37 protein-coding genes, 1 tRNA gene and 2 pseudogenes (1 of these 40 running past the window's edge) are annotated in these 57,671 nt (G+C 38.2%); 18 read left to right on the top strand and 22 right to left on the bottom strand.

The genetic code is table 11. The features are described from left to right. Window positions 1-1,801, top strand: the 3' portion of a protein-coding gene (locus ACM03V_RS15370) for a DUF4114 domain-containing protein (protein WP_414621662.1). 857 nt of this gene lie to the left of the window's left edge; only the last 1,801 of its 2,658 coding nucleotides appear in the window; its start codon lies off the left edge, out of view; it ends in the stop codon at window positions 1,799-1,801. A gap of 309 nt (window positions 1,802-2,110) precedes the next feature. On the opposite strand, the gene lepA is transcribed toward ACM03V_RS15370, so the two are convergent. After that, the gene (gene lepA / locus ACM03V_RS15365) at window positions 2,111-3,925 is read right to left on the bottom strand and encodes a translation elongation factor 4 (protein ID WP_414621661.1); all 1,815 of its coding nucleotides are present in this window, start codon (window positions 3,923-3,925) and stop codon (window positions 2,111-2,113) included. A 413-nt stretch (window positions 3,926-4,338) separates the two neighbouring features. Between lepA and ACM03V_RS15360 the strand changes: the two genes are divergently transcribed. The 8 genes and pseudogenes from ACM03V_RS15360 to ACM03V_RS15325 all read left to right on the top strand — a co-directional run bounded on the left by ACM03V_RS15360 (window position 4,339) and on the right by ACM03V_RS15325 (window position 16,167). Next, on the top strand, window positions 4,339-4,575 hold the full coding sequence (locus ACM03V_RS15360; RefSeq protein ID WP_414621660.1) for a hypothetical protein: 237 nt from the start codon (window positions 4,339-4,341) through the stop codon (window positions 4,573-4,575). A gap of 144 nt (window positions 4,576-4,719) precedes the next feature. Further along, window positions 4,720-6,465 carry an ATP-binding protein gene (locus ACM03V_RS15355; RefSeq protein WP_414621659.1) on the top strand — a complete coding sequence of 582 codons (1,746 nt, stop codon included), beginning with the start codon at window positions 4,720-4,722 and terminating at the stop codon, window positions 6,463-6,465. A 196-nt stretch (window positions 6,466-6,661) separates the two neighbouring features. Next, the gene (locus ACM03V_RS15350; protein ID WP_414621658.1) at window positions 6,662-6,892 is read left to right on the top strand and encodes a NifU family protein; all 231 of its coding nucleotides are present in this window, start codon (window positions 6,662-6,664) and stop codon (window positions 6,890-6,892) included. A gap of 110 nt (window positions 6,893-7,002) precedes the next feature. Continuing rightward, the gene (locus tag ACM03V_RS15345; protein ID WP_414621657.1) at window positions 7,003-9,240 is read left to right on the top strand and encodes a glycoside hydrolase; all 2,238 of its coding nucleotides are present in this window, start codon (window positions 7,003-7,005) and stop codon (window positions 9,238-9,240) included. Window positions 9,241-10,356: 1,116 nt separating this feature from the next. After that, a pseudogene (locus tag ACM03V_RS15340) lies at window positions 10,357-11,244 on the top strand (protein kinase domain-containing protein); the annotation flags it as partial. A gap of 202 nt (window positions 11,245-11,446) precedes the next feature. Then, the gene (locus ACM03V_RS15335; protein ID WP_414621656.1) at window positions 11,447-12,553 is read left to right on the top strand and encodes a protein kinase domain-containing protein; all 1,107 of its coding nucleotides are present in this window, start codon (window positions 11,447-11,449) and stop codon (window positions 12,551-12,553) included. A gap of 277 nt (window positions 12,554-12,830) precedes the next feature. Continuing rightward, the gene (locus tag ACM03V_RS15330) at window positions 12,831-14,915 is read left to right on the top strand and encodes a protein kinase domain-containing protein (RefSeq protein WP_414621655.1); all 2,085 of its coding nucleotides are present in this window, start codon (window positions 12,831-12,833) and stop codon (window positions 14,913-14,915) included. Window positions 14,916-15,117: 202 nt separating this feature from the next. Further along, on the top strand, window positions 15,118-16,167 hold the full coding sequence (locus tag ACM03V_RS15325) for a WD40 repeat domain-containing protein (RefSeq protein ID WP_414621654.1): 1,050 nt from the start codon (window positions 15,118-15,120) through the stop codon (window positions 16,165-16,167). Between the two features lie 81 nt (window positions 16,168-16,248). On the opposite strand, the gene ACM03V_RS15320 is transcribed toward ACM03V_RS15325, so the two are convergent. From ACM03V_RS15320 to ACM03V_RS15300, 5 genes and pseudogenes are all read right to left on the bottom strand, one after another. Further along, window positions 16,249-19,746, bottom strand: coding sequence for a GAF domain-containing protein (locus ACM03V_RS15320; RefSeq protein ID WP_414621653.1), 3,498 nt, complete (start codon window positions 19,744-19,746; stop codon window positions 16,249-16,251). A 205-nt stretch (window positions 19,747-19,951) separates the two neighbouring features. After that, a pseudogene (locus ACM03V_RS15315) lies at window positions 19,952-20,341 on the bottom strand (DUF948 domain-containing protein); the annotation flags it as partial. Window positions 20,342-20,694: 353 nt separating this feature from the next. Beyond that, window positions 20,695-21,042 carry a YtxH domain-containing protein gene (locus ACM03V_RS15310; RefSeq protein WP_414621652.1) on the bottom strand — a complete coding sequence of 116 codons (348 nt, stop codon included), beginning with the start codon at window positions 21,040-21,042 and terminating at the stop codon, window positions 20,695-20,697. 221 nt (window positions 21,043-21,263) lie between these two features. Beyond that, a complete protein-coding gene (locus ACM03V_RS15305) occupies window positions 21,264-21,524 on the bottom strand; it encodes a hypothetical protein (RefSeq protein WP_414621651.1) in 261 nt (86 codons plus the stop codon). Window positions 21,525-21,712: 188 nt separating this feature from the next. Beyond that, window positions 21,713-22,123: a DUF1499 domain-containing protein gene (locus ACM03V_RS15300; RefSeq protein WP_414621650.1), complete on the bottom strand. Its 411-nt coding sequence runs from the start codon at window positions 22,121-22,123 to the stop codon at window positions 21,713-21,715. A 359-nt stretch (window positions 22,124-22,482) separates the two neighbouring features. Between ACM03V_RS15300 and ACM03V_RS15295 the strand changes: the two genes are divergently transcribed. From ACM03V_RS15295 to ACM03V_RS15285, 3 genes are all read left to right on the top strand, one after another. Then, window positions 22,483-23,868, top strand: a complete 1,386-nt coding sequence (locus tag ACM03V_RS15295) for a serine/threonine protein kinase (protein WP_414621649.1) — start codon at window positions 22,483-22,485, stop codon at window positions 23,866-23,868. 210 nt (window positions 23,869-24,078) lie between these two features. After that, window positions 24,079-25,533, top strand: a complete 1,455-nt coding sequence (locus ACM03V_RS15290) for a serine/threonine protein kinase (protein WP_414621648.1) — start codon at window positions 24,079-24,081, stop codon at window positions 25,531-25,533. Window positions 25,534-25,741: 208 nt separating this feature from the next. Further along, window positions 25,742-26,524 (top strand): glucosamine-6-phosphate deaminase, encoded by a 783-nt coding sequence (locus tag ACM03V_RS15285; RefSeq protein ID WP_414621647.1) that lies wholly within the window; start codon window positions 25,742-25,744, stop codon window positions 26,522-26,524. Window positions 26,525-26,656: 132 nt separating this feature from the next. Here ACM03V_RS15285 and ACM03V_RS15280 read toward each other — a convergent pair whose 3' ends face one another. From ACM03V_RS15280 to ACM03V_RS15270, 3 genes are all read right to left on the bottom strand, one after another. Further along, a complete protein-coding gene (locus ACM03V_RS15280; RefSeq protein WP_414621646.1) occupies window positions 26,657-27,430 on the bottom strand; it encodes an ABC transporter permease in 774 nt (257 codons plus the stop codon). A gap of 30 nt (window positions 27,431-27,460) precedes the next feature. After that, complete coding sequence (locus ACM03V_RS15275; RefSeq protein ID WP_414621645.1) at window positions 27,461-28,414, bottom strand: ABC transporter ATP-binding protein; 954 nt, start codon at window positions 28,412-28,414, stop codon at window positions 27,461-27,463. 89 nt (window positions 28,415-28,503) lie between these two features. Beyond that, the gene (locus tag ACM03V_RS15270) at window positions 28,504-28,698 is read right to left on the bottom strand and encodes an NADPH-dependent FMN reductase (RefSeq protein WP_414621644.1); all 195 of its coding nucleotides are present in this window, start codon (window positions 28,696-28,698) and stop codon (window positions 28,504-28,506) included. 417 nt (window positions 28,699-29,115) lie between these two features. Between ACM03V_RS15270 and ACM03V_RS15265 the strand changes: the two genes are divergently transcribed. Continuing rightward, window positions 29,116-29,928: a carbon-nitrogen hydrolase family protein gene (locus ACM03V_RS15265; protein ID WP_414621643.1), complete on the top strand. Its 813-nt coding sequence runs from the start codon at window positions 29,116-29,118 to the stop codon at window positions 29,926-29,928. A gap of 643 nt (window positions 29,929-30,571) precedes the next feature. Further along, window positions 30,572-30,751 carry a type II toxin-antitoxin system YoeB family toxin gene (locus tag ACM03V_RS15260; RefSeq protein WP_414621642.1) on the top strand — a complete coding sequence of 60 codons (180 nt, stop codon included), beginning with the start codon at window positions 30,572-30,574 and terminating at the stop codon, window positions 30,749-30,751. Between the two features lie 145 nt (window positions 30,752-30,896). On the opposite strand, the gene fba is transcribed toward ACM03V_RS15260, so the two are convergent. The 4 genes from fba to pdhA all read right to left on the bottom strand — a co-directional run bounded on the left by fba (window position 30,897) and on the right by pdhA (window position 34,456). After that, entirely contained in the window at window positions 30,897-31,976 is a 1,080-nt protein-coding gene (fba, locus tag ACM03V_RS15255; RefSeq protein ID WP_414621641.1) for a class II fructose-bisphosphate aldolase, read from the bottom strand. A gap of 243 nt (window positions 31,977-32,219) precedes the next feature. Beyond that, window positions 32,220-32,291: transfer RNA gene (locus tag ACM03V_RS15250), tRNA-Lys, on the bottom strand. Window positions 32,292-32,349: 58 nt separating this feature from the next. Further along, window positions 32,350-33,222, bottom strand: a complete 873-nt coding sequence (locus tag ACM03V_RS15245; RefSeq protein WP_414621640.1) for an aldose epimerase — start codon at window positions 33,220-33,222, stop codon at window positions 32,350-32,352. 199 nt (window positions 33,223-33,421) lie between these two features. Next, window positions 33,422-34,456: a pyruvate dehydrogenase (acetyl-transferring) E1 component subunit alpha gene (gene pdhA / locus ACM03V_RS15240; RefSeq protein WP_414621639.1), complete on the bottom strand. Its 1,035-nt coding sequence runs from the start codon at window positions 34,454-34,456 to the stop codon at window positions 33,422-33,424. 701 nt (window positions 34,457-35,157) lie between these two features. Between pdhA and ACM03V_RS15235 the strand changes: the two genes are divergently transcribed. Further along, entirely contained in the window at window positions 35,158-37,443 is a 2,286-nt protein-coding gene (locus ACM03V_RS15235) for an IMS domain-containing protein (protein WP_414621638.1), read from the top strand. A gap of 257 nt (window positions 37,444-37,700) precedes the next feature. On the opposite strand, the gene ACM03V_RS15230 is transcribed toward ACM03V_RS15235, so the two are convergent. The 6 genes from ACM03V_RS15230 to ACM03V_RS15205 form a co-directional block, all read right to left on the bottom strand. Further along, on the bottom strand, window positions 37,701-40,295 hold the full coding sequence (locus tag ACM03V_RS15230; RefSeq protein ID WP_414621637.1) for a protein kinase domain-containing protein: 2,595 nt from the start codon (window positions 40,293-40,295) through the stop codon (window positions 37,701-37,703). Window positions 40,296-40,726: 431 nt separating this feature from the next. Then, window positions 40,727-40,855, bottom strand: a complete 129-nt coding sequence (locus tag ACM03V_RS15225) for a hypothetical protein (protein ID WP_414621731.1) — start codon at window positions 40,853-40,855, stop codon at window positions 40,727-40,729. Between the two features lie 811 nt (window positions 40,856-41,666). Next, window positions 41,667-44,846: an efflux RND transporter permease subunit gene (locus tag ACM03V_RS15220; RefSeq protein ID WP_414621636.1), complete on the bottom strand. Its 3,180-nt coding sequence runs from the start codon at window positions 44,844-44,846 to the stop codon at window positions 41,667-41,669. A 71-nt stretch (window positions 44,847-44,917) separates the two neighbouring features. Continuing rightward, window positions 44,918-46,609: an efflux transporter periplasmic adaptor subunit gene (locus ACM03V_RS15215; RefSeq protein ID WP_414621635.1), complete on the bottom strand. Its 1,692-nt coding sequence runs from the start codon at window positions 46,607-46,609 to the stop codon at window positions 44,918-44,920. Window positions 46,610-46,909: 300 nt separating this feature from the next. Then, entirely contained in the window at window positions 46,910-47,584 is a 675-nt protein-coding gene (locus ACM03V_RS15210; RefSeq protein WP_414621634.1) for a TetR/AcrR family transcriptional regulator, read from the bottom strand. Window positions 47,585-47,782: 198 nt separating this feature from the next. Then, window positions 47,783-49,510 carry a hypothetical protein gene (locus ACM03V_RS15205; protein ID WP_414621633.1) on the bottom strand — a complete coding sequence of 576 codons (1,728 nt, stop codon included), beginning with the start codon at window positions 49,508-49,510 and terminating at the stop codon, window positions 47,783-47,785. 715 nt (window positions 49,511-50,225) lie between these two features. Between ACM03V_RS15205 and ACM03V_RS15200 the strand changes: the two genes are divergently transcribed. Both ACM03V_RS15200 and ACM03V_RS15195 read left to right on the top strand, forming a co-directional pair. After that, window positions 50,226-51,452, top strand: a complete 1,227-nt coding sequence (locus ACM03V_RS15200) for an ATP-grasp domain-containing protein (RefSeq protein ID WP_414621632.1) — start codon at window positions 50,226-50,228, stop codon at window positions 51,450-51,452. 652 nt (window positions 51,453-52,104) lie between these two features. Beyond that, window positions 52,105-52,983 (top strand): succinate--CoA ligase subunit alpha, encoded by an 879-nt coding sequence (locus tag ACM03V_RS15195; protein ID WP_414621631.1) that lies wholly within the window; start codon window positions 52,105-52,107, stop codon window positions 52,981-52,983. Window positions 52,984-53,255: 272 nt separating this feature from the next. Here ACM03V_RS15195 and ACM03V_RS15190 read toward each other — a convergent pair whose 3' ends face one another. Both ACM03V_RS15190 and ACM03V_RS15185 read right to left on the bottom strand, forming a co-directional pair. Further along, window positions 53,256-54,965: a hypothetical protein gene (locus ACM03V_RS15190; RefSeq protein ID WP_414621630.1), complete on the bottom strand. Its 1,710-nt coding sequence runs from the start codon at window positions 54,963-54,965 to the stop codon at window positions 53,256-53,258. A gap of 67 nt (window positions 54,966-55,032) precedes the next feature. Then, window positions 55,033-55,989, bottom strand: a complete 957-nt coding sequence (locus tag ACM03V_RS15185) for an ABC transporter ATP-binding protein (protein ID WP_414621629.1) — start codon at window positions 55,987-55,989, stop codon at window positions 55,033-55,035. A gap of 416 nt (window positions 55,990-56,405) precedes the next feature. Here ACM03V_RS15185 and ACM03V_RS15180 point away from each other — a divergent pair, with 416 nt between their 5' ends. Continuing rightward, window positions 56,406-57,329 carry a pentapeptide repeat-containing protein gene (locus ACM03V_RS15180; protein WP_414621628.1) on the top strand — a complete coding sequence of 308 codons (924 nt, stop codon included), beginning with the start codon at window positions 56,406-56,408 and terminating at the stop codon, window positions 57,327-57,329. Window positions 57,330-57,339: 10 nt separating this feature from the next. Here the strand turns inward: ACM03V_RS15180 and ACM03V_RS15175 are convergent, their stop codons facing one another. Beyond that, complete coding sequence (locus ACM03V_RS15175) at window positions 57,340-57,519, bottom strand: hypothetical protein (protein ID WP_414621627.1); 180 nt, start codon at window positions 57,517-57,519, stop codon at window positions 57,340-57,342. Between the last annotated feature and the right edge of the window lie 152 nt (window positions 57,520-57,671).

The raw sequence follows: 57,671 nt of genomic DNA, 5'->3' as shown, positions 1-57,671 counted from the left end.
TTCAAAGGCAACAGCAACAATTACTAATAGTACTATTACAGATAATACAGCCCAGAATCAAAGCCAACAAAATATTGATTTAGCTGGAGGTGGTATTGCGAACTTTGGTAATGCGACTATTTCAAACAGTATTATTGCAGGTAATACGAACAATGATGACTTAGCAAATGATTTTGAACTTGAGGGAACCTTTCAAGGTTTGCCTATTAAGGTACCTGTAACTGGCATAAATACAAGCGGTGGCAGCAACCTTATCGGCAACGGTGAAGGTGTAAGCGGATTTATTAATGATCCTAACGGCGATAAAGTAGGTACACAAGCTGCACCTATCGATCCATTATTAGACACTTTAAAAGATAACGGCGGATCAACACAAACTCACGCACTTTTACAAGGAAGTCCGGCAATTAATGCAGGTAATAATAGCAATATTGCTGACGATAAATCGGATTTAGATGGGGACGGTAATATAACCGAAAATATTCCTTTTGAACAACGGGGTGAAAAATTCGAGCGCATCGTTGATGGTAATGTTGATATTGGTGCGGTTGAGTATAAAGCAGTTTCTACTGATAGCAAGCAAAGTACTGTTTTTATTAACGAATTTCACTACGATAATGCTGGTAGCGATATCAATGAATTTATTGAAATTGCCGGTACTGCTGGAACCGATGTTACAGGATGGTCAATTGTTCTTTACAACGGAACTAATGGAACAAGTTATAGCACTATAGATTTAAGTGGTACAATTTCCGACCAAAGTAGTGGTTTTGGTACAGTTGCTGTAGATAGCAGCGGAATGCAGAATGGAAGCCCAGATGGTATAGCTTTAGTAGATAATAACGGTAACGCGGTGCAATTCCTTAGTTACAAAGGAAGTTTTACTGCAACTGATGGGGCTGCTTCTGGATTAACTAGTACTGATATTGGCGTTTCTCAATTAAACTCGGCTGCAAACAGTTCCTTGCAATTACAAGGCACTGGCAGCCAATACTCAGACTTTACCTGGGTTGCCGTTGATGGTAGCAACACTAAGAGTAGTATTAACACAAATCAGACCTTTACCGGCAATAGCGATACTTTACCCGGTGGAAACGATACTTTAACTGGTGGTAGTGATACTTTAACTGGTGGAAACGACACTGTAACTGGTGGTAGCGATACTTTAACTGGTGGAAACGATACTGTAACTGGTGGTAGCGATACTTTAACTGGTGGAAACGATACTGTAACTGGTGGTAGCGATACTTTGCCCGAAACCACCCCCGTTGAACCATCAACAGACGTTAATAAATTAGAAATTATCGGTACAAACTTACAAAAAAGCAACAATATCGAAGTAATAGACTTAAGAAACCAAATAGGTACAGTTAAAGCTTCTGTCGAAGTTACCCGTGATGCAGACTACGATAACCTTATCGGTTTTTACATAATTAACGATGCAAACGGCGGCATTAAAGTCAACGATCAAATAATCAATCCTGGTGATTCAAGATACAAACAAGCAGCTCTAGAAAATCGGATAACCAGCCTCGACTTACTGCAAACCGATAACCAAGCACAATTCAATGGAACATTTGAAAGTGGTAGCATATTTGCTCCCTTCATAATAATCGACGGAACCTTCGCTGATGCGCTCAACAACAGCGCAGAAGTATATTTCGCATATCAAGGGGCAAACACTGATAACTTTGACCACATCCGCTTACTCGATGACAACAGCTTTGGTTTTGAAGACTTACCCGAAGGTGGCGATAAAGACTATAACGATTTAATTATCAAAATGGACTTTACCGTTTAAAAAAAGACCTCTTGTATCAGTTCTCCAAACCTTAGAATTTCCTACGGATTGCACTAACTCCCGCATTCCTAAATCTTCACTAATATGCAGCTAAAATTAAATTTTTCGGTATTATAAAGATAATCCTAACTTCTTAACAAAATCGCCCGCACTATTTTCGAGTACGGGCGATTTCCCTATATCAAAATTTCTGTAATAAGAGCATCTTGCTCGCCGATCACTAAATTGGAAATTATTATTCGATAAAACCCTGAATACGGAAGACGTAGCACTGCTACGTCTCTACATAATAATGCGTAATTACGGGGATTACGCATTTTGATCCAGTTTTAATACTGCCATAAATGCTTCCTGCGGAACATCTACGGTACCCACAGATTTCATCCGCTTTTTACCTTTAGCTTGCTTCTGCAAAAGTTTCTTCTTACGACTAATATCACCACCATAACATTTGGCTAATACATCCTTCCGCAATGCTGGAATATGTTCTGAAGCAATAATTTTACTTCCAATAGCTGCTTGAATTGGTACTTTAAACTGATGGCGGGGAATTAATTCTTTCAATTTCTCAGCCATCCCTCGCCCAACATTATAAGCTTTATCGCGGTGAACAATCATCGCCAAAGAATCAACTGGATCGCCGTTGATCATCAAGTCTAATTTCACCAGATGATTTTCACGATAGCCAATTAGCTGATATTCCATACTCGCATAACCGCGAGAACGAGATTTCATTTGATCGAAAAAGTCGGTGACAACTTCGGCTAAAGGTAACTCGTAGGTTAATGTAGTCCGCCCTTGGGTAAGATATTTCATATCTTTAAACACACCCCGACGATTTTGAGATAACTCCATCAAGGTTCCCACGTATTCTTCAGGAGTAATCATTTCAATTTTAACGTAGGGTTCCTCAATTTTCTCTCGTTCGTTGGGAGAAGGCAGAGTAGCGGGATTATCAATGTAAACTACTTCACCTTTATTAGTAGTTACTTTGTAAATTACTGAAGGAGCAGTAATAATTAAATCTAAGTTATACTCGCGCTCTAAACGCTCTTGGACAATTTCCATGTGCAGCAAACCCAAGAATCCGCAACGGAAACCAAAACCCATCGCGCTGGAAGTTTCCGGTTCAAATTGTAAAGCTGCATCGTTAAGCTTAAGTTTATCTAAAGCTTCTCGTAAATCCTTAAACTGATCGGAATCAATCGGAAACATCCCGCAAAATACCATCGGGTTAGCTTCCGCATAACCAGGTAAAGCTTTAGCCGCTTTATCCTTACTTAAAGTGATGGTATCTCCTACCCGCGCATCTTCCACAGCTTTAATCGCCGCCGCGAAATAGCCTACTTCCCCAGCGTGAAGTTCGTCTACTTGCACTTGACTCGGAGAAAGAACCCCCAATTCATCAATTTCATATTCCTTACCAGAAGCCATCAGATAGACTTTATCGCCTTTCTTGACTTTTCCATCCATGACTCGGAAATAAACAATTACTCCCCGGTAGCTATCATAATAACTATCAAAAATTAACGCTCGTAAAGGCTCATCAATGTTATTCTGGGGCTGCGGTACTCGTTCAACAATTGTTTCTAAAATTTCGGGAATGCCGATTCCCTCCTTAGCAGAAGCAAGAATCGCACCGCTGCAATCCAAACCGATAACTTCTTCGATTTCCCCAGCAACCCGTTCTGGTTCGGCACCCGGTAAATCAATTTTATTTAATACCGGGATAATTTCTAAATCGTTCTCGATTGCCAAATAAACGTTAGCTAAAGTTTGAGCTTCTACACCTTGAGAAGCATCTACAACTAATAAGGCTCCCTCACAAGCTACCAAGCTGCGGGACACCTCATAAGAGAAATCAACGTGACCGGGAGTATCAATCAGATTGAGTACATATTCCTGACCATCCTTAGCCTTGTAATTCATCCGAGCCGCTTGCAGCTTGATAGTAATGCCGCGCTCCCGTTCCAAATCCATATTATCGAGAAACTGCTCCTTCATCTGCCGATTTTCCACCGTACCAGTGGCTTGCAGAAGACGGTCAGCCAAAGTTGATTTACCGTGGTCAATGTGAGCAATAATGCAAAAATTACGAATGCGAGAAGCGGGAACGTCAGTCATATACTTATTGATAAAGCTGTATTCTGCGATCTTGATCTTAATAAAAAAAGCCTTTTACTTAACGTATTGTAATGCTTTCTTCGCAAACACGCCGATCAAATCAGTGAACAGTAACCAGTGACCAGTTATCAATGAGAAGTTAGGAGTTAGGAGTTAATAAGGTCAAAGGTCAAAGGTCAAAGGTTCAAGGTTCAAGGTTCAAGGTTCAAGCTTAAATTCTCCTTGTCCCCCCCTCCCCCTCTCATCAAAAGATGCTGGTATTGTTATGGTGGGAGCGTAAAATAAACATGGACGATTATAAGGCAGCAAGCAACTCTAGGGTTGGGTAAATAACATTCTTTTTGTTCAACTGTAGGTAAAGCTGCCTGACCTGACCTAGCCTTGGGATAAATAACGCGCAGAGAATACTAGCTATGAACATGAAAGAAAGACCGGACTTCACGGAAAACATCTTATCCGAGAAGGTAGAAGTTGCTATCCGCTTGGATTCTGAATTATTAGAGAAAATTAGTCACCTGAGTAATGACCCCTCTAAAGTGATTGAAGTGGCACTGCGTCAATGGTTGCGCGGCGATATTCCTAGAGATGACGAACTAACGCGCACCCCCCATAGAATTAAAGTTCCACCTCGGGGTGAGTGGAACGATTAACAATTTATATTTTTTACAACTAATTCCAGGAATACAATAAAAATCCCAAACAAGTATGCTAAAGCTGTAAAAATTTATGCCACACTTTAAGCAGCTATTAGCACAACTTAGTTTGGGCTACACTGTTTCTATTTAACCCCAGTCATGAGTATTGCTGCTAATTCTGAACCATCGCATTTATTGTCCGACCATAAGGAATCTGTTACTAAGTACACTGATGCATTAGCTTGTTTGGGAACTGAGCTAGTGTACGTTCAGAATGGTACGGGACGTTTCCTCAATTTTTGTTGGCAGCAAGGCGAACGTTTGGGATTAAACTCAGAAAATATTCTTGGCGATAAAGCGAATCAAGAAAACTTTGCTCCGATTGATAAAGCTGTCTATTTACAACGGTTGCAGGAAGTGCTAGCAACTTTGGTTCCCCAAAAATGCCAGTGTTGGTTTAATCTTCCAAAAGCGGCTGTAGAGCTAGAGTTGTTGATGACTCCAATCATGCCAGCTTTAGGCGATGCTGCAACGTCAGTATTGGTAATGGGAAGATTATTGCAAGTTGGAGCGAGCATAGATCAAATAGAGATAACGCCTAAATCGAGGAATTTAGATGATGATATACGCTCGCAGCAATACCAAAAACTGATTAACAATATCACTAGAAATATCCGGCGAACTCTGGATTTAAACATTATTTGGCAGCAAACTGTTGATAGTTTAAGCACAACACTACAGCCAAGTTTTTGTATAATTTGCCCTTACAACGGGGAGCCTAAAATACGTGTAATTGCCCAGTCATGCCAGCCAAACGTCAAGTCGATGTTGGGAACGGAAATAGATATAGCTTCTGAAATTGGGTTTACTCAAGCTTTAAGTACTCTCAAACCTGTTATAGTAGACCAACCAGAAAATTCTTTATTCAACACGCACAAACTTTTAATAGTCGCAACTTCTCACCAAGAGCAACCCAATAGCTTAATTGCTTTAAGTTTAAGTGCCGAATACTCCTACTTGTCAGCAAAAGAACTTGAATTAACTAGAGAAGCAGCAGACCAAATTGGCACGGCGATCGCTCACGCTACTTTATATAAAGAATTAGAATCAGCACGTCAGCAAGCAGAAGACGCTTCTCGTCTCAAAAGCGAATTTCTTGCCAACGTTTCTCATGAAATCCGCACGCCATTAAACGGCATGATTGGCTTTTTAAAGCTAATTTTGGACGGAATGGCTGATGATGATGAAGAAAAAGCTCTTTTTCTTGAAGAAGCTCACAAATCATCGATACATCTGCTTGAAGTTATTAACGACATCTTAGACTTTGCCAAAATAGAAGCAGGCAAGATGGAGTTAGAACTTAGTCCCGTAAAACTGGATGAATTATTCAGCGATGTAGAAAATTTTATGCGTCTGCAAGCAGAACATAAAAATCTCAGCTTTGGAATGCAGTTACCCGGAACAAATGATGAAATTGTCGTTTACAGCGATTACCTCCGGCTCAAACAGGTAATGATCAATCTAGTAGGTAATGCGATAAAATTCACCCACGAAGGGCATATAACTGTTGCTGCTGACGTAGTTCGCAAAAAAGTAATATTTAAAGAACAAGAATTTCCCGGCATGGTGAAAGTGCGGGTAGTAGACACGGGTATCGGTGTTTCTTTAGACCAGCAAGACAAATTATTTCAATTATTTTCCCAAGTAGATGGTTCCCGTACCCGTCAATACGGTGGTACCGGCTTGGGATTAACCATATCTCAGAAATTAGTAGAAGCAATGGGTGGCGAAGTTCATTTTTACAGCTTAGGTGAAGGGCTTGGTTCCACAGTTACTTTTACAGTTCCGCTTTATCAACAGCCCGTTTTGGTTTCCAGCAGTGACAGTGAATCCAGCGAGCAGTGAGCAGTTACCAGTTACCAGTTACCAGTTACCAGTTAGGAATTGTTTTAAATATCTCCTTGTCTCCTTGTCTCCCCATCACCCCCTCTCCCCATCACCCCCTCTCCCCATCCCCCCATCATTTTGCCCCAATTGTTCTAGTATGTAGTTACAAGAAAAGAAAACAAACTTTGTCGCTTAACTGAGGTCAATAAGGATTATGGAATTAACAAACCAAAATGTAGAAACAGTTCTTGATGAATTGCGCCCATACTTAATGTCTGATGGCGGAAATGTGGAACTTGTAGAGCTTGATGGCCCTATTGTAAAATTACGTTTACAAGGTGCCTGCGGTTCTTGCCCTAGCTCTGCTATGACTTTGAGAATGGGTATCGAACGTCGTCTAAGAGAAATGATTCCCGAAATTGCAGAAGTGGAACAAGTGGTATAAGAAATAAAGTTGGGAATTAGGATACAGGTTATTTAACTCATAAGTCCTAATTCCTAACTCCTAATTTTTAACTCCATGTCCTGGCGGACACGCTCCGCTAACACTCATTTATGTCTCACCCTCTGCACGTCGCTTTTATTTGGCATCAACATCAACCTTTATATAAGTCTCCTGAAGGAGGTTCCTCTTCCTATCTAAGTACTGGAAGATACCGCTTACCTTGGGTACGGTTGCACGGTACCAAGGATTATTTGGATTTGATATTAATGTTGGAACGGTATCCGAAGTTACATCAAACAGTTAACTTGGTTCCGTCTTTGATATTGCAACTGGAAGATTATATTGCCGGTACTGCCTTCGATCCTTATTTGGAAGTTAGTTTAACCCCTACAGAACAACTAACCCAGGGACAATTAGAATTTATTCTCGAACATTTTTTTGACGCTAATTACGATACTTTAATTCAACCCCATCCTCGCTACAGGGAACTTTACCAAGTTCGTCAGGAGAAGGGAGAAGCTTGGTGTTTGGCAAATTGGGATTTACAAGATTATAGCGATTTATTAGCTTGGCATAATTTAGCGTGGATTGACCCTTTGTTTTGGGATGATGGGGAAATTGCGACTTGGTTAAACCAGGGAAGAGATTTTAGTTTGAGCGATCGCCAGCGCATTTACTCGAAGCAGCGAGAAATTTTAGCTCGTATTATACCGAAACACCGTCAGATGCAGGAAACAGGGCAGTTGGAGGTGACGACTACGCCTTATACGCACCCAATTTTACCTTTACTTGCCGATACTGATGCGGGCAAAGTGGCTGTACCTAATATGACTTTGCCGCGATATCGTTTTTCGTGGCCAGAAGATATTCCCCGTCATCTAAATAAGGGATGGGAGTTTTATAAAGATCGATTTAAGCGAGAACCTCGCGGGTTGTGGCCTTCGGAGCAGTCGGTAAGTCCGGCTGTTTTACCGTATATTGTAGAACAGGGTTTTCAGTGGATATGCTCTGATGAAGCTGTGTTGGGTTGGAGCTTACAGCAGTTTTTCCATCGCGATGAAACGGGAAATATTCAACAACCAGAATTACTTTATCGCCCTTACCGCTTACAAACTTCTGCTGGAGATTTATCAATTGTTTTTCGAGATCACGCACTATCCGATTTGATTGGTTTTACCTATAGCGGAATGCCACCGGCTGTTGCATCGCAAGATTTAATCGGACGATTGCAGAAAATTGCTCAAATGCAGCAAGATAGTCAAAGCGAGCAGCCTTGGTTAGTTACTATCGCTTTGGATGGCGAAAACTGTTGGGAATTTTACGAACAAGATGGTAAACCTTTCTTAGAAGCTTTGTACGAAAAATTTAGTCAGGAACCGCAGCTAAAATTAGTTACAGTTTCCGAATATCTACAAGAATTTCCCGCTCAAGCCACAATGAAGGCAGAGCAACTGCATAGCGGTTCTTGGGTAGACGGTAGTTTTACTACATGGATAGGCGACCCGGTAAAAAATAGAGCTTGGGACTACTTAACTCAAGCCAGACAAACATTAGCAAATCATCCAGAAGCAACAGAAGAAAACAATCCCGCAGCCTGGGAAGCTTTATATGCTGCTGAAGGTTCCGACTGGTTTTGGTGGTTTGGAGAAGGGCATTCATCAAATCAAGATGCTATTTTTGACCAATTATTTCGGCTGCATTTGCGGGGAATTTACCGAGCATTAAACGAACCCATACCGACTTATCTAAATCAACCTTTAGAAATTCATGAAGCAAGAACAAACCATCGAGCTACCGGGTTTATCCATCCACAAATCAACGGTAGCGGCGACGAACAAGGTTGGGAAAAAGCCGGACGTTTAGAAATTGGCGGTGCCCGAGGAACTATGCACAGCAGCAGCCCCATTCAGCGGTTGTGGTATGGCTTAGATCAATCCAATTTTTACTTACGCATGGATTTTAAAACCGGAATACAGCCAGAAAAAGATTTACCACCCCAATTAAACCTGCTGTGGTTTTATCCAAATCAAATCATGCACAACAGTTCATTACCAATCGCTGAGACACCGGATATTGCACCATTAAATTACCTATTTCACCATCATTTACAAATCAATTTATCAACACGCTCAATTAAATTTCAGCAAGCAGGTGAATATTCCCAATGGTATACTCGCCAAACCCACGCTCAAGCAGCTTTAAATAATTCCCTTGAGATAGCAGTACCGTGGAACGATTTACAGCAACCCCCCGAATCTCCCATAAGGCTTGTTTTAGTACTTTCCGATGCAGGGCATTTTCGCAATTATTTACCAGAAAACGGTTTGATTGCGATTGAGTTGAATTAAATGGGGAAACGTTTCATAGTGGTGTGCCGCGAAATAGCACACCAATCTTTTTTATTACGTATTATTACTTGAATTATGTATTTTAATTATGTGTTTTAGATGATTTAAAAACACTGTGTTTTTTTTGCGATCGCAGCATTTAGAGTAAAGTTCATAAAATCGCATTGCTTCCTAAATTTTTCCGCCTATCTACTTAATCGTATTCAGCTTTTATTAAATACTCACAAAACACTTAAGCATATTCAACAGTTGTCAGATTTAACAAAAATATGGCACTGTAGAAATTACACAACTATACAGGTAATAAATTCTACTAATAAATTATTGCTTAGATCGTAGAAGAACTATATAATTTATGTAGTTAAAAATATACTCACCTTGAGAGACATTACTTATGGCTGGTACATCAATCGAGTTTATACAGCAAAAAAATAAACTTAATGAAAGTAATAACCTGCAATTTTTTATTTTTTTATACTAAAATATAATACAAATTACCTAAATATTAAAAGATAATTTTATGTATAAAAAGTAACCCTAATTAGATTCATTTGAGGACTTCGAGCATATTGCCAACTTGCCTGTAATCTGTAGCGCAAAAAACTACATAATGAAGTGTAATAAATCAGGTAATAATTTTGCTAAAAGAATCGGTAGCAGCAAGTGCTAAGAATCTTTAGGAAGATTTAAAATCATTCGTCGTAAATAAGTAATTGTGCAAGCCCCAATTAAAGATTTCTCCTGTGTCCTACGGACACGCTATGCGCTCCTGCGCTTACGCATATCTGCGCTTACGCACACGGAGAGAATAGGGAATAGGCTCCGGCTTATAACTAAGTAGACAAAAATATTTATTTCATTGCGTTTCCGTTCACGCAGTGCGGCTCAGCTTGCCTGAAAGGTATACAACAGCTAAGCATTCATCGTCAGGTGATTGCTTCATTCGACTGGCAATGACAAATATACAATTAATTTTGCCTAAGTACTTATAACCTAGAAGTAATTATATCAATCATTTTGCCTAAGTACTTATAGTATTTTTCAAGGTCAACTACAGGGTTTTAAAGCATACTTTTTTCAGCAGTTATTAAATATATTGTCATCTTGTACAAAGTGATGAATCACTTGTCTCAGAAAATATTGAAATTTTATTCAGATGTGTTGAGGAATACTCAACTAGGTCAATTATGTGGTTCTAAAACTTTGTTTTGCAAACGTTATGCAATTTTACGAATTTTAGGTAGAGGAGCTTTTGGAGTCACATTTTTAGCTAGGAATGTAACTTTACCAGGACATCCTTTATGCGTGATAAAGCAGCTTTATCCTGAAGTTAGTAGTTTTAGAAGTTTGCAAAAAGCTAAAGAACGTTTTGAAAAAGAAGCTAAAGCCTTAGGTCAATTGGGAAATCATTGTCAAATTCCCATGCTTTTAGATTACTTTGAAATAGAAGAAGATTTTTTTTTGGTTCAAGAATATATTCGTGGTCGTACTTTAATTCGGGAAGTTAGACGCAGCGGTTCTTTTAATGAAGCTGCGGTCAAACAGTTCTTGAACGAAATACTGCCGGTGTTACAGTATATTCATACAAATCATATAATTCACCGCGATATCAAACCGCACAATTTACTACGCTGCAATGATGATAGACGTTTAGTATTAATTGATTTTGGTGCAGTTAAAGAAGAATTGGCATTAACTGGCGAACTTATCAATGAAAATGCTACTACTATGTTTGTTGGAACTATGGGATTTGCACCTCCAGAACAGATTTTCCTACGTCCGGTTTACAGTAGCGATATTTATGCATTAGGTGTAACTTGTCTTTATTTACTAACTGGAAAAGCACCTTTGGAATTTGATTACGACATAAATACGGGTGAAATATGCTGGCAAAAAGAGTTAACAGTTAGCGAACAGTTTACCAAAATTTTGAATAAAATGCTTAAAACTAATTTAAACGAGCGTTTTATATCTGTTTCTGAGCTAATGCTTGCTCTGGGTATGTAATCGTATTTACCTCATTTATCTGTTATCTTACACCATCTCCTTACCTAGATTTTCACACCTTTGATTCACAGTGTTTAAGAAAAATTAGAAAAATTTTAAGTTTAGGCAAAGATACGGTAATTATACTGGCGACACATAGCGATAGTAGTTACATTGAGAAAATCGTAAAATAGCAATGTCAATAATATCTTTAATTATAATGAATCGCTTTTCTGAAAAAATATCTAATTTTCATTCAGACCTGTTGACAAATACAAAATTAGGACAATTATGTGGTTCTAAAACTTTATTTCGCGATCGCTATGCAATTTTACGTATTTTAGGTAGAGGAGGTTTTGGTGTTACTTTTTTAGCCCGAAATATGAATTTACCAGGATATCCTTTGTGCGTTATTAAACAGCTTCGTCCCAGAGTTAGTAATCCTAGTACTTGGGAAAAAGCTAAAGAACGTTTTGAAAAAGAAGCTAAAACCTTGGGTCAATTGGGAAACCATTCTCAAATACCCATGCTTTTAGATTACTTTGAAATCGCAGGAGAATTTTTTCTGGTTCAAGAATATGTTCCTGGCTGTACTTTAACTCGCGAAGTGAGACGCAACGGTCTTTTAAGTGAAGTTGCTGTGAAACAGTTTTTACAGGAAATTCTGCCGGTATTGCAGTATGTTCATAAAAATCGCGTAATTCACCGCGATATTAAACCGCACAATCTTCTCCGATGCGACGATGATAAACGTTTAGTATTAATTGATTTTGGTGCAGTTAAAGAAGAGTTAGCCTTAGTTGGGGAATTTGAGGACAAAACAACTGCGATTACTAATTTTGTCGGGACTATGGGATTTGCACCTCCAGAGCAGTTTTCTCTACGTCCAGTTTATAGTAGCGATATTTATGCATTAGGAGTAACTTGTCTCTACTTACTTACTGGTAAAGCACCTTTAGAATTTGATCGCGATACCAATACGGGTGAAATCTGCTGGCAAAAACAGTTAACACTCAGCGAAAGCTTTACTTCTATCTTGAATACAATGCTTAAAGTTAATGTAAGAGAGCGTTTTGCATCTGCTTCGGATGTTATGTTTGCTCTGGGTGTAGAATCTCATTTACCCCATTTAACTAACTGTTTGGCTACTCAACCTTTAGGAGGTGAAAAGAAGTCAGTTACTAAAACTAATAGTTTTGAAGAAAATTATCATAGTTATGTTCCACCGTTTGCACGAACTGCGATCGCGATTCGGGAATGGAAAGCTAAATTAGAAGCAAGAAAAACACAACGTAAATATAAACGTTATTCATCACTGGCAGAATAAATCTACCATATAAAAAACGGCAAAAAAATATCCAATCTAAGTTAAGTAGCTTATTTGTTCTGTATTCTAAGATAGATTATTCATTTGAGGATAGGTAGTTTTTATTAATACATTAATCTTGGTAAACGTAATTACATTACGAAAAAAATGATTTAATTAATTGAATTTAAATATTTTTCTACAAAGATTTTTGTATAATAATGAAATAATTTTTCTATTGCAAAGGAAAATTAGGGGCTTTTGTTAGCAAAAACTATCACGCAGTTGCCCAAATTTAATGATGATCTGCTGCTTAAATCCCGATTGCCTAAATCCTCTTAACGATAAATCCTCAAAATTTTGCGTTAACTGCGGGGCATCAATATTACCATTATTACGAAATCGGTTTCGAGTTATCCGGGTGCTTTCACAAGAAGGTGGATTTGGTAAAACTTATTTAGCCCAAGATTCAGATAAACTAAATGAGCCTTGTGTTATCAAGCAATTAGCACCTAGAATTGAAGGAAACTGGGCGTTAAAGAAAGCAGTAGAGTTGTTTGAAAAAGAAGCACAACGACTACAACAGTTAGGAGAAAACTCCCAAATTCCTAAGCTTTTAGCTTATTTTGAACAAGACAATTGTTTATATTTGGTACAGCAATTTATCGACGGGCAAAATTTGCTCGAAGAATTAGAAAGGCGACGCGAAGGTGATATTTGGCTGCGTTGCTATAACGAAAAAGAAATTAGAAAATTTTTGTTAAATTTATTACCAGTTCTTCATTTTGTCCACGAGCATGGAGTCGTTCATCGGGATATTAAACCCCAAAATATTATCCGTCGCAATTTCCCTCAAGAATTGAAAGGCGATTTAGTATTAATAGATTTTGGTTCTTCTAAAGAATTGAAGCCAACACTCAACTTGAAAGTAGGAACTTCTATTGGCTCGCATGGTTATTGTGCAATAGAACAAATTAGAGATGGATTAGCTTATCCTGCTAGCGATTTATTTAGCGTTGGTGCTACCTGTTTTCATTTAATGACGGGTATGTCCCCTTTTCAACTATGGACGGAACATGGTTATAGCTGGATGAATCATTGGGAAAAATATTTAAACTATCCGATTAGCGATGAGCTTGCTCATGTTGTCGATAGATTGTTAAAAAAAGATATGGAGCAGCGGTACAAATCGGCTGTGGAAGTAATTGCAGATTTGAAAGAGCCGCAACAATATCCTGTAGTTTTACCTGGTTTGGTAGAAGTTTCCGAACAATTAGTACCACCAACCGAAATATTTTCGCTAAATAAATATACTAAGTTAAAAAAAATATTCTTAGCAGGTGCAGCAGTCTTACTGTTTATTGCTGGAGAATTTTGGTATTGGAAAACCCGCGAAACCCAAATCCGCAACGATACCAATACTCAACCAAGCATTCAGCCAGCAGTTAAACGTGAGTTGGGGCAATCGGAATCTAATCAAAGACAGTTTGCTTTAATCAAAACCTTTAACCTTGTTTACGACTCAGTTTCATCCCTGGCAATTAGCCCGGATAGCAAGACAATTTTGACAAATAGTGTTTTCGGTGTAAAACTATGGAGCTTAGTAACCAAACAGGAAATATCTGTTTTTAATGCTCATAATGGAAAAGTCAATGTAGTTGCAATCTATCCAGACGGGACAAAATTTGTTACTGGTAGTGAAGATAAAACTATCAAAATATGGAATTTGGCAACAGGGCAAGAAATTCGCACGCTACAAAAACATACTTCGGGAATTCATGCTTTAGCTATCAGCCCGGATGGTAAGCTACTTGCCTCTGGTGGCGATGACAATAGTATCAAGCTGTGGAATCTTAACACTGGTGAAGAATTAGTTAGTTTTGATAATCACAAACAAAGAATTAGTTCTCTTGGCTTCGATGCTGAAGGTAAAATGCTTGCCAGTGGTAGCTTTGACGGTACGATTAAAATTTGGGATGTAAAAGCTGAAAAACTTTTACGTACTTTACCAAAAAACTATAGTAAAGTTCATTTCACTGACTTCATTAAAAAAGCTGGAAGCACAAGTAATAATTCGGTAATTGCTAGTTACAATAGCGATATAGGTATGTGGAATCCAATTACTGGAGAAAAAATACGTACCTTAAACGGACATTTTCAACCCATAACATCTACTGCTGTAAGCTCCCAAAGAAATCTTCTTGCTTCGGGTAGTAGTGATAACACTATTAAGTTATGGAATTTAACTACTGGGGAACTTTTAATGACTTTAAAAGGACATTCTGGTAAAGTCGAATCTCTTGCTTTTAATCGGGATGGAAATATTCTTGTTAGTGCTGCTCAAGATAGAACTATTAAAGTTTGGCAAATACCTGTTTTTTAATTGTCAAGAGAATAATAATCCCGAGTAAAGTCAATATAAAATACTTGTAAAGAATATGCATAGCTCTTGGAAATTTATCCGAGATACTATTGAATTGATGGATGACTATATTTCTATCAAAAAATAAATTTAAGTATATTTTTTTTATCGTGAAGTTGAGTTAAAAACCAAGCTTCATCAAGTATTTATTTTGTTTATGAATATGACTAATTACATATTGAAAATTTTAACCACTTTCTCGGTAATGGTTTTAGCCTTTATCAAAGTTTGGGGTTGGGAAACTTCTCCTGCCACGAGTGGAATATCTTCTCGCTTGAACGAGTCAGTGTCAACGCCTTGGAGAACTGCTTCCTTGGGATTTACATTAACCGGACATTCCGATTCAGTTTGGGCGATCGCTATTAGTCCGCATCAGGTTGAAGCAAGTGAAAGAAGGATTATTGCTTCGGTTAGCGGAGATAAAACGATTAAATTATGGGATTTAGAAACAAAACAGCCAATCCGCAGCTTAGAAGGGCATTCGGACTCAGTTAATACCGTTGTTTTTAGTCCAGATGGCAAAACACTGGCTTCTGCTGGTGCTGATAAAGTTATTCGGTTGTGGGATGTGGCAACAGGTAAGCAAATTCGGTTGATGAGAGGACATTTAGCCTCTGTCGGTTCAATCGCTTTTAGTCCGGATGGAAACTTTATTGTTAGTAGTAGTTGGGATCAAACTGTTAGTTTATGGAATGCAGTTACGGGAACCAGAATTCGCACTATAAGGGGAGATTGTGACGTAGTAAATGTCGTAGCAGTTAGCCCTGACGGTAAGACTTTCGCCACGGGAAATCATTTTGAAGGCACGATTAACCTATGGGATTTAGCTACGGGAACCAAAATCAACTCTTTGACAGGTCATTTAGATGCGATAAGTTCTTTAGCATTTAGCCCAGATGGTAAAACTTTAGCTAGCGGTAGTTGGGATAAAACGATCAACTTGTGGAATCCACATACTGGGGCTAAGTTGCGCGTTTTAAACGGACATTCCCATAAAATTTGGTCGGTTGCATTTAGCCCAGATGGTAAAACTTTAGCTAGCGGTAGTTGGGATAAAACTATCAAGTTATGGAATCCAGAAACGGGAAAACGAATTAGTACCCTTAGAGGACATTCTCAAAGAGTTTGGTCTGTAGCGTTTAGTCCAGATGGTAAAACTCTTGCTAGCAGCAGTTTTGATAAAACTATTAAAATTTGGCAAACTTTGCAGTGAACAGTGAGCAGTGAACAGTTACCAGTTACCAGTTACGAGCAAACTCCTAACTATTCCCTACTCCCTACTCCCAATTTTCTATTAAGTACAAAGTACAGATTTAGATGGTAATTCAATTACAAATTCGGCGCCTTCACCCAGTATCGAATTGCAATATAATTTACCACAGTGTTTTTCAATAATTTTGTAACTAATTGACAATCCCAATCCCGTACCTTTACCAACTGGTTTAGTAGTAAAAAATGGGTCAAATAGTTTATCTAAAGTTTCTGGCGAAATTCCATTTCCATCATCTTTGATAGATATTTTCACCCAATCACTTTCTAAATTTTGAGTAGTAATGGCGATTGTTTTAGTATTGTCTTCTTCAGATAATGGTTTGACTGATTGAAGTTCATCAATGGCATTTGCTAGCAAATTCATAAATACTTGATTGAGTTGTCCGGCATAGCATTGAACTAAAGGTAATTCGCCATATTCTTTGACAATATTGATATTAACTTTGGACTTATCAGTTTTAAGCCGGTGCTGCAATATCAATAGCGTACCTTCAATACCATCGTGAATATCTACAGGTTTCATTTCCGCTTCATCTAAACGCGAAAAACTCCGCAATGATAAAACAATTGATTGAATGCGTTGAGTTCCGATAGATAAAGAAGATATTAGTTTTGGTAAATCTTCTGTAATATATTCGATGTCAGCTTCCTCAAGTAATTTTTGAACTTCATCAGAAGGTTCGGGGCAGTATTCCTGATAGCAGCTGATTAGTTGCAAAATATTACTTGTGTATTCCTCAAGATGACTTAAATTAGCGTGAATGAAATTAACAGGATTATTAATCTCGTGAGCAATTCCTGCTACTAACTGTCCCAAACTAGACATTTTTTCCGTTTGGATCAGTTGAGTTTGAGTTTCTTGTAAATTAATTAAGGTTTGTTTCAGTTCTTCTGTTTGAGACTTAACTTGGTTGTGCAAATCGGACTGCTGTAGAGCCACGCTCATTTGTTCCGATATTTGTTGAAGGAACTGCACTTCAAAATCCTGCCATTCGCGGGGAGCATCATTTTGGAAAGCTGCTAACAAACCCCATAGTTTTTCCTGTTGATAGATAGCAATAATTGCATAAGCTCTCGCTTCATAACTTTCTAATACTTTAATGTAGCAATCACTGAACCCTGCATTATAAATATCATTACAAATGCGAAAAACTATTCCTTTTGCAAATGAACCACCTTGGGTGTCTTTTAAGTAAGTATCTTGAGAAGATGATAAAGATAAATTTTTAACGCTACATTCGCTGATATTATCCCGTAGATGATTGTCTTGCCACTGTATTTTCATCAACGAGTCATAGTTTTGACTTACAGATTCTGCAATAAATTCACCACTCCAATCTGGATTAAAACTATAAATCACCGCTCTATCTGCTTGCAATAGCTCTCGTATTGCTTGTGTTGTAGTAGAAAATACAACATCCATATCCAGTGAGGAACGAATCTTGGCTACGATACTTGAGATAGCTTTCTGTGTTTCAATTCCTCGTTCAAGTTCCGCATTAGATTTTTTTAGCTCTTTTGTCTGCTGACGAGTATAAGCTAACAAAGTAGAATGCTGCAAAGCAACTCCTAATTGCGCTGCTATTTGAGAAGTAAATTCAACTTCAGAAGCTTTCCAATCGCGCAATCCTTGATGTTGATATACTCCTAAAAGCCCCCAAAGGTCTTTGCCAACAAATATTGGTACTACAATAAAAGCTTTAATGTAAAACTGCTCGTAAAGATCGAGGTGACATTGAGAAAACCCTTCTTGATAGACATCATTAACTACAAAAACTTCACCTTTACGATATCTACCCCCTTGAGTTTCTTGGAGATAAGTATCTTGCCAAACTTTATTCACCCCTAATTCTCCGACATCTAGCCATTGGGGACTAACAGATTCAAACTCAGCAACAAATCCACCCCAATCGGAATTAAACTGATAAACCGTAACTCTATCTGCTTCGAGTATTTGGCTTAATTCCTTAGTTGTAATTCGGAAAATTTCTTCAATATCAAGAGATTCGCGTATTTTAGCAACAATACCTGCAAGCGCTTCTTGTCTGGAAATAAAATTTTCTAATTCTAGATTTGAAAGCTGTAACTGTTGAGTTTTTTGTTGAAGTTGCTCGGTACGTTCTTCTACCTGCTGTTCCAAATTAGCGTTTAAACCTTGTACTTGCTGATAAAGCCTATATTGTTTAATTGCCGTAGAAAACCGTTCGCTGAGTGCTTGAGCATACTTTAATTCTTCTTCCGTCCACGGTTGAGCCTGTCCCTTTTTCTCCTGTCGCCATACTTCAAAAGACTGACGCGCCATCAGTTGACGAGTATCGGGATTGTGCCATCCCGACCATAAAATCTCCGTATCAACTTCCGAACGGAAAATAGTTAAGCAACCAACGATGTGAGTTCCGTAATGTAGGGGAATAATTAGAAGACTACGAACTGAAGTAGATTGAAAAAATGGTGCTAAGGTACGGAATAAAGGTTCGCGGTAAAGGTCATCAATTGCCCATAAATTGGGATGATTATCAACTTGTTCTTTGCAATCGCCCAAATTATATACCGAACGCATCCACTGTACCGACCAAGGTTTATAACCAGTACTATCAAAACCAGATTCAATTACCGAGTGTAAGAAATTTTTCCAGAGGTAATTTTCTTCAACAACTCGATTTTCTTCACTTATAAAATCTGGCTGGTTTCCGTAGGTATAAATTTCTCTAGGTTGGTGTTCGTCTGCGAGCAAATAAAGCCTACCACCAGAACCATTAAAAGTCGCGACTGCTTCTTCCAGTGCTGCCTGGGATTTTACTGTAGGGCTTGTATAAAGTAATTCGGTAACGCGATTAATATTTGCTTCCTGTTTTGCTTGTGCCCGCACTCGTTCGAGTAGAATTGATTGCGCGATCGCAACTCCAACTTGGTCTACAACAGCTTGGATAAACTGTAATTCATCTTCCGTAACGTTGCGCGACTCGCTATGATGACAAGCTAGCAATCCCCAAAGTTGAGCGGAAGCAGTCGAGGAGGAAGATTGTTTTTTTTCAGTAGAAATTTCTTCTAATACAATTGGTACGACTACAGAAGATTTGACCCCCATTGCAGTTAAATATTCTGCATGACAAGGATCTAAAGGACGGTAGCGAATATCATTTTCTTCTTGAGTCTCTCCCGTTTCGGGATGGTCTAAAGGACTTATACCGATTTTAGAATTGGTGATATCTACTACCGAACGCTGACGCGCTCGCAAAAACAATTCGCGAGCGTAGGGAGGGATATCATCAGCGGGAAAATGCAAGCCAAGTAAAGAAGGTAGCCGATTATGATGAATTGACTCGGCAATTACAACGCCACTACTATCTGGATTGAACTGATAAACTTTTACACGGTCAGTCCCCAAGTAATCCCTGACTTCCGCTACCATCGTATTTAAAATTTCTTTTAATTCCAAAGACTGCCGAATACGATTAGCAATACGGTGTAATAAACCTTTTTGAGTCGCGAATGGCAGATGCTTTTGCAATTTATCCATTACTTTAATTAACAACAATTTTAAACTCTTGGTAATATAGTTCCCATTTTTAACGAAGTAATTTCATTGCTGACGGTTTTACAGAGGGAGGGGGAGATGGGGAGATGGGGAGATGGGGAGAGGGGGAGACAAGGAGACAAGGGGAATTTTAACCTTTAACCTTTGACCTTAATTACTCCCAACTCCTAACTCCTAACTATCTTTGACGTTCGATAGCGCGTCTGGAAGGCTTAGTACTAGTTAAAGATTTCCATGCAGCTTTTACACCTACAAAAACACTCCGCGTACCTACCTGCACGTTCTGAGCTTGCTTTTTGGCACTATTGAGACTTTGGTCTACTTGTTTTACTACTCCTGAAGCACTTTGCACACCTTCGCTAACATCATCGGTTAAATCGGTAATTTCTAAGCCGGTTAAGCGCACGGCTTCTAAAGTCGGTGGTAACTCCCGTGAAAGCGTATCAAACAACTTTTCTGCACTGCGAGCAGCTCTTGCTACCTCCTGCAAAGCTGGAATAGCGGCTACCAACAAAGCAGTTAAACTAACAGCGACTAATAAAATAGATAATCCCAGCCAAAATAGAGGTTCACTCACGCTAATATAGTCAATAGCTAACAGCATTGTGGGGAAAGTTGGGTGGGGAAATGTTCTTTACTTGTCTTCAACTTACATCTCGCACCAATAGCAGAAACCCAATTTATTGCTAGTTTCCCAACAAAAATAATGTTTTTATCTAAAGAAACCGGGTTTCTTAAGTCTTGTTGAGAATGATGCATTTCGGTGAATTCAATAAACTTTCCGAAAACGGATTTACTTTGAAAGAATTTACCCCACCGATTAAATTAGTTAGGCATTTTAAATTTACGATTAACAATACAGTTTCATCATCGAAACTTTCTTAGTTTAAACCATAATCTAAAATCTTAATTTTAACTTAGTTCGGTTCACTAATTATTTAGATGCTGGGGTAGAGAATTAGAGTCATCTTGAGTTTTCTGACGCTTTAATACTTGATTCTCCCGCATAGAAGCATCTACTCCAGCATATAAGGCTTCTCGCAGTCGATCTAAAGTTTCATCCCAAGAGCGTAACGCATTTTCAGAAATACGATCTGCTTGAATTTGAGCGCTTGTTGATAAATCCTCTGCTAAATCTGGTAAAGCATCAGCAGACTTTTTCAACAATTTACGTGTTTCGCGTCCCGTGCGCGGAGCCATAAGCAACCCGGTGAAGGCACCGATAGTAGCTCCTAACATCAAACCACCAATAAAATTTCCACTACGATTATTAGACATTTATATATACCTCTTCTTAAACCCATTTTAAGTGGCTTTGAGCGGCTTGCAAGATTTTCAAAGATTTTACTTGATGACAATATATCCGCGACATAGGTTGCATTGACTTATTAAAAGTTAAGGGTTAAAGGTTAGAGGTCAAAAGGTCAAAGGTTAAAATTCTCCCCATCTCCCCATCCCCTTGTCTCCCCATCTCCTCTCCCCCTCTCTCCAATTCCCCTTCAAACTTTAATCTTCAACCTATTTTTAATTTCAGTTCTAATTCCCGGACGAGTCCATAATATTTGTCTACCGAAAACTACGAGTGCTAAAATTTGCTTTATTTGTCGTAATTTTACTTGCAAGCTTTGATTGCTCTGACGCAGATTATTTAAGTTCTGCATACCCAGATAAATCGCTTCTGGTCTACGATGCAGCAAGGCATAAGAATTGCGATCGCACTTAATGAAAAATTTGGTTAGTTTAAATAATCGCTGTCTCAATTGGCATACTTGCGAGGTGCAGTAAAAAAGTATCAGCGAGATCGAGATATTTATAACGACAACGATAGTTACCATTAGTTGCGAAAAGTAAAATTAGTTAATCAACTATTTCAATGTTGACTTATAAAATATAAATGATGCTAAAGCAGTCTATATGTACTACTTTAGCATTATTTAAACAGATAATTTCAGCTACTCTGCATTTGGTTAAACTTAGTTCTAATTGTTTCTATCCGTTTGCGGTTAACACCTAAATCGCTTTGTCCCAAGCGAGAAGCAGAACGCACGTGGATAGTATTGGTGCTGCTATCCAAATAAAATTCCACATCATCCACAAATCCCATCAAAGCGGTTTTGAATTCTGCGTATAAATAATCTGATGATTCCTCGATCATCTTAGTTCTATCTTCCGATTCAATCACGTTTTTAAGGTCGGTTAAAGCTTTTTCTGTAGTGGAAGAGTACTTTAGCGGTTGAATAAAGTGGGTTTCATCCGAACTTGGACTTTGAGAAGAAACGCAATTTGGGGAATTTGGACAATCTGCTAATTTACCGTCGTTAACACCCAAATTATCTGGTTTTGTTCCTGAAAATATCATTGATTTTTTTTATCAAAAAGTAAAGTGGACTACTTTTACTTTAAAGGTTAAAGGTCAAAGGTCAAAGGTTTTAAATCTGGTGTTACCTACTTCCTACATTTATACGGCTAATGCTGGATAATCGATGTAGTCAGCAGAAAATAGAGAGTTAGGAGTTGGGAATTTAGTTGATAACTGCTCACTGATGGCTGTTCTAGTCATACTGTTTTTATATAGTTCCTATGAATTTCAGTAAAATTTCTTAAGTACAAGTGTGAAATTGGTATGAAGAAATGATGAAGTAAAATTTACTCAGAGAAAAATAGTTGATAATGAAATAAATAAAAATATTTTCTGTGTTTGGAGTATAAATTGAGGTAATGTCTCTTCGTATTTTAAAAGAGCGCTACGAAATTGTACGGCAACTTGCGAAAAAATCGGGAAGGAAGACTCTTTTAGCAAGAGATTTGCAAACAAATAAATTAGTAGTAGTTAAGCTGCTGACTTTTAATAGTGAAGTTAAATGGGAAGAATTAAAGCTATTTGAAAGAGAAGCTAAAACTCTGCGTAATCTTTGTTATTCTGCGATTCCAAGTTATATTGATTTCTTTGAAATTGAGCTACCGAATAAAAAAGCTTTGGCTTTTGTACAAAGTTATATAGAAGCTGTTTCTTTAGAGCAGCAAATACAAGAAAGAGGAATTTTTAGCGAAGCAGAAGTTAAACAGTTAGCTAAATCCGTGCTGCAAATTTTAGCTTATTTACACGGACAAAATCCGTCGGTAATTCATCGCGATATTAAGCCGAGCAATATCCTTTTAACTAATGGTTCGGGAAATAGTATTGGTGATGTTTATTTAGTTGATTTTGGTTCAGTACAAACTTTAGCTAGTAGCGACGGTAGCTATACGGTTGTTGGTACTTACGGTTATATGGCTCCAGAACAATTTGGATCGCGTGCTGTTGCTGCAACGGATTTGTATAGTTTAGGTGCAACTTTAATTTATCTTTTAACCGGGAAGCCACCCGCAGATTTGCCGCAGAAACAGGGTAAAATTCAGTTTGAAGTAACTCATTGTTCGCGAGAATTTTGTCAATGGCTTGAACAAATGATTGAACCATTGCAAGAACAGCGTTTTAAGTCGGCAACTGAAGCTTTGAAAAGTCTGGATGATTTTTCATCTGTAACTTTATCAGATTTTTCTCAAAGCTTACCCAAAAAAGTTTCTATTAAAAAATCGGCAGATGTAATTGAAATTATAACTCCTTGCCAAAATAATCAGAAAGACTCAATCGTGCATTCCATAGGTTCAGCAACTGTAGGGCTTTTATACGGAATATTTTCAATCCCGTTTTTTGCCAAGTTAGAAGGGATTTTTCAATCAATTATTCTCGATTATGGTTTTATTCATCCTTACTCTTTCGCAGCTATAAGTATTTTAATTTTAATTTTATATCTTTATGTCAATATCTGGCTAAAAATTATTGTAAATATGTTGTTTATTCCTTTTGGTAAAAAGAAATTACAAATTGATAAACAACGGATTTATTTTGCTTACAAGTTACTTGGTTTAGAATATCGCTATCGACGTTCAATTCCGCGTCATGCAATTATCAAGCTTGATAGCAATCAACACGAAATACCAGATGTTGTTATTTGGATGGGAGTTTATAAATACAGTTTTGGTAAAGGTTTTTTAAGTTTTGAACGAGCAGCTTGGGTGAGTCGCGAGCTAAATAAATGGTTGAATCTTAAAACGATTTGATAGAGGTAATAGGGAACAGAAATAAATAAATCAGTATAGTCAATTTTTTTGCCATAAGTAAAGACTACAACAACACTAATAGGACTTACGCAAAGCCCACCTTTGTAAGGGGGGTTGGGGGGATCTTAGAGTTGGGAATGCCTACTTTTTTGTTGCGGTTTTGTAAATCCTGACTAATTAAAAAAAAATATATATATTAGAACAAAGAAAATGAACAAAAAAATAATTGGCGATCGCTATCAAGTAATTTATCTGTTAGGGAAAAAACCGGGATACAGAACTGTACTTTGTAGCGACATTCAGACTCAGCAGTTAGTTGTAGTCAAATTTCTTGTTTGGGATGATGATTTGGAATGGCAAAATCTCAAGTTATTTGAAAGAGAAGCAGAGGTTTTAAAGAGTATTTATCATCCTGCAATTCCTCGTTATTTAGACTATTTTGAAGTTAATCAACCTCATATTAAAGGTTTTGGTTTAGTACAAACTTACATAAAAGCTGAATCTTTGGAAAAACATTTACAAGCAGGAAGAACTTTTAATATTGAAGAAGTCAAAGAGCTAGCAGAATCAATTTTAAAGATTTTAATTTATCTGCATTCGCAACAGCCAGCAATAATTCATCGAGATATCAAACCGAGTAATATTCTATTAACAAACCGTTCTGGAAACAATATCGGAAACGTTTATTTAGTTGATTTTGGTTCTGTAAAAACCATTACTGCTTCTACTAGTGGAACAATGACTGTAGTCGGAACTTATGGCTATATGTCACCCGAACACTTTGGTGGTAAAGTTGTTCCGATATCGGATTTATATAGTTTAGGAGCAACCTTAATTTATCTGATAACGGGGATGCATCCTGCTAATTTACCTCAAAAAGATGGAAAGATTCAATTTGAAAAGCTGGTTAACTGTTCTGAAGGTTTTGCTAATTGGTTAAAGCAAATGGTTGAACCCGTAGAAGAACAACGCTTTTCTTCAGCTAAAATTGCATTGCAAAGTTTAAAGCAACCTTCAAATAAACTTAATGACTTAAGTTATAAAAAGCCTATAAACCTTAAAAAACCTTTTGGCAGTAAAATTTTGCTTAATAAAAGTAAAAATAGGTTAGAAATTGTATTTCCTCGACAAAAAATAACTCAATTAAAAAACGATTTAATATTTTTGGGAATAAAAATTTATATTTCTACAATAATACTGCCTTTTTTATTACTTATAGCACTTTTATTACTAAGTACTATTTTCTATGGACTGGGATATTCTATATCTATTTTTTCTATATTATTTGCATTAATATTATTGATTTTATTTTTCGGAGTTGTTGGAATTTGTATAGCTTTGATAGTAAGTGTTATTGATGATTCGATCAAAGCATTGACTAACTTATTCAGAAGAGAAAGATTATGGATTGACAGAAAGAAACTCTGCTTGTCTTTTGATTGCCTATGTTTCAAATCTTGGCTTATTCGTTCTATCTCCTTAACAAAGATTAATAATCTCGGAAAAATACTTATTGCAGGTAATCGCCCATTATGGGTAATTGCAGCTAATATTGGAGGGAATCAATATAATTTAATAGATAAGAACGATTTAACCGAAGTCGAAATCGATTGGCTTTATAATGAGTTGAGCGAGTACTTGGATTTACCGTTAAAAAACACTTAGTTTGGCATTCACTAAATTCGAGCAGAGAAATTCAAACATTGTAGAGATGTTGCAGTGCAACGCATAAAGCAGTGTTTGTACTTATAATTACTAATATGACGGCGTTTTCACACATTTAGCATAATGTCTCTTGTATAGTACGTATCACGAACTTTTTAACAAGACATTTAATATCAAAAGTAATAAAGAACCAACTTTTTGCGATCAAATGTTAAACGCTAAAAAAGATTTTCGCGTTGATAGCTTGGCAGTTCAGATTTACAATTCAGAAGCTGAACTCGCTTTATCAACAGCAACCATTGTTCAACAAGATTTACAGCAAATTCTTAAAACTCAGCAAACCGCTACAGTATTGTTTGCAACGGGTAATTCTCAACTCAAATTTTTAGATGCTTTAGCGAAATTAAATAATATTGATTGGTCGCGAGTGATATGCTTTCATCTAGATGAATATTTAGGTATATCCGCAAATCATCCTTCAAGCTTCCGATATTATCTACGAGAGCGTATAGAAAAACTTATTTCACCGCAGAAATTCCACTATCTAGAAGGTGACACATTACAGCCTTTAGAAGAGTGCGATCGCTATTCCAAATTACTTACAGCACAACAGATTGATTTATGTATGTTAGGAATAGGAGCCAACGGACATTTAGCCTTCAACGAACCAAATGTTGCAGATTTTGACGATGCCTACAACGTCAAACTGGTAAAATTAGATTCAGTTAACCATCAGCAGCAAGTAAGTCAAGGGCATTTTCCCAACATAGAAAGCGTACCGAAATATGCTTTTACCCTTACTATACCAATGATTTGTGCCGCAAAAAAAATCATTTGTATCGCACCCGGAAAAGGTAAAGCCGAAATAGTCAAACAATTATTAGAAGGAAAAATTACCGAAGAATTACCAGCATCAATTCTCCGCAAACAACCACAAGCAAATTTATTCTTAGATGCAGAAGCAGCTGAACAATTAACAGTTATCAAATAATTGTAGTATCGCGTTTATACTAAACTTTTAGGTTTGTAGTAAGGAATTTATTCCTTATCTAAAGCGATAAATCGCTTACTACGAACCAATACCGATTAATTAAATCATTGATAATTGATAATTGATAACTGATTAATATCCGCTTAAAATACCTCTGCGTTTCGCTTCTTTTTCTGCAACTCTAAACAAAAATAAACCGATTGTAAAATATACAATACCGTTAATAAAAGCAATAACCAAAGTTATTAAATTTAAACCTTCACCCCGTGCCATCAAATCGCGTAATAAGCCAGCACCAGGACTCATTGGTATTAAAAGTGCTAAAAATTTAGGTGTCCCAGTCCAAGTTTCTGTAGGAATAGTTAGTAAAAATAATAGTGGAAATAAAAGTAAAGGTAGTACTTGCTGCACGCGCTTTAAAAGTAAAGCTATAGAACCGATTGTAAAAGCAAAACCATATGCTCCTAACAAGATACAAATAAAAGGTAAAACTAATAGTGGTGGAAAAGATAAATTGCTACCTGTAAGCAATATGATGAGAAAAAGAATAAGAATAATCTTTAATATTTCTAAAGTTAAATAAGCCAATGCTCGCATCAAAAATACTTTTACCGCACCGTAACGCGAGAGAAATAACTGCTCTAAGGTACCAGTTTGGGCTTCGCGTTGCAATCCTCCGGCAATGTTTGCCATTACAAAGTTGACTAAAACCCAAAGTACGTAGCCGATAATAATAGAATCTAATCTGTCTCCTAACTGAAAACTAGAACCCGCAATATAACCAGCCCCTAAAAAAAGTCCATAAAATATAGCACTAGTAAATATAATTTGTGATATAGATTCAATTGGATAGCGGCGTAATTGTATCCAACTACAACGAAGTTCGGCAAAAAATAATTCAAGCATTATTAGTTATTAGTTGTTAGTTGTTGGTTGTTAGTTATTAATCATAAACTTTTCTGTTTCCTGTTTCCTGTTCCCCTCTTTCACCAACTTCAAAAATATCTGTGTTAAATCGGCTTCTGCTTTCTCAACAATTTTTAACTCTAAAGGCTTAATAATATCAAATACTTTGTATATGAATTCTGGCTGACTCACATAAATAATTCTTTTTTCTTCAACCTCTACACCTATTTTTTCTAATTCGGTAATTCTAACTTCATCTAATACAGATTCCATTTGAATTTTATAAGCTTTACCAGAAAACTTCCGAATTAATTCATCAGTTGGTAACTCCGTGATAATTTCACCCTTTTGAATAATTGCGATATTATCGGCGAGTTGCTCGGCAATATCTAGTTGGTGAGTTGTCAATAAAATCGCGCAACCAGATGCAGCAATTTCCCGCACCAATATTTTTACATCTTCGGTTGCTTCGACATCAAGCCCTAAAGTGGGTTCATCTAATAATAAAACTTGCGGTTGATGAACTAAGGCAACAGCAAAAGCCAATTTTTGCTGCATTCCTCGCGAAAGTTGCTGCACTGCGGTACGACGTTTATTTTGTAAACCAAATCTTTCTAAAAGTGCAATTCCCGATTTACGTGCTTGAAAGTGAGTAAGTCCTTTTAAGACTCCAAAATATTCTAAATTTTCTTGGGGAGTCAATCGCCAGTAAACGTTACGATTTCCTTCCAAAACAGCACCAAGTTTTTCTAAAGCACTAGGGTTTTTGTGAGGATTGATTCCCGATATTTTTGTCCAACCGAAATCGGGTTTAATTAATCCTGCCATCATTTTAATACTTGTGGTTTTACCCGCACCGTTGGGGCCTAAAAAAGCCATTACTTGCCCAGATGCAATATTTAAAGAAACATTTTTTACTGCTTCTACTATTTGATTATTTATGCGGTAAGTTTTTCTGAGATTAAAGGCTTCGAGAGCAATCATATAAATTCAAAGGGAATAGGGAATAAGGAATAGGGAATAGGGAACAGTAAAAAATTGCTTATAGAATAGATGAATATTAGTATTTTCCCCTATTCCTTGTTCTCGGTTGCTTCCATCAAATTGGTATCGAGAACGTGTTTAAGTAAACCGGGGAAACTGTGATTATACTCCGGTACTACCATAATAAATCCATCGGCGCTATTGGAAGTTGCTGAAAATTCTGCATCTTTGATTGATTCAGCAGCATCATCCGTAGGAAATTTTAGTTGACGAATATCAATCAATTCGGTGTCAACTCCATTCCAATTTTCAACTTGTTCGTTTACAAAGCTGCTACCAGTTCGCTCATTCTACCCTGCTAAGTAGTGCCAAGGATAACCGGGATAAAATTTTACTCATATTGACTGCTCTTATTAGCGAACATTAAAAAAATATACTTAAATAAATTAAATAGAAATATTTGTTGATTTATTTTCATGTTTAAATATCCGTTTAACTGCAATCATAAATATAATTACTTGCTTGATTTTTTTCATTGGTATAAAAGATTAAGAGTTTTATCAGCTTAAAATAAGTGCAAGTAAATTTTTTTTAACTTTCGGCTCGCTTTTATACCCAATCTGTTTTATATTTTGATTTTTAAGATTGAATATATAGTTTGCTCAACTACTCACCGTAAATTCTAAGAAGGTTACTACAATATGAATTCTTATCTAGCAGCTGCTATCCAAATGACCAGCGTGCCCGATTTATCGTCAAATTTAGCGCAGGCTGAAGAATTAATCGACGTGGCCGCGCGTAAAGGTGCCCTGTTAGTGGGTTTACCGGAAAATTTTTCGTTTATGGGAGAAGAAAAAGACAAGCTTGCACAAGCTGAAGTTATTGGCAAAGAGACTCAAATTTTCCTGAAAAAAATGGCTCAGCGTTACCAAGTGAGTATAATTGGTGGTGGTTTTCCCGTACCTTCGGATGACGTTGACAAAGTTTTCAACACTGCTTCGCTGATAGATTCCAACGGTGAGGAATTATTGTCCTATCGTAAAGTACATTTATTTGATGTAAATGTCCCTGACGGTAATACTTATCGAGAATCTACTACAGTAATGGCTGGTAAAGAACTACCTCCAGTGTATTCCTCAAAACAATTAGGAAATATCGGACTTTCAGTTTGTTACGATGTTCGCTTCCCCGAAGTTTACAGACATCTATCAAAAGAAGGTGCCGACGTAATGTTTGTCCCCGCAGCTTTTACTGCTTTTACTGGTAAATACCACTGGAAAGTATTATTACAGGCCCGCGCCATTGAAAATACTTGCTACATAATTGCTCCGGCACAAACAGGTATACATTATAACCGTCGTCAAACCCACGGTCACGCCATGATTGTTGACCCTTGGGGAGTGATTTTAGCCGATGCTGGAGAACAACCGGGAGTGGCGATCGCCGAAATAAACCCTGCCAGAATTGAGCAAGTGCGCCGTCAAATGCCCAGTTTAGAACATCGCGTATTTTAAATAGTTGTAAAAGGAAACAGAAAATAGGGAACAGTGAAAAAATATGTTCTTAAAAAATTTTCGTCTTTGAGCAGCATATTTTTTGCACAGCAAAAGTAAAGAGCGTTTTTTCTGAAAATTGAGCATACTATGTACTGAAGAAGCACAGTTTTAAATAATTTGTAATAATCAAGAAACCCGGTATCTCAAAGATACCGGGTTTTTGCGTTTTAACTTATATGAATCAAATTTTTTTTCTTTGCTTACTTTCTATTTTACTTTTCCTTTGTTCCCCGTTCCCTATTCCCTACTCCCTAAAGAATGTATCAACAAAACAATATTTAAAGCTAAGTTTATTTATTCCTAACTCTAGTATTTTACGGTATTAATGCCACAGCTTTAGAACGGGGTAATTGCGGAAACTAGTCCGAATTATTCTGATAAAAAGAAGTATGAGTTGTAATTAAGTTTATTTTATTTTTTGATTTTTGTAATTTTTTTGAGACAAGCTTGACTGTCTGTCCTTTTTATTGGAATTTTCAAGAAGGCTAAATTTTTATCTTCTTTATTTTCTAGCTCCACTCTTCCAGAATAAAGACGATTTTCTTTACTACCGAGCGTCACTAGCATTAAATTTAGAATATGCTCGAAAAGGTGTAACTACATGGGTGCTAATGGAGAAATTAAACGTGAAGCTGTATTTCAGCCAGAGTTTTTGGAAGATTTAGAGTACTGGGTTAATAAAGACCGGAAGATGGCACTTCGTGTACTTAAAATGGTAAAAGAAATTTTGCGAAAGACTTTCGCTATTAGCTCGGGCTTTGCAACCCTAAGCGATTTTTAAAATACTCGCAATTAACAACTACTAACAAAACAAAAAACCGGGGAACAATACTTACCCGGTTCGGTCATTTTTCACAGAATCTTTAGTAACGTAGGGACACGTTGATATGGTGTCCCTAGTTACTTGTTAACTTTTATTTAAAAAACTATACTTTCGCAGTAGACTTAGTTTTAGCAGAAAGTTCGCCACTAGCATACTTAGCTGCAAACTCATCTAAAGGAATTTGCTTGATCTTGCTAGCATGACCAGCAGTACCAAACGCTTCATAGCGATCCAAGCAAACCTGCTTCATGTACTTGATGGAAGGCTTGAGGAAGTGACGGGGGTCAAAGTTAGCTGGATCTTTCGCAGCAGCTTCGCGGAAAGCAGCGGTGATAGCCAAACGGTTATCGGTGTCGATATTCACTTTACGTACACCACTCTTAATACCTTTCTGAATTTCTTCAACAGGTACACCGTAGGTTTCAGGAATCTTACCACCATACTTGTTAATCATATCCAACCACTCTTGAGGTACGGAAGAAGATCCGTGCATTACAAGGTGAGTGTTGGGTAGACGGTTGTGGATTTCTTCAATTCGGCTGATTGCCAAAACTTCACCAGTAGGCTTACGAGTAAACTTGTAAGCACCGTGGCTGGTTCCGATCGCAACTGCAAGCGCATCAACTTGAGTTCTTTCTACAAATTCAACAGCTTCATCGGGATCTGTTAAAAGTTGCTCTCTGCTGAGTTTTCCTTCAGCACCGTGTCCATCTTCTGCTTCACCCATTCCAGTTTCCAAAGAACCCAAACAACCGAGTTCTCCTTCTACAGAAGCTCCAACTGAGTGAGCTACCTTCACTACTTCAGCGGTAACATTCACGTTGTACTCAAAGCTAGCTGGAGTCTTCGCATCAGCTTCAAGGGAACCATCCATCATTACACTGGTGAAGCCATTGCGAATTGCAGAATAGCAAGTAGCAGGGCTGTTACCGTGGTCTTGGTGCATAGCAATGGGAATATTCGGATGGGTTTCCACTGCTGCCAAAATCAAATGACGTAAAAAGTTTTCTCCAGCATACTTACGCGCACCGCGAGAAGCCTGTAAAATCACGGGGCTATCAGCTTCTACAGCTGCTTCCATGATTGCCAGGATTTGCTCCATGTTGTTGACATTGTAAGCTGGGATGCCGTAACCGTTCTCAGCAGCATGATCCAACAGCAGACGCATTGGTACGAGCGCCATATATATATTCCTCCTAATTTAGTTATTAGCTAATCTGTTTTAAGACAAGCGTAATTCTTACGTTAATCTTAATATTTTTTTCAACTTATAGGAAATTATAACTATTTGTGCGTACCTATGTTTAAAAAGTTTCTTATCAAAGGTCAAAGGTTGAATAACTTTTCTCCCCATCTCCTTGTCCCCCTATCTCCCAATCTCCCCATCAATAAAGAAAAGGAAAAAACGAAATATCTAAGTTCTAAATGGGTAGCCTGGGATTCGAACCCAGAACAAATCGGTTAAAAGCCGAGTACTCTACCGTTGAGCTAGCCACCCATCGCATTTTGCGCGACTTATGAATAATAGCATAGAACCCTGTTGTTTTGTAAAGGGGTTAAGCGAAAAAATTTGCTGTGAGACGAATCATTGCTGAATGACTGGCTCCAGGTTCCAGTACGGTCAAGTGTTCTTTGGTGTTCATTGCATTCCGTGGCCCGCTCCAAGGTTCTAAGCAATAAAAGTCTTTGCCTTTGACCGTCCAAAACACTAGGGTTGAGAAATTGTCATCGTAATCCAGCGTCATTTTTAAGTTACGACCTTTATCTGTAACGCTGGTAGATTTTGCACTTAGCTTTGTAAATGCAACATCAATTTCATCTTTACTCAAATCAAAGTTACCGTTAAACGAGTGAATTTGCTTGCTATCTTTCTCTTGAAACTCAGTAGAAGGAATATCAAACTCTAACTGACTTTTATCGTGGGTTAAGAAGTAAGGATGAAAACCTACCGAAAAAGGCATTGACTCGGAAGAATTATTCTTAAATTCTTGAAGTATGGTTAGTGTATTGCCATGCAGTTGGTAGGTGAAATCTACCTGAAAATCAAAAGGATAAACCTTATGAGTTTGTTCGTTGCTGTTGAGATGCAGCTTAAGAGAAACATTATCTACACTAACTTCTTCGCCTACTTCCCAAGGTAAGTTACGACCAAAGCCATGTTGCTTGAGCGTAAATTTTTTATCGTTAACAGTGTAAGTATCGTCAGGTAAATTTCCGCAAATAGGAAACAAAATCGGATTTCCACCTCTAATGCTCATTTCCGGGTTCTTAAATCGTTCTTCATCAAGATAAAAAATTTCTTTCCCGTCAATGCGCCATTTTGTAATAATACCGCCACGTTTGGGTAGAACTTCTAACTGAGACTTAGCTTTTTCGTCAGTCAAAATGTAGGTTTCGTACTGTCTTTGTTCGACGTTGATAGAAAACATAAAATAACGTTAGTTGTTAGTTGTTAGTTGTTAGTTGTAGGGGAATTGGGCATAGGTCATAGGGCATTAGTAATAGTTAAGAGTTAAGAATTAAGAATTTTAAACTATTTCTCCTTGTCTCCTTGTCCCGCCCTCTCCCCCTCTCCCTATCACTTTACCTTTGACCTTTGACCTCTTGCCTCTTGCCTCTTACCTAAATCTACTCGTCTTCGGCAAAAATAAACCTGTGCAGCTCGCTCGCATCTGGTTCGGGGCTGCTTTCGGCGAATTCGACTGCTTCGTCTACGGTTGCTTGAATTTTGCGCTCTATATCCTTAAGTTCTTCTTGAGAAGCTAAGTTTTGTTCAACTAAATAAGCTGCAAATTTCTTAATTGGATCGCGAGAAAACCAAAATTCTTTTTCTTCCTTACTACGCATTTCGTCTGGATCTGCTAGCGAGTGACCCCGGAAACGGTAGGTAAGTGCTTCGATTAATGTGGGGCCTTCACCATTACGAGCGCGTAATACTGCGTCCGTAGCCACCGAACGAACTGCTAGTACGTCCATTCCATCAACTTCTACTCCATGCATACCGAATACGCTGGCTTTTTTGTAGATTTCTGGTTGAGAAGTAGCGCGTTCGTGAGACATTCCAATCGCCCACTTATTGTTCTCTACCACAAAAAGAATCGGTAGTTTCCATAAAGCAGCCATATTTAATGTTTCATAAAATTGACCGTTATTGCAGGCTCCATCGCCAAAAAAGCAGGCTGTAACTTGGTCGGCGTTTTCATCTCCAAGAACCTCGCGACGGTACTTGGTTTGAAAAGCCGCTCCGGCAGCAACCGGAATACCCTCAGCAACGAATGCATAACCACCTAACAAACCATGTTCTTTGGAAAACATATGCATCGAACCACCGCGCCCTTTACTACAACCAGTGGCTTTACCAAATAACTCCGCCATGACTTCTTTTGCCGGAACTCCCGCACTCAAAGCATGAACGTGGTCGCGGTAAGTACTCGAAACAAAATCTTCACCCGGTCGCATCGCTTTAATTACACCGCTAGAAACTGCTTCTTGACCGTTGTACAGGTGAACAAAACCGAACATTTTGCCTCTGTAGTACATTTCGGCGCACTTATCTTCAAAAAAACGCCCCAATATCATGTCTTCGTAAACTCGTAAACCTTCTTCGGGGGTTATTTGTGCGGTGGTCGCATTGAAATCGGGTAAAGTACGTTCTTGAATCATTGTTTTTCCTATATACTCCGTGGTAACACTTAAAGAGATAATTTTTGTAACAGGGGCTCTATATTGCGAACTCAGCAGTCAAAAACCGTTCGTAATACGCAATTTTTGGTGGACTGCCGCCATCCTGCTCTATATAAGTACTTACACTGCCTTGACTTCTATAGATTACCGTTTCAGGATATCAATATTCTGCATTTTGATTAACAAATTAGATACAGACAGCAAATATCCGGAATATCTCTGTAGATATTTGTACTTAAATCACAATTGTGATAATATCTTTTTCTCGTTTGGGAAAAAAATTACAGGGGTAATACTTAATCTTTCCCGATTATGGGAAAAATCCTTTATCTACCAAGATATTGTTCTTCATCGAACAAAACTATTGTTGTGCAAATACAACGTTTATATAGGGTGTATTTAACAATTTAGTCCCCAAGAAAGGTAATATCTAAATTATCGTCTTCTTAAATACTTCTGTTACACTAAGCACATTTAATTAATGTAGGAGGTTAAAGATCCGCTTTAATTTACACTGATGAGCGACTACTTAACTCTATCTGAAGGGAGGTATAGGTAAAGATGTCGCGATACACACTTATATGTGTGAAGCCACTGGGTTATTATTATGGCACGGTTTTACAAGCCCAAGAATATATTAAGAAAACTTTATCGATCAAGGCTGAGCGGGGAAGTAGACTGTGCAAATTCCGCTAGATTATTACAGAATTTTAGGAATTCCGATGGCGGCAAGTGAGGAACAGTTGCGTCAAGCATACAGCGATCGCATTGTCGGATTGCCGCGACGGGAATATTCCCATACAGCAATTGCATATCGAAAAAAACTTATAGAAGAAGCATACGTGGTTTTATCAGATCCGAAAGAACGCTCCGAATACGACCGAGTTTATCTGACACACGCTTACACTCCGGAAGACGGGCGCGATAGCAGTGTGGCGGTTGCTCCTCGGGCACCAGGCAGTCAAGCTGAAATGGAATCTAAAACTCTAGGTATCGACATTTCTCAAGAAGAATTGATTGGCGCTTTGATGCTTTTGCAGGAGTTGGGAGAATACGAACAGGTTTTAAATCTAGGTCGTCCATACTTAGTTAACCAAAATGGGAAAGTAGCCGATCTTTCAGGACAAGCACAACTGAGCGTCGAACAAAACGCTCACCGTCCCGATGTTGTTCTCACGGTTGCTCTTGCCTGCTTGGAATTAGGCCGCGAACAATGGCAGCAAGCTCATTACGAAAATGCAGCCGTATCGTTAGAAACTGGTTTAGAACTGTTATCCAATGAAGGATTATTTGAAAGCGTTCAAGCTGAAATAGAAGCGGATCTGTATAGACTGCGACCTTATCGCATTTTAGAATTACTAGCATTACCAGTAGAGAAAACTGCCGAACGACAACAGGGTTTACGATTATTAGAAGAATTACTCGTTTCTCGCGGTGGAATTGATGGCACGGGTAAAGATGAATCCGGTTTAAACGTAGATGATTTTCTGCGATTTATTCAGCAATTACGTCATTATTTAACGGTTGCAGAGCAGCACAAGCTATTTGAACAAGAAAGCAAACGTCCTTCTGCTGTCGCGACGTATTTAGCTGTATATGCTTTGATAGCACGAGGATTTACTCAACGTCAACCTGCTTTAGTCCGTCAAGCCAAACAAATGTTGATTCATCTGGGTAAACGTCAAGACGTACACTTAGAACAATCTTTGTGTGCTTTACTCTTAGGACAAACCCAAGAAGCAACTCGTGCTTTAGAGTTAAGTCAGGAATACGAAGCTTTAGCTTTTATTCGAGAAAATTCCCAGGATTCTCCCGATTTGCTACCCGGATTGTGTTTATATTCAGAAACTTGGTTGCAAAGTGAGGTATTTCCTCATTTTCGGGATTTGAAAAATCGGCAAGCTTCTTTGAAAGAATATTTTGCTGACGATCAAGTACAGGCTTATTTGGAAGCTTTACCCAGAGATAATCATGCCCTACCTCAACCTCAATCAAATAATCAAAATAACCAAAATACTCAAAATAAAAGCAATTCTAATGTCGTTTATCGACAGTTTAATAACCACAGGCAAACACCACCAGGGTATGCTCAACAAACAACTGCCAATGCTCCGAGCAGAGAAACTAATCCCGTAACACCTAACGAAACACGAGTATCAGTCGGGCCGCTTCCAACAGCCGAACGCTTCAGAAGTAACAACCGCGTTCAAAATGGTTCTGCAAGGGCGATGATGCCCACAGGCGTACCAGACCAAACCAATGGTCGTAAAAGACGCAAGCAGACTGAAATTCCAAGCTCTGGAGTTGCTGTTGATGGTACACCTCGCCGCTTAGTAACCAGACGACGCAGTACTACATTAACCTCGCAAAAAAGAACCCGTTTTATATTGTTAGTTTTTGGCTCTTTATCGGGTTTATTAGTTTTATGGTTGTTGGTGGGTACGGCTGTAGGATTATTGCAAAATTTATTTTCCCCCGAACCAATGCAAGGGGAACAGTTGAGCATACAGTTAGATAAAGCACCGATAGAAATACCGAATGCTAATAGCGAACCTATTTCAGATAACGTTATTTTGACAAAAGGAACTGCAAAAGTAATAGTTGAAAATTGGCTATCTACTAAAGCAAGTGCCTTGGGAGAAAATCATAATATTGACAGCTTAGATGATATTTTAGTCGGCACCGCTCTTAATAGTTGGCGAATAGTAGCTCAGCGAGTTAAGTCACAGAACCGCTATAGAACCTTTGAGCATAAGGTGAATATTGAATCCGTTGATACGATTCCTAATAACCAAAATCAAGCTGCTATTGAAGCGACTGTAAACGAACAAGCTCGCTTCCATGAAAACGGTCAAATAAACCAGGCTCGGTCTTATAACGACACTATACGAGTTAGATATATGGTGGTTAAAATCGGTGGCAAATGGCGGATTAAGGATATGTCTGTTGTGAATAAAATTAGTTGATATTATTTATACTAAACTTGCCAAATTATTGCTTCTCGGTATCATCATGACTCGGATTTTATCGAGACAAGAGTTTACGGTTTTAAGACTGCACTCGAAACTTGATAGGACTTACGCAAAGCCCCCCTTTTAAGGGGGGTTGGGGGGATCTAAACGTCTAGAATGCCTATTTTATCGTTGCGATTGCGTAAGTCCTACTCGATTAATTGCGATCGCCGCGACAATCCAAGAATCTTGCAAGTTTATTTTTTAGTACTTCACTTAAATTCCGCAAACTGAAAATCACCATCCGAAGAACCGTTGATTGTAGTTGAACTAGGAGTAACCAAAAACATTAGTTTATCTTTACTAGCAGCAAATTGGGGATCGCCTTTTTCGTCAAATTCAATCTTCACATTATTAGTACCTTCTGCTGAAAATTCATCCGTCTTTAATTCCATGTAAAGATTTTTACGGTTGATATCACCCGCAATACTCCTCATTCCTTGAGTAATTACCTCAGCCGCATTATATGCCATAGCTGTTCGGAAGTTGATACCTAAATGTCCGTTGCTGGTACGTGCAAAGAGTGAATCTACATCTTTCTCAATCGGAAATAAATTATTACTTTCGCTTCTAATCCATTGGACAGCTATTATCAACTTGTTAGTCAAATCAGCACCTAGTCCTTTTGCAGAATATACAGCATTGCCAGCGAGTAAAATCATATTTCCACGATTGTTGGAAATCTGAGAATAATTGTTTTCTATGGTCTGATTGTCTATAGCTAACAATATTGCCCCTACATTTTCATTACCTGCTTTTTGCATACATTTGGCGACATTATTACCCTTGTCAGCCAGATTGCAATCAACAATCATTATTTTATTATTCGCTAGTTTAATAAACTCATTGCGGAGAGACAAACCATAGTAATCTTTATTCTTTTGAGCGTCATTATAAATAATAAGTACTTTATTGATATTAAGTTGTGAAGCACCAAAAATATAATCATTAATTAATTTTTCAGCAGCAAGAGAATTATCTGGAGATACGCGAAAAACGTACTCATTTAAAGGATAATTATTATCTCTTACGGCAGTACTTGTAGGGGAAATTGCCACAAGTCTATTTTCAGCTAATGTATATGTATTGCCATAAATATTTCCTGCTGCTAATGTAGTATTACTAGTGTAGTGACCGATAACACCTAAAATACTTTTATCTTGTACAATTTGGCGAGCTACATTTTCTGCTTGAGCGTCTTCGTTATCATCATCGCAAATCTGGATGAATAACATATTGCCTTTGATGCGTCTAGAGGCATTGTTTTCATTGTTAATCTTTTCTTGAACAACAGCAACTCCAAACAAAATTTCCTTGGCAATATTAATATTATCATTAAGATTTGGCTGATTTTGACCAACAATCGGGACGCATACTGCTATTTTGATAAAATTACCATTTTTAGCAGCTTTAGCATTATTTAAATAAATTCTGGTTTCTGGATCTATTTTGTAATCTTGAAGTTGTTGCTCGAAGCCTTCTATAGCTGTTTGATAATTTCTTTTTTCAAAAGCATTGCTTCCTTTTTTGAATCCGTCTTGGTTCGCGGATTGGGTTAAGCTAATCAATCGTTTTTGCCCACAACTAAACTGATTATCGGATATGCAAATAGGAGGTTGTTTTTGCCCGTTGTAAATAGTAAATATTATAGCTAAAGCTGAAAATACTAATATAAAGCCTTTCGATCCAGAAAATATTCTCTTAACCTTATATGAAATAATTTGAATAAATCTTCTAATCTTATCGAGGAAGTTTAGTGGTTTAGTGCCATAACCCTCAGTTATTGGTCGCGGATCTGGCTCTATTTGCACAAAAGAAGGTAAAGCCATCATGACATCTTCCGCCGACTGATACCGATCTGCTGGTAGTTCCGACAGCATCCGGTCTAAAACACCTGCCAGGTTGGGATTTACCTGAGCATATTGTCGCCAGTTCCATCGATCTCTGTGCCGTAGTTCAGTTCCACTTTTACCTGTAAGCAAATATACACAGGTTGCAGCTAAAGAATATAAATCTGATGAAGGAGATATTGCTTTGTGGGCTAATTGCTCTGGTGGTGCATACTGAGGAGTAATTGGTGCAAATGTTGATTGCTCGACTGGTTGACCTGTTTGTACTACCTGCTTAACTGCACCAAAATCTATCAGAAATATTTTCCCGTCCATACTACGACGCATGATATTACTCGGCTTAATATCTCTATGGATTACGTGCTCGTTATGGATGTACCTGAGAATAGAAAGCATTTGTTGCAGAAATTCAACAATATCCCTTCCTGAAAATTGACCGCTCTCCTGTAGCTCTTGAAAAAGATTGTTACCTTCGATATATTCCTGCACTAAATAAAAAAACTTTTGCTCGCTGTTTGACTCAAAAGATTGGTTTTGGCGATTCGGTGGCGCTTCTACGATCGGAAAAGCATATGCTCGTGGGATTTGTTGATGATGAAGATTGTATAAAACCTTTCCTTCTCGTTGGAATAATTTTTCTATGCGTTCAAGTACTGAAGGGTTTAACTTTGAACCTACTGAAGGATTTTTAGGACATAACTGCTTGACTACCACATACTGCGGTTGATTCTGAGACTTCCAATCTCTTGCTTTAAACGTTCTCCCAAATCCGCCTTCTCCGATTAAATCTATCGGTAAAAAACGCCCCTCCAAAATCAAGGGCATTTGGCAATGAGAGCAAGTACGCTGGCTAATAAAACCGTTCGTAAATAATCTTTCTGGAGAAATAAAGTTTATCGGGTCCCCACAATCTGGACGAGTGCAGTAAACTTTGATCGGGCGATCACTATTAACCATTAGCTTTTATTTAAACACTGGATAAAAAACCGTTTTGACTAACTACTATACCTTGTTTATTACTTTCATTACCTAAGAGGTTCTACGGGTGCTAAATTTATCCTAAACTTAGATATAACAATTTAGCATATTAGCGTTCAAGCGCGAACGCCGAGAACAATACGCATAAGCAGAATGACAATTTATGTTAAAGCCCATTTTACGGAACATATTAAAGATTAACGTGCCAAAACTTTAGTTTCTAGTATCTAAATTTTATTTTCTCCGAGATATTACTTGTAGTATAAATTTTTAACCAAAATCAACACTTTTGCAAGACTGACTCGAAGCATTTTTTACTGTATTTGCGGTTAGCAGTCTAAGACGGCATACTCATAAGTACCACCGCGCTTCAGCGCTTGCTCATAGGCTGGACGTGCGTGAATGCGCTCTCAGAATTTCATTAGCTGCGGACGGCTTTCATTCAAGTCCAATTGAGCAACAGCAACTTCAAGTGGAAAGCTCATTTGAACATCTGCTGCGGTAAATTCGTCACCTGCGAACCACTCGCTCTTGTTAATCTCTGACTCTATTTATTTAGTATGGAAATAAATCAAATTCAAGCAGCAACGGTTTTTGGGGACTGACTTACAACTGCGTCCAAATGTCTTCTAAAACCAGCCCCAACTCCGAACGAATATTAGTAGCTTGACTACATAAGTTATGAGGCGTATTATTTGAGTCCTATTTATAGGACTTCTGCTATTAGACAGGGACTTGCAGTCCCTGGCGGATTAGATACACACCCGTCAAAATGAATGTGGTCGAATACTAGCCTGTATTCGCAAAGTTTACAAAAATAGCCCCAGGTTGTAAGCCTGGAGCGTTTTAGTTGAGAATTAGGATTATTTTTGAATTATTAAAAAATTTCGTTTGAGTTAGATATTGGTGGAGAGGTAGCAATTATCTAACGTTTATAGATTGTTATCTGGGTTAACAGTCTCAATAATCCATACCAAAACCCATCATATTGCCGAAATATTGTAACTTTCGCATATCGGAATTGAACAGATACTTAGTAATATAATTTATCTCTGTTTAAATATAAATACATAAAAGTGCAATTAATTAGTAATATGGTGCGTTAGGCTAAAGCTATAACACAACCTACGAGAAAATTACGCATAGTCAATATTTATTAATAATTTTGGTTAACAATGTTTACCTTTGACTCGTAAATGAAGACAAATCAAAGGTTTTGAATTAATTGGTTTGGCGCTCTAATTAATTGTTGGGTTACGGCATATTACAATTATTTGGTTATGATTAAAAATTTTTCGAGCCTTCACCCAACCTACTATCTTTGACCTTTAACCTCTAACCTTTGACCTCTCAAGATACTTCTGTCTTCGGAGTTAATAACAAATACAAACAAGGCACCACAACCAGCGCAATCAACGTAGCAGCCAGTAAACCGAAGATAATTGCGCTACACAAAGGCATCCAAGTGGGGTCGCTCAAGGCTAAGGGAATCAAACCAATAATTGTAGTGATACTGGTGGTTAATACGGGTCGTAGACGGTCGGCGGCTCCTTTGGCGGCAGCAAGTCTAACTTTCATTCCTTCTTGCTGGTAGCTGTTCATGGTGTCAACCATCACAATGGCATCGTTAACCACAATCCCCACTAAAGCGATAATACCGATAAAGGCTGAGAAAGAAAAAGGAATCCCTGCGAAGTAAAATCCGCCGAAAGTACCAATCAAAGCGAAGGGAATCGCCAGCAAAATAATAAATGGCTGTCGGTAGGAACCAAGTTGCAGTACTAAAACAGCAAATACTAAGAATACAGCTATACCAAGCGCTTGTCCTGCGGAACCAAAAGTTTCTGCTTGATCAGCTGTTTCACCACCAAAGCTGTAACTGTAGCCACCCGGCCAAGATTTTTTCATTTCTTCTATTTTTGGTTCCAAATCTCCTAAAATTTCACCAACAGTGCGGTTATCATTCTTGGCTAGCACCGTTGCAGTACGTCTGCCATCGCGACGGGCAATGGAAAGAGGTGCTTGTGCCTGGACGGGTTCAACTACAGTACTTGCGGAAATTAATTCTTCAGTGGAATTATTGCTAAAAAAGCGTACTGCTAATAATTCATCTCTGCGTGTGGGTCCGCCAACTCTACCGTTACGAGACGGCCAAGCCGTACTGAGACGAATTTCTAAGTCTTCTTGATTGCCACCAACGGCAAAATTACCAACGTCGATCGCTCTGGTATAATATTGTGCTTGGGTGGTCAGTTGTTCTTCAGTTAAACCGTAAAAACTTAATTCTTCGCGTTTAGGTATTAATCGTAAATCAGCTTGCAAAGTCCCTAAACTATCCCGGACATCGGTAGCGCCGCGAATTTGCCGTAACTCCCTCTGCACCTGCTGGGAAATTTCGCGCAGTCGAGTTAAATCGGTACCAGTAATTTCAATTTGAATTGGATCGCCGCTTTGTCCAGATTGTTGGGCATTTAATACCATTGATGCCCCTGGATAATTATTTACTACGGCTTTTAATTCTTTACGCAAATCATCTAAGTATTCATAGGAAATTTTTTCGCGTTCGTCTTCGGGAAGCAAAACTCCAGAGAAGCCGAGTAAATAGCTACCTTCATTTGGTTGTAGTTCGCCAGATGAAACTAAATTACTGCGTTGTCCGACGTATTTAATGACGCTTTCGAGATAATCTTTTTCTTGTAAAATTTGTCCCAAATCGTCAGCAAATTCTTGGGTAACATTTAGGGTTGTGGTAGGAGGTAATTCTACGTTAACGCTGAAGTTGCGCTGGTCGGATTGGGGGAAGAATTCAACGGGGATTTGAGTAAAAGCGTATACGGCACAGGCAAATAAAGCGATTGTCCCTAAAATCCAAGCGCGAGCAGTAGCTTTATTTTTGACGGTGTGGTTGAGACTCCACCGCACCCAACGTTCGGAAGCGTGTTCGCTGAGTCTATCAATGCGAGATTTCTTTTCTCCACCTTTAACATTCGCCAACAAATAGCGAGATAGGGGAATGTCTACTAAAATCGCGATCGCAAAACTCAGCACCAAACAAATAATTGCGGCGATCGGCAGTAATTCGATAAATTTTCCTAACGTACCGCTAATTGCCATTAACGGTGTCAAAGCTAATATAGTTGTTAACTGTCCGGCAAAAGCAGGCCCCGCATAAGTTTTTACGGTTTGCAGTGCCGCTTGTTCAAAGCTCAAATGCTTGACAAAAATCGCTTCATGCATTCCTTCCATCATCAAAATGAATACATCCACCAAAATTCCCAAAGCCAACACCATGCCAATTAGCACCATGTTGTTAAGAGTTTGACCCATTAACCATAAAACTGCTAATGCTCCTAAAAACGTTAGCGGAATCGAAAGTCCGGCAATCAAAGCCTCGCGCCAGGAAAGAGCAATAAACAAGATGACAAACACCGCAGCCATTGCTTGCAAAGCATTTACGAATAAATTGCCTAACTGTTCCCAAATAATTTCCGATTCATCAGCAATGATGCGGTATTCCATCCCATAAGGCCAAATATCGGGATTTTGCTTAATTTCGTCCATTGTTTCGAGGACTTTATTAATTACCTCAATCGAATCTTGCCCTGGTGCTTTTACCACCCCAACGCTGACAACAGGTTGAAATTCTTCCCCTTTGGTACTAATAAAAGCGCGGGTATCTTCTTGTTCGAGTTCCCGACTTACAGAAGCAACCTCACTTAAACGCACAACCCGTCCTTCAAGACGAGTTATAGGCAATTCTTGCAAGTCTTCAATTGTGCGAAACTTTCCGTAAAATCTTACTTGGGTACCAATTGCATCGCTTTCGATCTCGTTGAGGGGAACATCTCGGTTAGCAGCACGGATTTGATTTGCGACGGTAGTTGGGGAAATTCCCAAGGCAGCTAAACGAAAAGGATTCATTTGGACGCTGATGACTTCTTCCCTAGCACCACCGAGATTTACTTCACTTACTCCCCCTACTTGTTCCAAACTGTCTTGTATTTCTTCAGCAGCTTGAGAAATTACCGTTGCATCGATGTTACCGTACAGCGCTAAAGTCAGAATTGGGGCATCAGTAAGCGAAACTTGCTCAACTACAGGTTCATCGGCATCACTGGGTAATTCTGGTTCTGCTAGAGAAACCGCTTGACGCAACTCTCGAATTGCTTCTTCAGTATTAGCACTACTCGTAAACTCAACATTGATTACTGAAAAACCCGTATAAGAAGCACTTTGAATCTGACTAATATTTTCAACTGAGGTAATTTCTGTTTCAATTTCATCAGTGATTTGCTGCTCGATGGTTTGCGGATCGGCACCAGCCCAAGTAGTGGTAATATTTGCAACAGCAATATCAATATCTGGTTGGGATTGTTTGGTCATCGAAAAATAACCCAACACCCCGCCAATAACCATCAGCAAGCTTAAAAGAATAGCAAAAATTGTGTTGAGAAAAAAGAAACGTTCTAATCGTGAAGCTTTAACATTAGAAGTTTCTTTTTGTGGTGGTGAAGATTCTAATTTGGTCATGGGAATTGGTAATTACTACTTGCTACTCGCTACTCGCTACTCGCTACTCGCTACTGTTCACTGTTCACTGCTCACTGCTCACTGATAACTGTCACAGGTGCGCCATCAACGAGACGGTTTTGTCCTTGGGTAACGACGGATTCTCCGGCTTCGACTCCGCTCATAATTTGCTGTTGGGTAATGCCTCGAATTCCTAGTTCTACTTTTCGCTGTTTAACTATTCCTTCTTCATTGACTACGAAAACATAGGGGGTTTGGTCGCGGTAAACTACTGTATTTAAAGGAACAACAACGGCGTTTGCTTCTTCTTCAACCGCAATCCATGTCAAAACTCTTTCTCCATGTCGCACGTCTTGAGTGGTTGATGGATTCAGGCGAATTCTGGCTTCAATTGCCCTTCCTCCCGGACTTATAGCAGGATTAACGGCAAAAACTTCACCTCTAGCACGAGCGTTGGCGATCAATGTTTGGTTAACAGTCTTTCCACTACCTGAATTTTTGATGTTTTTCTCTGAAGCAACATATGCTGTTTGTTCGGGTTCGACTTGCTCTCCACTCGATCCTGCTAAATCTACAATTACTTCATACTGACTCGGATCGATAATTACCATTGGTATTCTTTCCAAAATTCCTTGGTAATCGCCACCAAGTTGAGAACTTACTGCTTGAGGTGTAAAATATTCTCCTTCGGTGTAGTTAAGGTAAGCCACAACTCCGTCAAAGGGAGCGTAAATGCTGGCTCCTTCTAAAGCAACTTGTGCTTGAGTCAATCGTGCTTCGGCAGTGGTAATACTGCTTGATGTAGCCTCAAGCTGTTCTTGGGCGGCTGTGACTCCGGCTTGTGCTGACTGTACTTGGGATTCGGCTGACTGTACTTGAGATTCGGCTGACTGTACTTGAGATTGCGCTGTACGAACATCAGCCTCGGCATCTCGGAAGGTGTTTTGCCTGGTGTCGAATTCCTGACGAGGAATGACTCCTTGGTTAACTAAGGAGCGATAGCGTTCGAGATTGGTAGCCGCTAGATTGCGAGCGGTTTGCGCTTTTTGGACTTGAGTTTGCGCTTGGGATACTTGAGTTTGCGCTTGGGATACTTGCGAGCGTGCTTGGGATACTTGAGAACGTGCTTGAGCTAGATTTGCCGCAGATGCTGCTCTTTGCTTGCGTGCCTCGGCTATAGCGGCTTCGGCTTGTCGAACATCTGCTACAAGTTTGCGATCGTCAACTCGTGCTAGTAATTCTCCTTGTTTGACTCTATCTCCTTCTCGCAGTCTTCTTCCGTTGCGACGAGCCAAATAAGTTACGTCTCCTTCTACTTCAAAGGTTAGATGCTTGTATTTTGCTGCTCTAACTCTACCTTCACTGGAAACCCAAGAGCGGATTGCTTCTCGTTGCGCTTTTATTGTTCGTACAGAAAGCGGTGCAGTCTGAGTTACGGGGGCTTCTTCAGGGGCGCTTTCCCAAGGACGAATTACTGCTACACCCCCACCTAATACACCTAACAAAGCTACCAACCACCAATACTTTTTAAAGGTTGCTTTAATTTTGCGATCTTTTTTAGAAGGTTTTTCAGCCTTCTCTTCATCTGGATATTCTTGAGAATCTTTATATTCTTGAGGTGGTAACTCGCGCACTGCCATTTGTCTTGAAGATTCATCGGAATGCGAATTACCAAAATTTTCATCGAATGATGGTGAATAATCTTCCACTTTAGTTATATTTTGTTGAGGATTTACGCGATTTAGACTTAAATTTGCAGCCAAAATAGGAATAATAATTTTTATTGCTTTATTTTAAAGAAAACTCCACAGTGTTCTAATCTCCTTTAGGGATTAAACTCTACTATTGCCAAAGAAGGATTTATTCGAGTTTTACTCTCGATCGATGTAATGTATTTATTAAAATTACTTAATCAAAAACAGTTTTGTGAAACTGCCGAGACAGCGTAATTACCTACTGATAATTAAATTACGCCAAATTCTTGATACAAAGAATAGAGATGAAATTTTAATTCCAATCAAACCGAGTTTATTTTTAATGATTAATTTTTGAGCTTGTTTACGTTATTGACTCGGTGCATCTAACTTGCTACTCATCCCTGTTTCTATAACTCGCACCAAATCATCAAAAACTTTATCAATTAACTGCATATCAACTTCCAAAGGTTTTTCTTCTGCTAACTTTTGCGGATCGATATTAATTTGCTTGAGAATAAAGTTTCCTAACTCATTACCTAACAAAGTGCTGATAACATAAGCAGCTAAATCTGGTGAAATATCGCTGTTGATATCTCCTTGAGCTATGCCTTGACTAACTAACTGTTTTGTGTAATCTAATGAAATCTCTTTAGTACGTTTAACTGCTTCGTCTCTAAACGGTAAATTACCATATACAGCCCCGTTGATAATCCGGCTAATTTTGGGATGGGCTAAATCAAACTGAGCGCTTGCTCCGAGCAACCAACGCAAATAACGGAAAAAGCCCTGTTGTGGTTTTGGTGGATCTGTACTGCGTAAAAAAGTAATCCTTTCCTGACTCGCTAACTCCACAAGATGCAAATAAAGGTCTTTTTTATCCTGAAAGTATTGATAAAAGCTACCTTTAGCAATCTTCGCATCCACAACAATCCGCGAAATCGAAGCATTAGTGTAGTCATGAGTCGCAAATTCCGCGATCGCAACTTCAGTCAGTTTCTTTCTTTTGTTCTCTGGCAGGTTAAAGAAGGTTTGATTTGGCATAGCTAAGCAATTTGGCTGTTTTATTTTTTATGACCAATCAGTCACGTGACTTATTAGTCACTATATTGGTAAATGCCTCATGCTGTCAACTATTCTTGAGAAAGAGAACGCTTGATGTAGTTAATCCTTCTTTAGGTAGGTTCGTAGTAAGGAATGCGCGTCCTAAAAGAGCAGATCGCTACTTACTACGAACGTTTATTAATTCAAAGTGCGCTCGTAAATTACATTGCCTTGTGCGTCGTAAACAATCAGGGGAACGTCGGCATTATCGCTGATTGCTTCTAAAGCTTGTTGTAAGGTTTGTAAGTGATTGTTTACACCGTCGATAATGCTAGTATCTCTTTGAGTGCTGGCTTCTATCAAACTATCTTGCAGGCTTTGCTCGTAGTCGGGACTTATCCGCACTGTGATTCCTTGACTACCCATGAGATAAGTACAAACGCGAATTTCCGAAGAACAGGTTCGCTCTAAATCGGAACGGGTTTTCTGTATTCGCATGGCAACTTGTAATTTTTCTCGCGCTTGTTGGAGGGATACAGTTGCTGGTGCAATTAATTTATCGGCTTCGAGACTGTAAGAACTGCTTGTAGCAATTTGTTTGGCCGAACTTAGTCCTGTTTGCCAATTTGTAACTGCTGCTGTCCACTGGTTTTGTCGTTCGTAACGTTTGGCAAGGGAGATTGCGTTGACGGCTTGTCTATAAGTTTTGGCTGCCATCAATTCTTTCGTGTTGCGATTCTTTGCTGCTAATAATGGAGGTGTGTATTCGGATATTAGTTTTTGTGCGTCGGAATATGCCGGACTTTTGGCAGGAATTGAGTTTAATGCATTTACGGCTAGTTGCCAGGTGGCTTCAACTTTTTGCCAATCTTGCAAAGTTTTGGCGCTTGCTTGGCGTTTTTCGGCGACGATGGCTACAGCTTTAGCTGAAGTAATTTTTCGAGAATATTTATCTTCTTTCTGCAACAGAGCATTTACTGTTTCTAAGTTAGCGCGGTAGCTGACAATTTTTTCTTGCGCTAATTGGTAAAGTTCGCGATCGCGATTAATTGCTTCTAAAGGTGAAATTGCTTGTCGCCACAATCGTCGTCTATCTTGTAATTGTTCTAAGTTTGAGGTGGGGGTTTTACTTTTTTGCTCGGCTAATTGTGCTGCTTGAGAAGCTGTAAATACCTGCTGAATTTCTGATGATTTATTAGTTAGTGAGAGCGAAAGTTGTTGCGATTGTTGCGAATAAGGAGATAAACCGGGAATTTGACGTAAATTTATCCTTGCTAAATCAATTTGTCTTTGCAATCGAGCTAAATCTTGATCGGAGTTGATTTGATTAACCAATTCCCCATAAGAGCTATTTAACTTTTCAGCGGTTTTTAATTGATTGCATTTGGTTATCAAACAAGGGCGAGTAGCAACATATGCACCACCTAAAGTTGCTGAAATTATTACCCCAATTACTGCAAGCAGCATTAGTTTGATATTAAAAGCTGGCTTTAGTTGTGAATTATCGGGATTATCTGGTAAAACAGGTATTTCAGCGAGTGAGGATGAATCAGCATCGGGTTCTGAAATCGGCGAATAAGTCAAAGCTGAAGAATTTGGGACAGAAAAATTCTCCTCTACCTGTTTTTCCAGAGTTAGGGAACGTTTAGCGTAAGGAAGCTTGACTCCAACTACTCGTAAGAAAATATCGATTTTTTCTTGTTGGTACTCGCGGGAATTATGAGAAAGCGCTTCTTTAAGAACTGTAAAAATATTTTCGGTATCGACTGCCACACCCTGGGGATGCTGAGTTAAAATCATTAGCTGGTAATTTTTTACAGCACACCTAACCTCAAAAAATTCTCCAGATGGAACGTCTGCACGCAAGTGTTCCTGCAAGTTATTCGCTAACAATTGTAAATTATCCGCACGAGTCGCTACTGTCATAAAGCCCTGTTCCGTTCCGTATATTTTCAGAGATTAAAGTATGTTCAAGTGAGTCAAACTAATTTTTGATTAACTAGTTACAATATAAAATCCGAACGTACATTTTTTTAACACAACAAATGGATTTTTACAAAAACTCTAAATCTGCGAGTAAACTCTTACTTATAAGTAATTTTAAGCATAACTAGTTCAATTTTGATTGCAGGGTAAATACGTAATTATCTGCCTTTTTTAATAAAATTGCTTACTTAATAATTTTTTTCTATGGATATGATAACTTTTGGTTCAAAAGTGGGAATCATAAGAATTTAAAGTATCGTTATTATTAGCATAAATTGTTTCACAAATTAATTAATAACTAGCAGAGCCAATTGAATTTATTCTCGATAATTTATCTATGTGTTTCGGCGACTGTTCACCGACATACTTTGTACATCAGATGTATCGCTATTCAACATCGGAAAACTTCAGTTAAGAAAAATGTAAGCATTTTTACTGATGAGATCGATTACCTCATATAAAGTAATAAAGTGTAAGAATCGTTTTTTTGTTTACCACTACTACGCAATTAGATAAAATTAGTAACAGAAAATAACTGGTTTTTAACAGCTTGTTTTTAACGGCTTTAAATAGAAGACTAATTATTTGGGTGCATCGTTTGTGTTTTATACAGTACCGCTGTTACCCTCCACAAGTCGCATTAAAAGGTGTGTCAATGGAATTATTAGAGTATCAAGTAAAAGAATGGTTTGGGAAAATAGGTATCCCAGTATTACCTTCTCAAACAATTGACCATCCTACGGACTTAAAACGTTTGAAAATCAAGTATCCAATTGTATTAAAGTCTCAAATTTATGGAGGGGGACGCGCAAAAGTCGGTGGAGTCAGGTTTGTAGAAACCACAATCGATGCGATCGCCACGGCGCAAAACATTTTTAATCAGGCGATTTGTGGTGAATTACCGGAAGTGTTGTTGGCAGAAGCTAAATACAACATCGAACAAGAGTTGTATTTAGCTGTTGTTTTAGATACTGCTGTATGTCGTCCAATACTTCTGGGTTGTAATGAAGCGGATATCGAATGGGAAGAAGCTGGGGAAAAAATGCAGCACGTTGTGGTAGAGGAACAGTTTTCTCCTTTTTACGCTCGCAGACTGGCTTTAAAAATGGGTTTGCAAGGTGCCCTGATGCAGTCGGTAAGCGAAGTTATCGAAAATATGTACCGATTGTTTGTAGAGAAAGACTTAGATTTGGTAGAAATTAATCCATTAGGAGTAAATTCTTCGGGGCAGGTAATGGCTTTGAATGGAAACGTGAGTATCAACGAAAGAGCTATCCGTCGCCATCAAGATATTGCTGTAATGGCTCGGAAAATAGTTAGCCGTAACACCTCACAAGATATAGATGACTATCTTGGTAATTGGAATGGGGTAGAGATGAATGGTAGGATAGGCGTTTTGGGAAACGGTGCTGGTTCTGTGATGGCAACTTTAGATTTAGTAGTAAGCAACGGTGGTAAACCTGGAGCAAGCCTAAATTTGCGACACGCATTTTTAACAGATACTACACCAACTACTTTTAATACCCGATTAGAAAAAGCTTTACAAATTTTAGCTGCCGATAAAAGTATTCAAGTAATACTGATTAACTTTTTGGGTATTATTCCTCAAGCAGTAGAAGTTGCAGAGGTAATTGGAAACTTTATTCAGCAGCAATCAGATCGTAGTTCGGAAGGGTTTACTTCAAATAGTACGAAGATACGTCGAGGAGGCATTTTTACTCCTAAATTGGTTCTTCGTTTAGCTGGTTCCGATTTAGATACGGCTAAGAAATACCTATCAAATTTTAAAAATGTGGGTGAGAATTCTATATTACTAGTAGAAAGTTTAGATGAAGCAGTAGCTCAAGCAGTTAAGCTGATCAAGACTAAGGTTAAAAGGTAATCACAATATCATCAAAGCAAGGGGGTTTTATATATTGAAGAAGCGAGGTCTAAAAGTTTATTTTTTGTAACATCATCTGCCTTGTTTGACAGTTATCGAAGTCCGTTTAGCAAGGTATGATTTTTGTAAGCATAAATAATTCTTTGCTTGTTTATATAAGCAGAGAATTAATGCTATCGCCTCGATCTTTAATTGCAAACTAATTGAGCGATCAAGTAAAATTTATTCATATGTAAGACACTAAAATCGTTGTTGTAACTTGATTTATGGGATATCGATCAAATAAAGCGGTACATGATTTCGACAACAAACCGAAACGTTTTTAGATATGTTTTCATCTAAAAGCTGGATGTTAACATAGCTCTACTCAAAGCCCGGAAATACTGACTCAAATATAAAAACTTTGAATTCAGTATTGTTTTCACTACCTAACTCAAACAGAATAATTTAACTGTTTGATAATCTTATCTTAACCTACTCTGTTGTTTTTTTTTGAAGGTTTCAGTTTGCTTTTATCCTTTACGATTCGCGATAAGCTTTAACTAAGTATGTTTCCAACAGCTTAAGCCTATTCCGAATTAGATAAAACCCTGAAATCGTTTTCATTAATGACTTCAAAGGCTAAGTTCTCCTGAAAATTTTATGCTTTTTTATGAATTTAACGCCAGATAGTAAAGTAATTGTTCAAGGGTTCAGAGAGTTTATTTCAGCAACTCACATTTCTCAAATGAAAGCATACGGTACAAACTTAGTCGCAGGAGTTGAGCCGGGATGTGGGGGAAATAAGCAGTATGGTTTGCCGGTATTTGATTTAGTTGAGGAAGTAGTAAAAAAATTTGGGGTTATCCATACCACAATTATTTGCGTACATCCTTATCAAGTATTAGATGCAGCATTAGAAGCAATGACTTGTGGTATCCGTCAAATTATTATCATCTCTCCTGGGGTACCTCCATTAGACATGGTAAATTTATTTCGCCGTGCCGAAGCCGAAGAAACTATTATTGTGGGGCCAAATAGTCCAGGGATTATTGTACCGGGAAAAATTTTGTTAGGTACCCACCCAAGCGAATTTTATCAACCGGGAAAAGTCGGAATAGTTAGTCGCAGCACGACTTTAACCTATGAAATTGCTTGGGAATTAACTCAAGTCGGTTTGGGACAGTCAATTAGTGTAAGTATCGGTAGTGATGGAGTTGTGGGTTCTTCGTTTATCCAGTGGCTGCAAATTTTAGATGAAGATGAAAATACTCAAGCCATAGTTTTAGTTGGGCAACCTGGTGGGGGGCGTGAGGAAGCCGCAGCAGGTTATATAGCCGAAATGATTGACAAGCCCGTGATTGCTTACATCGCCGGAGTACACGCTCCACCAGCAAAACATTGGCGGCAGACAGGTACATTAGCAGCAGTTATCGGACGCGATCCAGAGTTTGGTACTGCAAAAAGTAAATTAGAAGCCTTTAAAGAAGCGAAAATACCTGTAGCACAACGCCCTTCTCAGGTTGCGGAATTGGTTAAGAAAATGCTGTAAAAAGAAAACAGGGAATAGGGAATGGGGAACGGAGAAACATATTAGATACCTGGCGGTTGAAACCAAGGCTACACAAGCAAAACCCGCCTGGGCGGGTTATAAATTAATTAGTCCACGCAGGTGGTGAGTCTAGTTTGGGGTGTCGGTTTGCGTCCCCAAAACTAGCGTTAGCGCAGCGTCTCCCCTTGGGAGATACCCGGAGGGACTTTGCCTGTGTAGAAGCACCTGGTGCCGAATACTAAGCGTAAAAGATACTGTTCACTGCTCACTGCTCACTGTTGACTGTTCGCAAATAGTGCTTTCGTCGCAGATGCACCAGCCGATTTAACTTGCTTAACTAAATACCAATTGAATAAGGCAACAATAGCTAATTGGCAAAGTAATACAAAAACAATTGTACCGATCGCAGAGTTTTCTACACCGTACCAAAAACCACTTGTAAACAACCACGAAATGCTGCCTATCAAATCGGTCTTTGAGGGATAAACATTTAGAATCAATAAAATAAACGCTGGTAAAATTATTGCTGCACTTGTTGTTCCCATTGCCCATAAATGACGTTTAGAGTTTTTCAGCATCAGCATAATTTGAGCGATTGTAGCGTAAATCATTGTCGAACTAATAAATAACAATACGCCCAAAGATCCTAAAATGTGGTGGTTATCTCGTAAAACATTTACTTCTGCATTCAAGATAATCGCAAAAAAGGCGCTGGCAGCAATCAACAGATTAATTGCAATTGCTAAAATAGCCGGACTTTTTTCACTAGTTATTAATTCTGAAAGCAAGGGTTTTTTGGAATAATCTGTACTTAAGCCAACTTTTTGATATCTAAATCTAGCCCAATCTTGTACGGCTTGTCTTGGGGGTAAAATAATTGCGAACAATCCCACAAATAGCAATAAATTCCATGCGTATAAACTTTGAAGGGCATGAAAGAACCCGTATTTATTTGTGTAATTCCCGGATAGTAAAAATCCGGAAATAATGATTTCAAAATTAGCGACAATCAAGTAACTTTGCTGTTTGCTGAAAATAGTAGCATTAGGGTTGCGAAAACAACGCTTTAATCCTTGCCAAGCCCAATAAGTCCAAATAGCATAATTCAACAAATGTATTGCCATTAAATTCAGAACATTTTTTCCTAAAGGCAAACTAAAAAAGTTTAATTGTTCTAGTGCTGGAATGCCTTTATAGAATAAGTTAGGAAACAAATAACCAGTCATGTCTACAGGACTAAATAATCTGAAAAAAGCACTACTATTATCATAAGAACTGCTCTGATTAATTGCTACCATTGCCATTAGAAACAGCATAACTAAACCGCTAGCTAACCAAGGTTTAAAACCACTAAGTGCCGAACCACCAAATATACCGAATAGCAAAGAAATACTATAAAAGCAAATACAGCTAGCCGCAAGTATTAAGTAGAAAAATGCAATGTGACTAAAAGCAATATTAGCCAGTTTTCCAGTCACAATATGGAAAGGAATCGCTGCAAGAATTACTAAATAAATTAAAACTGGAACTCCGATTAGTTTTCCAGTAAAAATGCTTGTTTCCGATTGCGGGCTAAGACGAATAAAATTCAGCGTACCTCGACGTTCTTCTTGCGATAAATCGTTAACTATTAAATAAGTTCCTGCTACTAACAGCGTAAAAATAAAAATTACGCTCATAGATAGAAACATATACTCCCAGTGGTCATGCCACCACAATTGCATATTAATTTGATTTGTAGGGCAAATATCCAATCCACTATTGTAATTTGTTGCGGCATTATTATTTAAATTACAATATTTATTATAAGTTCTGTAATTTTCACCGGGAAATGCTCGCAACTGATATAGAAATATTATCAATTGAGTAGCTAGAGATGTAGCTAAAGCTATCAAAACAGGGAAAGGTTTCAGACGACCTTTTAATTCTCTAAAAAGTTGTGGGTTCCAGTCGCCTATTTTATCAATTAAAGTAAGCATCATGTTAAGTAGTTATGAGTTAGGAGTTAGGAGTTAGGAGCTATAAATTTCAACCTTTAACCTTTGACCTTTAAGATGTTTGTTTGTGTCCAAGTTTAAGAAAAATGCTTTCTAAATCTTCTTGAGTACAGTGAAATTCAGTCAAAGGAATTCCAGAAGTTACAAGAGAACGCAATAAATCGGCAGAGTCTTGTTGATTTCCTGAAAAATCTATTTTGACGCTATCTTTATCTTTATTTGCTAATATCTCCCAATCTCCCACCAAAGGATTATTTTTAAGTTCACCTAATAGCACCTCTAAGTTTTCCAAAGTTGAAATAACTATCTGCTGGGTAGCGCAACTTTTATAAAGTTCTTGCAGCGAAGTACTTTCGACTAAAAAGCCGAGTTCCATAATTCCCACTGAGGTACATAACTCGGCTAAATCGCTGAGAACATGGGAAGATATCAAAATGGTCATTCCCGCTGACTGCAATACCTTAATGATTTCCCGAAACTGCATCCTAGCAATGGGATCGAGTCCGGAAACTGGTTCATCAAGCAGCAGTATAATCGGTTCGTGAATAATCGTTCGAGCCAAACACAAACGCTGTTTCATCCCCCTTGATAGGGTAGAAATTAAACTGTTGCGTTTATTTTCCAACTGGATCAGCTGTAAAACTTCGTGTAACCGTTTGGTACGTTTGGGTTCTTTAAGAAGATATAATCTAGCAAAATAATCCAAATAATCCCAAACCGTTAGCTCTTTATATAAAGGATAGTCATCGGGTAGATAACCCAAACGACGCTTTAAGGTAGGGCTTGTTTTATCCCGACGCAGGATCTCGCCATTTAAGTAAATCTCTCCTGCGGTTGGTTCTTCTGCTGATGCTAACATCCGAATCAGCGATGTTTTCCCAGCACCGTTAGGACCGATCAGTCCGTAAACTTCACCTTCACCGATTTCTAAATCAACATTGTTAACAGCTATATGTTTGTCAAACTGCTTATATAACCCACTGGTACGAATTGCTAATTCTTTTACCATTATTTTTGAAACCGGGATGACTTCCACTAACTTAGCCGAACCCTACAGTTTTTATCTGGATAGTTTCGGATATTGATACATATTCTTAACAAAACTTGATATTTTATCTGATGAATAGCGGTGTTACTCGTTTACGTTGATTCTCAGGGGTAATCATAGTTTGTAGTAAGCGATTTATCGCTTTCCCTAAAGGACTTAAGTCCTTACTACAAACTCATCATAATTTTATCTGGCAAAGTGCTAGCTGTATCTCCACCTTCCATCGGCAGTAATATATAGCCCAACTCAATTTGCTATGATGAGTGAAAATACTAATCAAGGATTTATTTAGTTATCATCCCTAATCTCAGGGAAAATACTGTATTTATAATTACCTTTTTTATATATCAACAAGTGAATCTACCAGAAACAAGCCAGTGAACCACGAAGCTAACGAATCGGGTGATATAGTTAATCAAAGTTCGGAATCCAAGCAAGCCGAAAATCAACAGCAGCAAAGTATCCGAGACAAAATAATTAATCAAGTTCTCAAAGGTGAAAATCCTAGCAGTTTAAACTTAATTTTCACCGATTTAAAGGAAGCAAAGTTAATTGGTGTCAACCTCAACAAAATGTATTTAAGTGGTGTTGAGTTAAGCAATGCCAATTTAACAGGTGCCCAATTGATAGAAGTTGATTTAAGTGAAGCGGATTTGAGCGATGCCAGATTAGTAGATGTTCAATTAATCGGTGCTAATCTTAACAGCATAAATTTAATTGGAGCAAATCTTAACAACGCTAATTTAAAAGATAGCAATCTTAGTACTGCCAAGCTGAATAATGCTTGCTTAATTGGTGCTAATCTAAGCGGTGCTAATTTAAGCGGTGCCCAATTACTAAATGCCAATTTGAATAATACCCAATTATATAAAACTTATTTATGGAATGCTAACCTTAATAATGCTCAGTTAGTCAATGCTGACTTAACTGGTGCCTATATGAATAATGTCAAACTTAATAGTGCTAACTTAACTCGTGCGATTCTTAAAGATGCTCAACTTGCTGAAGCCAAGTTAAAGAATGCCAATTTAGAATGGGTTGACTTTAACCGTGCCCAATTAGATAACGCTAACTTGAAAAATGCTAACTTAAGTGGAGCTTGTTTAGAAGAAGCTAACTTATTAAATGCAAACCTTGAAGAAGCTATTCTGCATAACACAGACTTAAGAAAAGCAAATTTAACTAATACCAACCTGATGAATGCAAAAGTTGAAAATGCTCGCTTTGGTTGGAATATAGGCATTAGCGAAGAAGTTAAACTTTATTTAAAGCGCGAAGGAGCAATTTTTGAAGATGACTAATATCCCTCTTCTAAGAAACCAAAGTAATCAAGTTAGAAAAAGCTTCAGTTGCATCTAACAAAGCTTTACTTTGAAATACATATTCGCTGTAATCTGCCAAATTATCCAAACCAACCACATTTAACATAACTTCAGCAGTTACCCATGCAGAAGTTTCAACAAATAGTTTGCGCCATTTTACTCTCTTCATCTTTTTTTCCTCATCTCAAATATCATAGGACTTACGCAGCGACAACGTAAAATGTAGTATTCCAGACGTTGAGATCCCCCCAACCCCCCTTAAAAAGGGCAGGGCTGTTTCATTCTCCAGAGAAAAATGGTTCAATTACAAATAGGATAAGT

The organism is Calothrix sp. CCY 0018 (assembly GCF_963920925.1).
Classification (GTDB): Bacteria; Cyanobacteriota; Cyanobacteriia; order Cyanobacteriales; family Nostocaceae; genus Rivularia.
The sequence above is the reverse complement of the archived record's forward strand: the minus strand, read 5'-3'. Positions and strand labels throughout refer to the sequence as shown.

What these genes read in the sequence shown, in the direction of transcription:
- ACM03V_RS15355 (WP_414621659.1), top strand. Translation starts at nt 4,720, where the DNA reads ATGAGTATTGCTGCTAATTCTGAACCATCGCATTTATTGTCCGACCAT.
- ACM03V_RS15295 (WP_414621649.1), top strand. Translation starts at nt 22,483, where the DNA reads ATGTCTCTTCGTATTTTAAAAGAGCGCTACGAAATTGTACGGCAACTT.
- lepA (WP_414621661.1), bottom strand. Translation starts at nt 3,925, where the DNA reads ATGACTGACGTTCCCGCTTCTCGCATTCGTAATTTTTGCATTATTGCT.
- pdhA (WP_414621639.1), bottom strand. Translation starts at nt 34,456, where the DNA reads ATGATTCAAGAACGTACTTTACCCGATTTCAATGCGACCACCGCACAA.
- ACM03V_RS15300 (WP_414621650.1), bottom strand. Translation starts at nt 22,123, where the DNA reads ATGATATTTTCAGGAACAAAACCAGATAATTTGGGTGTTAACGACGGT.
- ACM03V_RS15185 (WP_414621629.1), bottom strand. Translation starts at nt 55,989, where the DNA reads ATGGTAAAAGAATTAGCAATTCGTACCAGTGGGTTATATAAGCAGTTT.
- ACM03V_RS15175 (WP_414621627.1), bottom strand. Translation starts at nt 57,519, where the DNA reads ATGAAGAGAGTAAAATGGCGCAAACTATTTGTTGAAACTTCTGCATGG.
- ACM03V_RS15330 (WP_414621655.1), top strand. Translation starts at nt 12,831, where the DNA reads ATGATGATCTGCTGCTTAAATCCCGATTGCCTAAATCCTCTTAACGAT.
- ACM03V_RS15205 (WP_414621633.1), bottom strand. Translation starts at nt 49,510, where the DNA reads ATGACAGTAGCGACTCGTGCGGATAATTTACAATTGTTAGCGAATAAC.
- ACM03V_RS15310 (WP_414621652.1), bottom strand. Translation starts at nt 21,042, where the DNA reads ATGTCTAATAATCGTAGTGGAAATTTTATTGGTGGTTTGATGTTAGGA.
- ACM03V_RS15245 (WP_414621640.1), bottom strand. Translation starts at nt 33,222, where the DNA reads ATGTTTTCTATCAACGTCGAACAAAGACAGTACGAAACCTACATTTTG.
- ACM03V_RS15220 (WP_414621636.1), bottom strand. Translation starts at nt 44,846, where the DNA reads ATGACCAAATTAGAATCTTCACCACCACAAAAAGAAACTTCTAATGTT.
- ACM03V_RS15260 (WP_414621642.1), top strand. Translation starts at nt 30,572, where the DNA reads ATGGGTGCTAATGGAGAAATTAAACGTGAAGCTGTATTTCAGCCAGAG.
- ACM03V_RS15290 (WP_414621648.1), top strand. Translation starts at nt 24,079, where the DNA reads ATGAACAAAAAAATAATTGGCGATCGCTATCAAGTAATTTATCTGTTA.
- ACM03V_RS15280 (WP_414621646.1), bottom strand. Translation starts at nt 27,430, where the DNA reads ATGCTTGAATTATTTTTTGCCGAACTTCGTTGTAGTTGGATACAATTA.
- fba (WP_414621641.1), bottom strand. Translation starts at nt 31,976, where the DNA reads ATGGCGCTCGTACCAATGCGTCTGCTGTTGGATCATGCTGCTGAGAAC.
- ACM03V_RS15200 (WP_414621632.1), top strand. Translation starts at nt 50,226, where the DNA reads ATGGAATTATTAGAGTATCAAGTAAAAGAATGGTTTGGGAAAATAGGT.
- ACM03V_RS15195 (WP_414621631.1), top strand. Translation starts at nt 52,105, where the DNA reads ATGAATTTAACGCCAGATAGTAAAGTAATTGTTCAAGGGTTCAGAGAG.
- ACM03V_RS15320 (WP_414621653.1), bottom strand. Translation starts at nt 19,746, where the DNA reads ATGGATAAATTGCAAAAGCATCTGCCATTCGCGACTCAAAAAGGTTTA.
- ACM03V_RS15230 (WP_414621637.1), bottom strand. Translation starts at nt 40,295, where the DNA reads ATGGTTAATAGTGATCGCCCGATCAAAGTTTACTGCACTCGTCCAGAT.
- ACM03V_RS15345 (WP_414621657.1), top strand. Translation starts at nt 7,003, where the DNA reads ATGTCTCACCCTCTGCACGTCGCTTTTATTTGGCATCAACATCAACCT.
- ACM03V_RS15360 (WP_414621660.1), top strand. Translation starts at nt 4,339, where the DNA reads ATGAACATGAAAGAAAGACCGGACTTCACGGAAAACATCTTATCCGAG.
- ACM03V_RS15190 (WP_414621630.1), bottom strand. Translation starts at nt 54,965, where the DNA reads ATGATGCTTACTTTAATTGATAAAATAGGCGACTGGAACCCACAACTT.
- ACM03V_RS15210 (WP_414621634.1), bottom strand. Translation starts at nt 47,584, where the DNA reads ATGCCAAATCAAACCTTCTTTAACCTGCCAGAGAACAAAAGAAAGAAA.
- ACM03V_RS15325 (WP_414621654.1), top strand. Translation starts at nt 15,118, where the DNA reads ATGACTAATTACATATTGAAAATTTTAACCACTTTCTCGGTAATGGTT.
- ACM03V_RS15275 (WP_414621645.1), bottom strand. Translation starts at nt 28,414, where the DNA reads ATGATTGCTCTCGAAGCCTTTAATCTCAGAAAAACTTACCGCATAAAT.
- ACM03V_RS15265 (WP_414621643.1), top strand. Translation starts at nt 29,116, where the DNA reads ATGAATTCTTATCTAGCAGCTGCTATCCAAATGACCAGCGTGCCCGAT.
- ACM03V_RS15285 (WP_414621647.1), top strand. Translation starts at nt 25,742, where the DNA reads ATGTTAAACGCTAAAAAAGATTTTCGCGTTGATAGCTTGGCAGTTCAG.
- ACM03V_RS15350 (WP_414621658.1), top strand. Translation starts at nt 6,662, where the DNA reads ATGGAATTAACAAACCAAAATGTAGAAACAGTTCTTGATGAATTGCGC.
- ACM03V_RS15335 (WP_414621656.1), top strand. Translation starts at nt 11,447, where the DNA reads ATGAATCGCTTTTCTGAAAAAATATCTAATTTTCATTCAGACCTGTTG.